50 protein-coding genes and 4 pseudogenes are annotated in these 53,943 nt (G+C 68.4%); 27 read left to right on the forward strand and 27 right to left on the reverse strand.

All coding sequences use genetic code 11. The features are described from left to right. Nucleotides 1–301: 301 nt before the first annotated feature. The 3 genes from ACWD3H_RS38780 to ACWD3H_RS38790 form a co-directional block, all read right to left on the reverse strand. Nucleotides 302–1,630: an aminotransferase class V-fold PLP-dependent enzyme gene (locus ACWD3H_RS38780; RefSeq protein ID WP_451958550.1), complete on the reverse strand. Its 1,329-nt coding sequence runs from the start codon at nucleotides 1,628–1,630 to the stop codon at nucleotides 302–304. Nucleotides 1,631–1,934: 304 nt separating this feature from the next. Continuing rightward, complete coding sequence (locus ACWD3H_RS38785; RefSeq protein WP_451958551.1) at nucleotides 1,935–2,948, reverse strand: cation diffusion facilitator family transporter; 1,014 nt, start codon at nucleotides 2,946–2,948, stop codon at nucleotides 1,935–1,937. Nucleotides 2,949–2,997: 49 nt separating this feature from the next. Beyond that, the gene (locus ACWD3H_RS38790; protein ID WP_451958552.1) at nucleotides 2,998–3,192 is read right to left on the reverse strand and encodes a hypothetical protein; all 195 of its coding nucleotides are present in this window, start codon (nucleotides 3,190–3,192) and stop codon (nucleotides 2,998–3,000) included. 420 nt (nucleotides 3,193–3,612) lie between these two features. Between ACWD3H_RS38790 and ACWD3H_RS38795 the strand changes: the two genes are divergently transcribed. The 4 genes from ACWD3H_RS38795 (at nucleotide 3,613) to ACWD3H_RS38810 (ending at nucleotide 7,447) form a co-directional block, all read left to right on the forward strand. Further along, a complete protein-coding gene (locus ACWD3H_RS38795) occupies nucleotides 3,613–4,440 on the forward strand; it encodes an SH3 domain-containing protein (protein ID WP_451958553.1) in 828 nt (275 codons plus the stop codon). A 115-nt stretch (nucleotides 4,441–4,555) separates the two neighbouring features. Further along, complete coding sequence (locus ACWD3H_RS38800) at nucleotides 4,556–5,323, forward strand: glycerophosphodiester phosphodiesterase (protein ID WP_451958554.1); 768 nt, start codon at nucleotides 4,556–4,558, stop codon at nucleotides 5,321–5,323. Nucleotides 5,324–5,505: 182 nt separating this feature from the next. Beyond that, complete coding sequence (locus ACWD3H_RS38805) at nucleotides 5,506–6,204, forward strand: DivIVA domain-containing protein (RefSeq protein WP_451958555.1); 699 nt, start codon at nucleotides 5,506–5,508, stop codon at nucleotides 6,202–6,204. Between the two features lie 64 nt (nucleotides 6,205–6,268). Beyond that, nucleotides 6,269–7,447, forward strand: a complete 1,179-nt coding sequence (locus tag ACWD3H_RS38810) for a hypothetical protein (RefSeq protein WP_451958556.1) — start codon at nucleotides 6,269–6,271, stop codon at nucleotides 7,445–7,447. 209 nt (nucleotides 7,448–7,656) lie between these two features. On the opposite strand, the gene ACWD3H_RS38815 is transcribed toward ACWD3H_RS38810, so the two are convergent. From ACWD3H_RS38815 to ACWD3H_RS38830, 4 genes and pseudogenes are all read right to left on the reverse strand, one after another. Next, nucleotides 7,657–8,064: a DUF2716 domain-containing protein gene (locus tag ACWD3H_RS38815; RefSeq protein WP_451958557.1), complete on the reverse strand. Its 408-nt coding sequence runs from the start codon at nucleotides 8,062–8,064 to the stop codon at nucleotides 7,657–7,659. A 110-nt stretch (nucleotides 8,065–8,174) separates the two neighbouring features. Next, nucleotides 8,175–8,528, reverse strand: a complete 354-nt coding sequence (locus tag ACWD3H_RS38820) for a DUF4158 domain-containing protein (protein ID WP_451958586.1) — start codon at nucleotides 8,526–8,528, stop codon at nucleotides 8,175–8,177. Nucleotides 8,529–8,549: 21 nt separating this feature from the next. Beyond that, nucleotides 8,550–8,702, reverse strand: a pseudogene (locus ACWD3H_RS38825) (IS701 family transposase); the annotation flags it as partial. Nucleotides 8,703–8,767: 65 nt separating this feature from the next. Continuing rightward, on the reverse strand, nucleotides 8,768–9,637 hold the full coding sequence (locus ACWD3H_RS38830; protein ID WP_355567235.1) for a LysR family transcriptional regulator: 870 nt from the start codon (nucleotides 9,635–9,637) through the stop codon (nucleotides 8,768–8,770). A 69-nt stretch (nucleotides 9,638–9,706) separates the two neighbouring features. Here ACWD3H_RS38830 and ACWD3H_RS38835 point away from each other — a divergent pair, with 69 nt between their 5' ends. After that, the gene (locus tag ACWD3H_RS38835) at nucleotides 9,707–10,381 is read left to right on the forward strand and encodes a type 1 glutamine amidotransferase domain-containing protein (RefSeq protein ID WP_451958558.1); all 675 of its coding nucleotides are present in this window, start codon (nucleotides 9,707–9,709) and stop codon (nucleotides 10,379–10,381) included. A gap of 43 nt (nucleotides 10,382–10,424) precedes the next feature. Then, nucleotides 10,425–10,574: a dienelactone hydrolase family protein gene (locus ACWD3H_RS38840; protein ID WP_451958587.1), complete on the forward strand. Its 150-nt coding sequence runs from the start codon at nucleotides 10,425–10,427 to the stop codon at nucleotides 10,572–10,574. Nucleotides 10,575–11,112: 538 nt separating this feature from the next. On the opposite strand, the gene ACWD3H_RS38845 is transcribed toward ACWD3H_RS38840, so the two are convergent. Then, entirely contained in the window at nucleotides 11,113–11,457 is a 345-nt protein-coding gene (locus ACWD3H_RS38845) for a hypothetical protein (protein ID WP_451958559.1), read from the reverse strand. Between the two features lie 2 nt (nucleotides 11,458–11,459). On the opposite strand from ACWD3H_RS38845, the gene ACWD3H_RS38850 reads away from it, so the two are divergent. Together ACWD3H_RS38850 and ACWD3H_RS38855 are read left to right on the forward strand one after the other, a co-directional pair. Further along, entirely contained in the window at nucleotides 11,460–12,026 is a 567-nt protein-coding gene (locus ACWD3H_RS38850; protein ID WP_451958560.1) for an MmyB family transcriptional regulator, read from the forward strand. A gap of 253 nt (nucleotides 12,027–12,279) precedes the next feature. Further along, entirely contained in the window at nucleotides 12,280–12,990 is a 711-nt protein-coding gene (locus ACWD3H_RS38855; protein WP_451958561.1) for a VOC family protein, read from the forward strand. On the opposite strand, the gene ACWD3H_RS38860 is transcribed toward ACWD3H_RS38855, so the two are convergent. Together ACWD3H_RS38860 and ACWD3H_RS38865 are read right to left on the reverse strand one after the other, a co-directional pair. Beyond that, nucleotides 12,977–13,225 carry a glycine cleavage T C-terminal barrel domain-containing protein gene (locus ACWD3H_RS38860; RefSeq protein ID WP_451958562.1) on the reverse strand — a complete coding sequence of 83 codons (249 nt, stop codon included), beginning with the start codon at nucleotides 13,223–13,225 and terminating at the stop codon, nucleotides 12,977–12,979. The two genes, ACWD3H_RS38855 and ACWD3H_RS38860, sit on opposite strands and share 14 nt — an antisense overlap. Before the next feature lie 40 nt (nucleotides 13,226–13,265). Beyond that, nucleotides 13,266–13,892 carry a TetR/AcrR family transcriptional regulator gene (locus ACWD3H_RS38865; protein ID WP_355567227.1) on the reverse strand — a complete coding sequence of 209 codons (627 nt, stop codon included), beginning with the start codon at nucleotides 13,890–13,892 and terminating at the stop codon, nucleotides 13,266–13,268. 109 nt (nucleotides 13,893–14,001) lie between these two features. On the opposite strand from ACWD3H_RS38865, the gene ACWD3H_RS38870 reads away from it, so the two are divergent. The 5 genes from ACWD3H_RS38870 (at nucleotide 14,002) to ACWD3H_RS38890 (ending at nucleotide 22,923) form a co-directional block, all read left to right on the forward strand. Then, complete coding sequence (locus tag ACWD3H_RS38870; protein ID WP_451958563.1) at nucleotides 14,002–14,742, forward strand: CPBP family glutamic-type intramembrane protease; 741 nt, start codon at nucleotides 14,002–14,004, stop codon at nucleotides 14,740–14,742. 350 nt (nucleotides 14,743–15,092) lie between these two features. Continuing rightward, nucleotides 15,093–15,710: an MFS transporter gene (locus tag ACWD3H_RS38875; RefSeq protein WP_451958564.1), complete on the forward strand. Its 618-nt coding sequence runs from the start codon at nucleotides 15,093–15,095 to the stop codon at nucleotides 15,708–15,710. Continuing rightward, nucleotides 15,707–17,179, forward strand: coding sequence for an amidohydrolase family protein (locus ACWD3H_RS38880; protein ID WP_451958565.1), 1,473 nt, complete (start codon nucleotides 15,707–15,709; stop codon nucleotides 17,177–17,179). The genes ACWD3H_RS38875 and ACWD3H_RS38880 overlap by 4 nt, the downstream gene beginning before the upstream one ends. 366 nt (nucleotides 17,180–17,545) lie before the next feature. Next, nucleotides 17,546–21,685, forward strand: coding sequence for a hypothetical protein (locus tag ACWD3H_RS38885; RefSeq protein ID WP_451958566.1), 4,140 nt, complete (start codon nucleotides 17,546–17,548; stop codon nucleotides 21,683–21,685). Between the two features lie 347 nt (nucleotides 21,686–22,032). Next, on the forward strand, nucleotides 22,033–22,923 hold the full coding sequence (locus ACWD3H_RS38890; protein ID WP_355565044.1) for a TIGR03564 family F420-dependent LLM class oxidoreductase: 891 nt from the start codon (nucleotides 22,033–22,035) through the stop codon (nucleotides 22,921–22,923). 124 nt (nucleotides 22,924–23,047) lie between these two features. On the opposite strand, the gene ACWD3H_RS38895 is transcribed toward ACWD3H_RS38890, so the two are convergent. From ACWD3H_RS38895 to ACWD3H_RS38935, 9 genes are all read right to left on the reverse strand, one after another. Next, nucleotides 23,048–23,170 carry a hypothetical protein gene (locus ACWD3H_RS38895; protein WP_451958567.1) on the reverse strand — a complete coding sequence of 41 codons (123 nt, stop codon included), beginning with the start codon at nucleotides 23,168–23,170 and terminating at the stop codon, nucleotides 23,048–23,050. An 804-nt stretch (nucleotides 23,171–23,974) separates the two neighbouring features. Next, the gene (locus ACWD3H_RS38900; protein WP_355565038.1) at nucleotides 23,975–24,868 is read right to left on the reverse strand and encodes an SDR family NAD(P)-dependent oxidoreductase; all 894 of its coding nucleotides are present in this window, start codon (nucleotides 24,866–24,868) and stop codon (nucleotides 23,975–23,977) included. Between the two features lie 151 nt (nucleotides 24,869–25,019). Beyond that, nucleotides 25,020–25,781, reverse strand: a complete 762-nt coding sequence (locus tag ACWD3H_RS38905; protein WP_355565035.1) for an enoyl-CoA hydratase/isomerase family protein — start codon at nucleotides 25,779–25,781, stop codon at nucleotides 25,020–25,022. Between the two features lie 31 nt (nucleotides 25,782–25,812). Beyond that, nucleotides 25,813–26,685, reverse strand: coding sequence for a PaaI family thioesterase (locus ACWD3H_RS38910; RefSeq protein ID WP_451958568.1), 873 nt, complete (start codon nucleotides 26,683–26,685; stop codon nucleotides 25,813–25,815). 33 nt (nucleotides 26,686–26,718) lie between these two features. Next, nucleotides 26,719–27,480, reverse strand: coding sequence for an enoyl-CoA hydratase/isomerase family protein (locus ACWD3H_RS38915; RefSeq protein ID WP_451958569.1), 762 nt, complete (start codon nucleotides 27,478–27,480; stop codon nucleotides 26,719–26,721). A gap of 33 nt (nucleotides 27,481–27,513) precedes the next feature. Beyond that, the gene (locus ACWD3H_RS38920; RefSeq protein WP_451958570.1) at nucleotides 27,514–29,127 is read right to left on the reverse strand and encodes a class I adenylate-forming enzyme family protein; all 1,614 of its coding nucleotides are present in this window, start codon (nucleotides 29,125–29,127) and stop codon (nucleotides 27,514–27,516) included. A 155-nt stretch (nucleotides 29,128–29,282) separates the two neighbouring features. Next, nucleotides 29,283–30,080 carry an enoyl-CoA hydratase/isomerase family protein gene (locus ACWD3H_RS38925; RefSeq protein ID WP_451958571.1) on the reverse strand — a complete coding sequence of 266 codons (798 nt, stop codon included), beginning with the start codon at nucleotides 30,078–30,080 and terminating at the stop codon, nucleotides 29,283–29,285. A gap of 59 nt (nucleotides 30,081–30,139) precedes the next feature. Next, nucleotides 30,140–31,189, reverse strand: coding sequence for an LLM class F420-dependent oxidoreductase (locus tag ACWD3H_RS38930; RefSeq protein WP_355565021.1), 1,050 nt, complete (start codon nucleotides 31,187–31,189; stop codon nucleotides 30,140–30,142). A 17-nt stretch (nucleotides 31,190–31,206) separates the two neighbouring features. Continuing rightward, complete coding sequence (locus ACWD3H_RS38935) at nucleotides 31,207–32,415, reverse strand: TetR/AcrR family transcriptional regulator (protein ID WP_451958572.1); 1,209 nt, start codon at nucleotides 32,413–32,415, stop codon at nucleotides 31,207–31,209. A 136-nt stretch (nucleotides 32,416–32,551) separates the two neighbouring features. Here ACWD3H_RS38935 and ACWD3H_RS38940 point away from each other — a divergent pair, with 136 nt between their 5' ends. From ACWD3H_RS38940 to ACWD3H_RS38965, 6 genes are read left to right on the forward strand one after another with little or no spacing between them, the layout of a single operon-like run. Next, complete coding sequence (locus tag ACWD3H_RS38940; protein WP_451958573.1) at nucleotides 32,552–33,781, forward strand: acetyl-CoA C-acetyltransferase; 1,230 nt, start codon at nucleotides 32,552–32,554, stop codon at nucleotides 33,779–33,781. A 31-nt stretch (nucleotides 33,782–33,812) separates the two neighbouring features. Then, nucleotides 33,813–35,984 carry a 3-hydroxyacyl-CoA dehydrogenase NAD-binding domain-containing protein gene (locus ACWD3H_RS38945; protein ID WP_451958574.1) on the forward strand — a complete coding sequence of 724 codons (2,172 nt, stop codon included), beginning with the start codon at nucleotides 33,813–33,815 and terminating at the stop codon, nucleotides 35,982–35,984. After that, complete coding sequence (locus ACWD3H_RS38950; protein WP_355565009.1) at nucleotides 35,981–36,844, forward strand: SDR family oxidoreductase; 864 nt, start codon at nucleotides 35,981–35,983, stop codon at nucleotides 36,842–36,844. Before ACWD3H_RS38945 ends, ACWD3H_RS38950 begins: the two co-directional genes overlap by 4 nt. Beyond that, on the forward strand, nucleotides 36,837–37,991 hold the full coding sequence (locus ACWD3H_RS38955; RefSeq protein ID WP_451958575.1) for an acyl-CoA dehydrogenase family protein: 1,155 nt from the start codon (nucleotides 36,837–36,839) through the stop codon (nucleotides 37,989–37,991). The genes ACWD3H_RS38950 and ACWD3H_RS38955 overlap by 8 nt, the downstream gene beginning before the upstream one ends. Further along, complete coding sequence (locus ACWD3H_RS38960; protein WP_451958576.1) at nucleotides 37,988–38,794, forward strand: enoyl-CoA hydratase/isomerase family protein; 807 nt, start codon at nucleotides 37,988–37,990, stop codon at nucleotides 38,792–38,794. The genes ACWD3H_RS38955 and ACWD3H_RS38960 overlap by 4 nt, the downstream gene beginning before the upstream one ends. Nucleotides 38,795–38,800: 6 nt before the next feature. After that, nucleotides 38,801–39,313, forward strand: a complete 513-nt coding sequence (locus ACWD3H_RS38965; RefSeq protein WP_451958577.1) for a nuclear transport factor 2 family protein — start codon at nucleotides 38,801–38,803, stop codon at nucleotides 39,311–39,313. Between the two features lie 252 nt (nucleotides 39,314–39,565). Here ACWD3H_RS38965 and ACWD3H_RS38970 read toward each other — a convergent pair whose 3' ends face one another. After that, nucleotides 39,566–40,777 (reverse strand): TetR/AcrR family transcriptional regulator, encoded by a 1,212-nt coding sequence (locus ACWD3H_RS38970; RefSeq protein ID WP_355567044.1) that lies wholly within the window; start codon nucleotides 40,775–40,777, stop codon nucleotides 39,566–39,568. Nucleotides 40,778–41,222: 445 nt separating this feature from the next. Here ACWD3H_RS38970 and ACWD3H_RS38975 point away from each other — a divergent pair, with 445 nt between their 5' ends. Beyond that, nucleotides 41,223–41,462, forward strand: a complete 240-nt coding sequence (locus ACWD3H_RS38975; protein WP_355567047.1) for a ferredoxin — start codon at nucleotides 41,223–41,225, stop codon at nucleotides 41,460–41,462. A gap of 95 nt (nucleotides 41,463–41,557) precedes the next feature. Continuing rightward, entirely contained in the window at nucleotides 41,558–41,824 is a 267-nt protein-coding gene (locus ACWD3H_RS38980; RefSeq protein WP_451958578.1) for a hypothetical protein, read from the forward strand. Between the two features lie 564 nt (nucleotides 41,825–42,388). On the opposite strand, the gene ACWD3H_RS38985 is transcribed toward ACWD3H_RS38980, so the two are convergent. Next, nucleotides 42,389–43,531, reverse strand: coding sequence for an alpha/beta hydrolase family protein (locus tag ACWD3H_RS38985; RefSeq protein ID WP_451958579.1), 1,143 nt, complete (start codon nucleotides 43,529–43,531; stop codon nucleotides 42,389–42,391). Nucleotides 43,532–43,867: 336 nt separating this feature from the next. Between ACWD3H_RS38985 and ACWD3H_RS38990 the strand changes: the two genes are divergently transcribed. Further along, the gene (locus ACWD3H_RS38990; protein ID WP_451958580.1) at nucleotides 43,868–44,029 is read left to right on the forward strand and encodes a hypothetical protein; all 162 of its coding nucleotides are present in this window, start codon (nucleotides 43,868–43,870) and stop codon (nucleotides 44,027–44,029) included. 355 nt (nucleotides 44,030–44,384) lie between these two features. On the opposite strand, the gene ACWD3H_RS38995 is transcribed toward ACWD3H_RS38990, so the two are convergent. Continuing rightward, nucleotides 44,385–45,065: a polymer-forming cytoskeletal protein gene (locus ACWD3H_RS38995; RefSeq protein WP_355567055.1), complete on the reverse strand. Its 681-nt coding sequence runs from the start codon at nucleotides 45,063–45,065 to the stop codon at nucleotides 44,385–44,387. 197 nt (nucleotides 45,066–45,262) lie between these two features. Here ACWD3H_RS38995 and ACWD3H_RS39000 point away from each other — a divergent pair. After that, a pseudogene (locus tag ACWD3H_RS39000) lies at nucleotides 45,263–45,436 on the forward strand (Tn3 family transposase); the annotation flags it as partial. A 126-nt stretch (nucleotides 45,437–45,562) separates the two neighbouring features. Here ACWD3H_RS39000 and ACWD3H_RS39005 read toward each other — a convergent pair. Beyond that, a complete protein-coding gene (locus ACWD3H_RS39005; RefSeq protein WP_451958589.1) occupies nucleotides 45,563–46,054 on the reverse strand; it encodes a hypothetical protein in 492 nt (163 codons plus the stop codon). A 110-nt stretch (nucleotides 46,055–46,164) separates the two neighbouring features. Between ACWD3H_RS39005 and ACWD3H_RS39010 the strand changes: the two are divergent. Continuing rightward, nucleotides 46,165–46,365, forward strand: a pseudogene (locus ACWD3H_RS39010) (Tn3 family transposase); the annotation flags it as partial. 296 nt (nucleotides 46,366–46,661) lie between these two features. Here ACWD3H_RS39010 and ACWD3H_RS39015 read toward each other — a convergent pair. Beyond that, on the reverse strand, nucleotides 46,662–47,525 hold the full coding sequence (locus ACWD3H_RS39015) for a LysR family transcriptional regulator (RefSeq protein WP_451958581.1): 864 nt from the start codon (nucleotides 47,523–47,525) through the stop codon (nucleotides 46,662–46,664). Between the two features lie 91 nt (nucleotides 47,526–47,616). Here ACWD3H_RS39015 and ACWD3H_RS39020 point away from each other — a divergent pair, with 91 nt between their 5' ends. Next, nucleotides 47,617–48,354: an SDR family oxidoreductase gene (locus ACWD3H_RS39020; RefSeq protein ID WP_451958582.1), complete on the forward strand. Its 738-nt coding sequence runs from the start codon at nucleotides 47,617–47,619 to the stop codon at nucleotides 48,352–48,354. Between the two features lie 136 nt (nucleotides 48,355–48,490). On the opposite strand, the gene ACWD3H_RS39025 is transcribed toward ACWD3H_RS39020, so the two are convergent. Together ACWD3H_RS39025 and ACWD3H_RS39030 are read right to left on the reverse strand one after the other, a co-directional pair. Then, complete coding sequence (locus ACWD3H_RS39025) at nucleotides 48,491–48,952, reverse strand: hypothetical protein (RefSeq protein WP_451958583.1); 462 nt, start codon at nucleotides 48,950–48,952, stop codon at nucleotides 48,491–48,493. A 214-nt stretch (nucleotides 48,953–49,166) separates the two neighbouring features. Further along, a complete protein-coding gene (locus ACWD3H_RS39030) occupies nucleotides 49,167–50,087 on the reverse strand; it encodes an aminoglycoside phosphotransferase family protein (RefSeq protein ID WP_451958584.1) in 921 nt (306 codons plus the stop codon). Between the two features lie 622 nt (nucleotides 50,088–50,709). On the opposite strand from ACWD3H_RS39030, the gene ACWD3H_RS39035 reads away from it, so the two are divergent. Further along, a complete protein-coding gene (locus tag ACWD3H_RS39035) occupies nucleotides 50,710–50,997 on the forward strand; it encodes an integrase core domain-containing protein (protein ID WP_451958588.1) in 288 nt (95 codons plus the stop codon). A gap of 333 nt (nucleotides 50,998–51,330) precedes the next feature. Beyond that, nucleotides 51,331–52,140, forward strand: a complete 810-nt coding sequence (locus ACWD3H_RS39040) for an SAM-dependent methyltransferase (protein ID WP_451958585.1) — start codon at nucleotides 51,331–51,333, stop codon at nucleotides 52,138–52,140. A 114-nt stretch (nucleotides 52,141–52,254) separates the two neighbouring features. Here ACWD3H_RS39040 and ACWD3H_RS39045 read toward each other — a convergent pair. Next, a pseudogene (locus ACWD3H_RS39045) lies at nucleotides 52,255–53,137 on the reverse strand (IS110 family transposase); the annotation flags it as partial. Nucleotides 53,138–53,943 lie beyond the last annotated feature (806 nt).

Genomic DNA, 53,943 nt, shown 5'->3' on the forward strand with positions numbered 1-53,943 from the left:
CCCTGACGCTGATCGGCCTTGGCTGCGCCGCGGCCGTGGCCGCCCTGGATCGATCGGGACGCCTGGCGGCCTCACCACAGACCGCTCCGGCGACGGCATAAAACAGGCGCGGGGTTCCCGGTCACGGCTCAGCCGGGCCCCGTGTGAGGTGCTGAGCGCGCCGAAGGACGCCAAGCAGGCGTGTTCGAGCGCGTAGCGGGCCCGCCCGATGGCGGGCCCGCTACGCGAGGCATCCATGATCACGACAAGGTGCCGCTGGACCCGCTGCGGACCGCCGAGCACTACGCCGACCGGCATGTTTTCAGCGGCGCATCCGCGAGGCCAGTTCGCGCACCGCCACGGCGAGCAGATCGACCTGATCGCGGGAGGTGAACAGCGCCGGCGTCACCCGGACGCAGTCGCCCCGCACCGGCCCGCCGCGGCGCACCGTGAAGATCCGATGCCTGTCCATCAGATCCTTGGTGATCGCGACGTTGTCGGCTTCGGAGGTACGTCCGGTGATCCGGAACGCGGTCATGGTCCCGTACATGGCGGGCTCCTCGGGAGTGAGGATCTCCAGGTTGGGAATGTCGATCACCTGGTGCACCCAGCGGTCGCGCAGAAAGCGCAGCCGCGCCTGCTTGACCGCGGCACCCAGGGTGTCGTGGAAGTCCAGGGCGGTGCCCACGGTGAGGATCGGGGCGACGTCCATGGTGCCGGAGTGGACCCGCGAGCGGATGTCGCGGCCGGAGTAGGTCTCGTCGGCGAAAGCAGGGTCGATGTCGGCCAGGCGGTTCTTGCGAATGTAGAGGAACCCCGACCCCAACGGCGCCCCCATCCACTTGTGCAAGGAGAACACCGCGAAATCCGCTTTGAGGTCACCGATGGTGAAGTCGAGCTGCCCCCAGGAGTGGGCCGCGTCGACGATCACGTCGACGCCTTTGTCACGGGCCATCGTGACGATCTCTGCCACCGGCAGGACGAGTCCGGTGCGGTTGTTCATATGACTCAGCAGCAGCAACTTGACCCGTGGATGGTCGCGTAGCGCCTGGGCGTAGGTGTCCAGTGCGACCTGGCGGGTCGCCGGCTCGGGGATGGCCATCCGCTCGACGCTCACCCCGCGCCGACCGCGCAGCCAGTTCATGGCGTACCGCGCGCTGTGGTAGTCGAGGTCGGCGTACATCACCGCGTCGCCCGGCCGCAGCCGGTTGTAGCCGCCGATCAGGTTCTGCAGGGCTTCGGTGCCACCACGGGTCAGGGCGATCTCCTCATGGGAGGCACCCAGGACGGTCGCGATGCGTTTCCTGACCTGGGTGGCCCGATCGGTGTAGGAGGTGCGCAGCAGGTGGGAGTTCAGCTCGTTCAGCTGGTCCACGTTGCGGTGATATGCCTGACGCACCGGCTCAGGCATGATCCCGTAGTAGCCGTTCTCCAGGTTGATGAAGTCCGGGCTGACCCGGTACTGCCGTGCCACAGTGCCCCAGAAGCTCTCATCCCTGGCGAGCTGGTCAGGCCTACGACCGGCCGGAACGATCAGCGGCTCGGCCTCCGGCAACCGCGGCGCCGGTGATGGCGGAGTCCCCGGCGGTGAAACAGCGGAGACGGCCACCGCCCCCAGTCCAGCGACCATCTCACGCCTCGACAAACTCATCGAACCACCCCACATCGATCAGCCAAAGCTCACCGAATAGTGGCTCTGATCTGCTCTAACAGTGAAATTCCAGTGTGTGGCTAATGCGCTTTGCGGGGTGGTCATCCCAGCTTTTCGGGCGTGGCGCGGTGAAGATCGGGCATTGGACGCGACGGGAGATCCTCACCTGGGGCGCGTTCGCCGGGCAGATCCCACCTGCCCTTGACGCAGCGCGCGGGCCGATGAATCCGCCGAAGTCCGGTGGCTCGTCAGGAGAGCGCGAAAACTCGGCTTCGATGATCGCCGCGAAGGTGGACGCCGTGATCTACTCCGGGCTCTGTGACAGGTGGGCCGCATCGCTCTGATCGCCGGGATCGGTGTGGCCGGCCGGGGGTGTGGCGGGGATGGTGCTGTTTTCGTGAGGGGGGCTGTGGTGGGTGGGGCCGTGGGGTGCGGCGCAGTGGGTGTCGGTGCCGCCGATGGTCAGCAGTTGCGGTGGGGCGTGGTCGACCTGCAAGGTGGTGTGCTCGATGCCGTAGGTGTCGTGGAATATCCGCTCGGCGGCCAGGCGTACGGTGTGACAGTCGGCGCCGGAGGCGACCAGGATGTGCGCCGACAGCGCGGCGTAGCCGGAGGTGACCTCCCAGATGTGCAGGTCATGCACTTCGACGACGTGTTCCAAAGCGGCGGTTCTGGCGCCGATCTCGGCGGGATTCATGTTCGCGGGAGCGGCTTCCATGAAGACCCGGCTCGCGTCGCGGACCAGTCCCCAGCCCGCCGTGAGCATCAGGACGGCGACGACGAGGGCGGCGATCGCGTCGGCACGGGTCCAGCCGGTGAGCCAGATGACGGCTCCGGCGATCGTGGTGGCGATGAAGGCGAACAGGTCGTTGAGGATGTGCTGGTAGGCGCCTTCGACGTTGAGACTGGAGCGGTTGGCCCGAGACAGCAGCCAGGTGGCGGCCAGGTTGACGACGATTCCGGCCAGGCCGGTCACCACCACGTACAGGCCTTCAACCTCGGGAGGCACGATCAGGCGGCGGACGCCTTCGTAGGTGAAGTAGGCGGCCAGCAGTAGCAGGGTGATGCCGTTGATCTGCGCGGAGATGATCTCGGCGCGCTTGAGCCCGTAGGTGAAGCCGCCCTGCGGTGGCCGGGCGGCGATCCGCATGGCGATCAGCGCGAAGACGATGGCGACGGCGTCGGTGAGCATATGACCGGCATCGGAGATCAGGGCCAGAGACCGGGCGATGAAGCCGACGACGACCTCGACCGCCATGAATCCGACGATCAGCGCCAGTGCCCCGGTCAGGTAGCGGCGATCGGCCTCAGCGCTCACCGCATGCCCATGCCCGTGTCCGGAGCCATGCCCGCCTCGGTGTCCACGCTCAGCCATCGCTTCGCTCCCCTTGGTGGTGGGTTTCTGTGTCGTGCCCGATATGGGTGATCGCTAGGGCGAACAGCATCCGCATGTGGGAGTCGGCGAGCCGGTAGTTCGCCAGCCGTCCGGCTCGGCGGACCTGCACCACGCGGTGCGTGCGCAGCAGCCGCAGTGCGCACGAGGTCGCCGCCAGGTCGCACACACATCTCTCCCGCCTGCGGCAGCGCGGCCGTCAGCCTCAGCCCCGGGATCGGCCAGCAGTCCGAAGACCTGCGCAAGCTCCTGCACCGTGTGTTCGGTCGGCAGCGCCCGTCGGACGCCCTGCACCCGCTCGGCGTCCGCGAGCGAGGAGGAGTGGGCGTCGGGATGCGCAGTCACCCTCGCATGCGAATGGCTATTCAGGTGCACAGAGCGTGGTTCGGGGGGCACAGCGCCTACCTCTTTTCCTCGTCGGGGTACGGGCTGTTCATCGCAATGAATACCTGTTCAGTTGGTCATATGTTTAAGCGTTTGGTAATGAGGAAATTACCCTTCGTGAGCATCGCAGGTCAAGTACCCCTAGCTTGACCAGGCTGCCGACCCCGCGCCGGTGAACAGATGCCGATCAAAGGGAGACATCGCAATGATCGCGAAGCGAACCACCACCCTGGCCGCGTGCGCCACACTGAGCGGACTCATCCTGGCCGCCCTGCCCGCCCACGCGGCCGCCCGCCTCGCCGGCACGACCGGCAGTCCTGCCCTGGCCTGCACCTATCAGGTCACCGACGTGCGCTCCGGCGCCGTGCTGAACATCCGCTCCGGTGCCGGCAAGGCCTTCGGCCCGGTCGGCACGCTACGGACGGGCGAGGCGCCGGTCGCCGGTACCTGCACGAGCGTCAACGGCTGGGTGCAGGTCAAAACCGCCACCGGCGTGACCGGCTGGGCTCCGTCCGGCAACCTCCGCAAGCTCGCCTCCCCTCCCGCCGTGACCGGCCAGCCGGCGCTGGCCTGCACCTACCGGGTTAACCGCATCGACCGCGACCAGTACGTCAACCTCCGCTCCAGCACAGACAAGACCTCCCGCCCGGTCGGCAAGCTACGGGTGGCCGACGGCCGGTTCGCCGGCGCCTGCACGAGTGTCAACGGCTGGGTGCGGATCAAGAGCGCCGGCGGCGTGATCGGCTGGGCCTCGGCGAGTCACCTGCGCAAGGTGCGCAACGCCGGTCCGGTCGGCGTGACCGGCCGACCGACGCTGGCCTGCACCTATCAGGTCACCCATGTGCGGCGCGTCAGCTTCCTCAACGTCCGCTCCGGCGCCGGGCTGCGCTTTCGCCCGGTCGCCAGGCTGCGGGTGGCCGACGGCCGGTTCGCCGGCGCCTGCAAGCCGACCAGGGGCTGGGTCAAGGTCATGGCCGCCAACGGCAAGCGCGGCTGGGCCTCGGCCGGCTACCTGCGCAAGGTCACCAAGTAGCGGCCGCAGGTAGCCGCTCATGGCTCACACCCCCCGTCCCCGGCGACGTTCGTCGGCCGGGGACGGGAAACCTCAGACGCACGGTGCGCCCCGGATCCTGCGGGGAGAGGCGTTGATGATCTTGTTGCTGACGGTCCTCACCCTTGCCGAGATCACCCGCACGTCCAGCGCCGTGGCGGCAGCGAGGTGTTCGGTACCGAGCGTGGTCTCCCACCGGGGGGATCGGAGTGCCGGGTTGGAGAACACCCTCACCGCGTTCGGTCGCACGCTGGATGCGGGCTCGGCCGGTGTTGAATTCGACGTCCGTTTCACCAAGGACCACCATCCAGTGCTGATGCACGACGCCACGGTGGATCGAACCACCACCGGCAGCGGCCGCGTCGCGGCCATGACGCTGACCCGGTTTCGCACGCTGCGTACTGGCGACGGGCAGCACCCGCCGACGCTAGGCCAGGCATTGGCGCTGCTGCGCGGCCGAGTCAGTGAGGCGCTGGTCGAGCTCAAGCAGATTCCCGACGCCGCGGACCTGCGTGCCCTGCACGACGCCTACCGACGCCAGGACGCCTTTCGGTGGGCGAACCTGGCCTCGTTTTCTCCCACGGCGCTGCGGGCGGTGGATTCCATCCCGGCCCGCAAGGGCCTGGTGACCAGGTCCGCACCATCGGTCGCGCTGGCCGGCACGTACGCCTTCGTCGCGGTGCGCTACGACCGGCTGACCCGCGCCCGGGTCCGCGCCTACCGCAATGCGGGCGCGGCCGTCTACGCCTGGACCCCCAACAACCGTGACGCCTGGCGACGCCTGGCCGGCTACGGCGTCACCCGCATCCTCACCGACCAGAGCACCGACTACCTGGCCTGGGCCCGAGGAACATGCCGGTCGTGAGACACCCACCCTCACCCAACACCACGCGGCCAGGCCAGGCGCGATGAGCTGACCTTGGCGCGTGCCGCATGGCCAGGCATCTCCCACAGCCCGGGACCGCAACGGTCAGACGACACCAGTTCCCGATCTCGTCAGTCCCGGTCACGCTTCGAAAACCATGGTGAAAGGTTACGTGAAAGGCCATGCACGACGAGCCCGGGCACGCACCCGCCCCCATCGATGAGATCGACCACACCCCTACCTCCCCGCTCGGCACCGGCCTTCCCGCCAGCGTGAGCCGGCTGAGCCCCGCCGCCGTGCGCAACCAGGTGTTCACCGTGGTCCGGCTGCGCGAAGGCTACGACCTGGCCGAGGTGGACACCTTCCTCGGCCATATCGAAACCACCTTCACCACGCTCGTGCAAGAAAACGCGGAGCTATACGCCCGAGCGACCGCCGCTGAGCGCGCCGCCAGGCATGCTGGACCGGCGGAGGAGCGCGTGACGCGGATCATGGCGATGGCCCAGGACAGTGCCGACCGGATGCTGGCTGCCGCCGAACAGCAAGCCGAGGTGATCCTGGCGCAAGCCCGCGACCGTGCCGCCGTCCTGCGGCAAGAGGTGCATGCCTCCTGCGGACAGGAGCTGGAACGCCGGACCGAGGAGTTCAACGCTTTCGCCGCCGACTACAGCGACCGGCTCAAGCACAGCCTGCAAGCGCAGGTCGACCAACTGCAGAGCCTGCTCGGTGAACTCGCCGATTTCGGCGAGCTGGGACTGACACCGCCGCCGTCACCGATGGTCACCGGCCGGCAGCCGGCGTCGAGGCACCCGGCATCGCACCCGGCCGGCGACACGCCGACGGGCACGCCTGCAGGTGGCCCCGCCGCCGAAGAGCGCTGAACGACCCGCCGGCCGGTTCGAGAAAACTCTTCTGCGATCCAATCCCGATAAGAGGTGGTGAGACATGTTGATGGCCGAAGGGACACCGGCGCTGGGACCGGCGCTGCAGGGAGCATCTCCCGGTGCCGGCGCGTGGGCTGCGGTGCTGCTGATGTCGCTGTCCACGCTCGCCGGGGCGTGGCTGGCCCGGCGTAACTCCGCGAAGGTGACGGTGTGGCTGGCGATCGCCTCAGCGATGATGCTGATCACCGCCCTGGTCGACCTGCTGCCCGACGCCTGGCGAGATGCGGCTGAGACGGGAGTACCCCTGTGGGCCGTCGGGCTGGCCATCGTGTTCGGCTTCCTGGTGATCACCCACTTCACCCGCAAAGGCTGCGGGCACGGGCACGGGGGATCCAGGCCGGTCGGTGGCAGGCACGCGCCCGGCCTGCACCGCCGCGTCAAGGAAGCCGTCGACGCCGCCTTGTTCGGCGGCATGGGCACCGCGGCCGCCCTCACCCTGCACCGGGCGATCGAAGGCGCGACGTTGGCACTGACCGCCTCCGCCGTGGTCGTCATCGCCCTCATGGTCCACTCGGCCGGTGAAGGACTGGCCCTGGCCGCCCTGCTGGACATGGCCAGGCAGCGCCTGGCTCCGTGGCTGGTGGTCTCCTGCCTCAGCCCGGCCGCCGGCATTCTGATCGCCACCATCGCCCCGCTGCCCGGCCAGATCGTGCCGCTCCTACTCGGCATGGTCACCGGTGTGCTGCTGCGCACCGCAATCGTCGGCCTCAGACTTGCCGCCGCCGGCCAAGAGGGCGGTCGACTGTCCAAACGCCACCTGACCGTCGCCGCAGGCGTCGCCGTCACCGGGGGCGCCCTCCTGATCGCCACGCACGGCGTACTGGGTGAAGACCACCCGCAAACCGGGCACCGACCCCACGTCGCCGGCCATACGGCACCCGCCTCACCCGCCCCCACACCTTCTGCCCGGCCGCCGACCCCGCAGGCGTCGACTCCGTTGACCCAGGCTCAGTTGCGCGAAGCGGTGGTCACCGGGCGGATGACCCTGACCGAGGTGTTGGCCCGCACCGACGACGCCGTCAAAAACGCCTGGGTCGGATGGCTCCTGTCCATCCTGCCCGGCCACAGCCCTGTCGAGATCGCCAGGCTCCTGACGGTAGGCGGAATCGACGCCAATCGCCGTATCGGTGACCTGACCGAGCAGCAACGCCGCTACCTGCTCAACGCCATCACCAAGTAACCGCCGACCCCGGCCTCCCCAAAGACCATGCCGCCGAAGCCTCCGCCCAGGGTGCGTTTCCTGATCCGCCCGGCGATTGAGCCGCCACCACCGAGCCGGGAGCACAGGGCGCTTCCAGCTGAACACGCAGACCTGATGGGACGCGGCTGTCGGCGTACAGGCCGGAGCACAGAAGCAGGTACGGCTGAACGTACAGAGGTGGCATGTCATCAGGGAAAGCTCCAGACATTGCCGACCGGGCGCCCGCCGCGCCGCAGCACGATGCCGAGGAGGTCGGTGAGCTCCTCGTCCACATGGGCGAGGAGTTCGTCGCCGAAGACACAAAGGGAGGCTTCCCGCCAGTTGCCGAACGTGCCCATCCGGAGGTTTTTGGTGACTTGGACGACGTGCTCGTCGACGAGGTACGCGTAGCTCGTCCAGCGGGGCTGTCCCGGCCCGCCGACGAGGGTCGGGTCGACGGTCCCATGGGCGCCATGGCGGGTTCGCGCCAGCGGTCCATCCCGCTCGACTACGGCTCCCCATGGCATGTCCTGCGGCACCAGGCCCCGCAGTTGGTTCTCGTACGCGGGCTGCGTCCACGGAGGTGGGGACGGGTCTCGGACACCGACCCGGATCACGTACTCGACATCGTCGAGCCTCCTTTCACGTAATCACTCAAAGCGTGCGACCTCATGTCGCACCCGAAGCCACGGCGAGCCGCAAGGTAGCGGTGAGGTAGATCTCGGCTTCAAGGCGTACTCACTGGCCGGCCGCGTCCCGTACGTCTTGCGGATCTGCGCCCGGTGGTACTCGATCGTGCTGCCGACCACTGGTAGTCGGCGAACAGCACGGCGTCGACCTTCACCTGGCCGGCCATGAACTCCACCGCGGCCCTGGGCATGTCCTCGCGCCGGGGGAAGCGTACCTCCAGCTCGAAGAACTTCAGCAGCAGCGCGAACCCGAGCCGAGTCGCCCCGGTCTTGTTGCCCAGCGGCTCCAGCTCGACCTCATCCAGCGTCCAGCACTCGATGAGGTCCTCTAACTCCCACTCACGCCGCACAAGCTCACCGGCGGCGTCGATCGGCGTGTGCGCCTCATCCACCGGAGCCCAGGAGCCCTGGTGCGTCTTGTTCCGATCGCGCGCCAGCAACAGCCCGGCCAGATATTCACGGAACCCCCGGCGCTGCGCGAGCGAGCACCACAGATCATCGAACCGGGTCGCGTACTCCTCCAACGGACCCGGCACTGGTGGACACGGACGTCGCGCGGTCGCCATCACGACCACCCCCGAACAGCGGCGACCACCCCTATCCACCGGCGTACTGCGATATCAGCCATCCTCTAGGACCAGGTGCGGCCCTGCAGCAGCAGGTGCCCGTGTACGGCTTGCGCCGCCGGATGGCGGGTCCCGGCGCGAGAGGCGAGGAAGAGTGTGTTGATGGGCGGCAGTTCCGGCTCCAGGAGGGCCAGGAGCCGCCCATCGGCCAATTCGGCCGCGCACAGGTAGCGCGGCAGCACCGTGACCCCCGCTCCTGCCGCGACGGCGGCCAGCACCCCGCGCAGGTCGGGAACGACCAGCGCGGGGTTTCGCGTGAGCCGGGTGTCGAAGACGGTGCGCCAGTAGCGGCGCAGGATCGGCAGGTTCTCCGCGTAGGCGACGAGCGGGGCGCCGTCCAGCTGCCCGAAACTCCAGCCGGGAGCGGCGACGAGCACGAACTCCTCGTCGCACAGCGGCTCGACCCGCAGGCCGGCCTTGCGCGGCCGCACGCTGGAGATGACCAGATCGAGGCTGCCGTCGGCGAGGGCGGCGAGCAGCTGCTCAGGCAGGCCGAGCGTGACGCGCAGCCGCAGGCCCTCGCGCACCATCGCGGCCAGCGACGGCAGCACCCTGGCGCAGACCAGCTCGGCAGGGCCGCCCAGGTGGACGGTGCGGCCGAACACCTCAGCAGGCTCGCCGAGATCGCCCGTCACCAGCTCGTCGAGAGCGTCGAGCGGCCCTGCGAGCCGTGCGGCCAGCTCGTCAGCAGCGGGCGTGGGTGCCATGCCGCGCGCCACCCGTTCGAACAGCGGCCTGCGCACAGCCCGCTCCAGCGACCTGATCTGGGCGGTGACAGCGGGCTGGGAGAGCTGGAGCAGCTCGGCGGCGCGGGTCACCGACCTGGCCCGGTAGACGGCCAGGAACGTGCGGAGCAGGTCGTACGACAAACTCATCAGAAAGCTGATGATACCCAGAGCTTGTGCTATTGGTGGGTGATGGGTCGCCGGAGGCATGCTCGGGGCATGAGAATTCTGATCGTTCTGACCAGCCACGACACCCTGGGCGACACCGGACGCAAGACCGGCTTCTATGTGTCGGAGGCCGCGCATCCGTGGGAGGTCTTCACCGCCGCAGGCCACGAGGTGGACGTGGCGAGCGTCAGAGGCGGAGTGCCGCCGCGTGACGGCGACGACCCTGCCGACCCCGCGCAGCGCCGGTTCCTGTCCGGCCTGGGCGAGACTCCTGCCGTGGACACCCTTGACCCTTTGGCGTACGACGCGGTCTTCTTCGCAGGAGGCCACGGCACCATGTGGGACTTTCCCGACAACCTCGCTCTGTCGCGGCTGACTCGGGAGATCTTCGAGAGTGGCGGAGTGGTGGCGGCCGTCTGCCATGGGCCGTCGGCGCTGGCCGGGGTCACCCTCTCCGACGGCTCGCCCCTGGTGTCCGGAAGGCGGGTGGCCGCCTTCACCAACGAGGAGGAGGAAGCCGTCGGGCTGACGTCCGTGGTGCCGTTCCTACTGGCCGACCGGCTCACCGCAGAAGGCGCCACCCACGTGCCAGGCCCCGGCTTCGCCGCCCAGGTGGTGGTGGACGGCCGCCTGGTCACCGGCCAGAACCCAGCCTCGGCCCGCGACGCCGCCGAGGCGGTCGTCGGGCTGCTGTCCGAGGTCAGGCTGGGCGATATGCGCGCCTAAGTGGCCAGGCCGCGCACGCCTGGCTCGTATCCTGGCGCACCAGCTGTTCGGGGTCACCGCCGACATCCGCGAGGTGGCCGATCGCATCGCGGCGCTCGGCTACGTGGCGGTCGCGCCGGACTTCTATCACCGCGCGGCGCCGGGGGGGGGCTTCCCGCCGACGACGCGGGGCGCGAGCGGGGGGTCGCGCTGATGAACACGCTGACCGGCATCCTCCTCCCGAAGCTGACCCAGGCTCCAAAGTAACGCTGGGTAGTTGAGGGGGGATTGGCGGAGGCTACGGTTCCTGTTCCTGTTGGGCGTCGGTCAGGGTCTTGCGCACGACGCCGACCGAGACCTTGACTCCGGCGGCGATGGTGCGGATGGACTCCCCGCGCTGGCGGCGCGCTTGTCGTCGTCGACCACGGGGCGGCTGCCGTGTGGATGTTGTACGCCCGGGGACCTCACCGCGAGTGCGTAGGACACCATCCTCTTCGGGGCTCACGACACGGACCCGAGTGCAGTGGCTTTGTTCGCGACTGCGGGCGCCAGATGCGGCTGAGTTGAAGCGTCAGCGGAATCCGACGGGCCTCGATGTCAGTGAGTTTCAGTGCCACCCACGGAACCCGGCCTCCCCATGGGCCTCGCCCCAGCCGATCTACTCACTTACGGTGACGAGCTCGCGGCATGAAAGCATGGGCGTTATGCATCGGTCCCGGTCCTGGGCATCCGTCTGGTCGCACGGCCCGCACCTACATGTCGCGTTTCTCAGCGTCCAGGTCGGCCGGGCCGCCTATGGTCACGTCCTCCAGCGGGGCGTCCGTCGCCTCCGCCGACTCGCGCTGGGGGCGGACATCGGCCAGTCGGGCGTTCAGTGCGTTTTCGATGGCCTGGTAGGCGTCGCTCCCCAGGACCAGGCGGCGGGGTGCCGGGTCCTGGTCGACGCTGGCGATCATCGCGGCGGCCATCAGAGCCGGGTCGCCTATGCCTTGGGTCGTGCGTTCGGTGAGGATGCGGCGGATTCCCGCGGCGGGCGTGCCGTTGTAGGCCTCGATGCGCTCGGCCAGCACCGAACCGCCCAGCTCGGGTCCGACCAAGCGTGCGACCTCTGCTTGATGCCTGGCACAACACTCCCGCCTACGTCCAAGGGCCGTTCCAGGACGTCCTGGCGGCCAACCGTCTCGCCGTGGCGTTGTCGCCGGTCTTCGCCCCGGGCAGCAACATTCTTCGCTCGGTGCTGCTCGACCCCACCGCGCAGGAGTCTCTGCCCGGCTGGCAGAACCGGGTCGGCAGCCTGGTCGCCGCCCTGCGGGTGATGGTCGGTCCGGACGTCAACGACCCGCGCTTGACCGACCTGGTCGGCGAACTGTCGGTGAAGAGCGACCTGTTCCGTCGGCTCTGGTCGCGCCACGACGCCGAGCCGCATCCGGGCGGTGGTGTGCACCGCCTGCGCAACCCGATCGTCGGCGATATCGAACTGCACTACGAGAAGCTCGCTGTCACCGGCGCCGACGGGCAACTGCTCGTCGTCTACCGCGCCGAGCCGGGCTCGCCGAGCGCCGACGCCCTCACCCTGCTGGGGTCGCTGCCGGAGGAATCTACTCCTCGCCGTTCCCGCACGGCGGATCGAAGCGCGCCTCGGAGCCACGCGCGTCCCGCTCGCTGACCGTCAGAGCGTTGGCGCGCCTTTCCCGGTTGCGTAGCTTGTACGGAGAGCAACCCAGCGCGGCTCCCAGGGGAACTTTCACGACAAAGCCCGTGATCGACAAGTGGCGCTGGTTCTCGCGAACATTCTCCTCGAAACGCAGGGCCTGGACCTGCCCGGTACCGCCGGTTGAGCCGAAGGGGTGCGGTTCCTCGCGGTTCATCCACGTGGGCATAGGATCGGCGGCATGGCGACGCGGCTTGTTCAAATTGCGATGAATGCTCGGGATGACTCCACACTCGGCCGATTCTGGGCCGAGGCGCTCGGCTGGACCATTTCCAGCGAGGAACCGGGCGTGACCAACCTCGAACCCGAGGGCTTCACCTATCCCGACCCCGTCGCCGTCTGCCTGGACATCATCGCCGTCCCGGAACCCAAGACGGTGAAGAACCGCGTGCACATCGACCTCGCCACCACCTCTGCGGCCCATCAGGCGGACCTGGTCGCGCGCCTCCGGGATCTTGGTGCGACGCCCGCCGACGTGGGCCAGGGCGACGTTCCGTGGACGGTCCTGGTCGACCCGGAGGGCAACGAGTTCTGCGTGCTGGAGCCTCGGGAGATCTACCGGGACACCGGGCCGATGGCCGTGGTGGTGGTCGACTGCGCGGATCCGCGGGCCATGGCCCGGTTCTGGGGCGAGGCGATGGACTGGACCCTGCACGAGGTGACCGACGATCATGCGGTGCTGCGCTCCGCCAAGGGCGTCGGACCGTATCTCGAGTTCCTCCGCACGCCCGACGCCAAGACCGCGAAGAACCGAGTCCATCTCGACCTCCGGCCGTACCCCGGTGACGATCAGGCGGCGGAGGTGGCCCGGCTGCGGGTTCTCGGCGCCACCGACATCGACCTCGGCCAGGGCGACGTCCCGTGGACGTGCCTCGTCGACCCGGAGGGCAACGAGTTCTGCGTCCTCACCCCGCGCTGACGCGGAGCCTCTTCATCCGCGGGTCGTACAACGGCTCCTTGGCGACGACGGCGGCAAGCCGTTCGCCAAAGTACTCGATCTCCAGGCGCTGAGAGGCTACGGCCGGCGCTGGCGGCAACCAGGCGTAGGCGATGGCCGTGCCGATCGTGAAGCCGTAGTCGGCGCTGGTGACGTAGCCGACCGGGGCGCCGTGGGCGAACACCGGTTCCTTCCCCGCCATCACCGGGCGGTCCATCGTCAGGCAGGGGGCCCACCGGAATACGACGGTCGGCTACTCAGTGTCTTTCGGGTTGGCAGGGCTCAGCCAGGGCTTGCTGCCAGAGGCGGATCACTGCGTGCACGTGGCCGGTGGCGTCGCGGTCGGCCGGGGGGTCGAGTAGGGCGCCGTGCAGTTGCGCCTCGATGCCCTGGACGGCCAGCAGGGCGTTCAGTTCGGGATTGGGGCCGCCGGTTCCCAGGCGGCGCAGTTCGCCTGCCAGCGCATGGGCGATCTGCTGTTCGGCTTGCCGGAAGCGGGTGACCAGGCCGGGGGTGCGGGGGGCTTGGTCGAACAGCAGCCGGTGTAGGTCAGGCCGGTCGGTATGCAAAGCGGCCACGCACCCCACCAGGTCGGCGAGGAGGTCAGGCAGGGGCGGGCGATGCTCGGCGGCACGGGCGAACACCTGGATGACCTGTTCGGCGCTCTGCGTCAGGTAGTGCTCGGCCAGCGCGACCAGCAGCGCGTCCTTGTTCGGGAAGTACTGATACAGCGATCCGATGGACACCCCGGCGCGTTCGGCGATCTTGTTGGTGGTGGTGTCGGCGTAGCCGTGCCGCTGGAAAAGCTGAGCCGCTGCCTCCAGGATCGCCGCGACCGTCTCGCGGGAGCGCTGCTGGCGAGGGTGTTTACGGGGCGTGAGCACGTGCCTCCAATGCGAGTACCGAAAACTGAGAATAGCTCGCATTATTGAACGGCGGGCTGGTCGCCCCACCTGCTCCCTGCTTTCCCCCTCTCTGAACGGAGACGTCTTCGTGCTGCCCGACCTCCTGGCCTACGGTGCCCGGATCCTGCCCGGCCTGTTGCTGATCGGCGCCTGCTTCGCGCTGGCGCGCGGCGAGCGCGACCCGCTGCTGCGCATCATGGTGCTCATCTTCGGCTTCGTCCTGATCAGGGACGCGATGACACCGCTGGGGTTCTGGCGGCTGGGCGCCGCGGGGGCGATTCCGTGGCTGCGCTTCACCGACCAGGCGGGGATCCTGCTGCTGTTCGGCCTCGGCACGCTGGCACTGACCGCGGGGGTGCTGCGCCTGGACGGCGGGCTTCGCTCCTTGGTGCGCTGGGGCCGGTTCACTCCGGTCACGGTCAGCTGGGGCGTCGGCGGCGGCGTGCTGGCCGCCGGCCCGGTCCTGCTGCTGTCGCTACCGACGCCGATGGCGGAGCGGGGCGGAGCGGTCGCCGTCATGTTGCTGCCGGTGCTGCTGGCCTTCAGCCTGATGGGCAACCTCGCCGAGGAGGTGCTGTTTCGCGGGTTCCTTCAGGGACGGCTGGAACAGCACACCGGCGCCATCCGCGCGGCGCTGCTGTCGGCTCTGTTGTTCGCCACCTGCCACGTCTTCCTGGCCTCGACGGTCACTGACGTCGGCGGGCCGCTGCTGGCCTTCACCCTGTACGAGGGGCTGATCTGCGCTTTCCTGCGACTGCGCAGCGGCGTGATCGCCGCCGCCCTCGCGCACGGAATCGCGATCTTCCTGCTGGCCGGCGCGCTGGTCTGAGCCGCCGAAGACGCCGAGCCGGGCCCAGGCGGTGAGCGTTCTCAGAAATGAGCGATTGTGTGAGGCCAGGGACCCCCTCGTTCGACGAGGCGTTCAGGGGTCCCGGTAGTATCGGCGAAATTTTCAACGGATACGCAGGTCAGAGCTCCCTTAAGGACCTTCGGGCACAGCTTGGAAGGTGGGCCGCTGACCTGCTTATCCGTTGTTTCCTGCGTCGTTACTACTGGGACCCCATCTTGGTGCAATCGCACCGCCGGCGGCCCCGACTTCATGTTCCTGCACGAAGCACTCCCGGGTGACGTGATGGAGGGTTGCTGGGACATTGATTTGAAAGCTCCGGAGGCCTGTGAATGGGACTCGCCGAAGGCACCTCCACCCTGGCGCCCGCGCAAATACGTAAAACGGCGACCGTCACCGTCGGCCTGCTCATGGGCGTCTGGGTGATCGACTGGGTGCCCAGCTATCTGCTGGAGGAGCACGGCATCTCCCTCATCAACACCGGCGTCATGTCCGCCATCCCCGGCCTGGTCGCGTGCGCGACCGTCTTCCTCGGCGGCTGGCTGTTCGACCGCTTCTTCCACGACAGAGCTCGGCTCTACGTCATCCCCCTGCTCCTGGTCACCGCCGTACTTCTGGTGCTCATGCTGATGGCCGACTCCGCCGTCGAGTTCACCGTCTACCAGACCCTCGCCATGGGCGTGGCGGGCCTTTCCATGATGGGCATCCTCGGCATGCCCGTGCGCGCCCTGCCGCCCGCCGTCATCGGATCCGGCATGAGCGTCGTCAACGTCGGCGGTCAGCTCGCCGGCGTCCTCGCCCCCGTCCTCATGGGCTTCCTGGTCGACAAGTTCTCCTACACCGCTGCTTTCGGCCTGCTCATCGTCACCACCGTCCTCGGCGCGCTGATCGCGTTGATCGTGCCCCAGCGCCCTGAGCAGTTCAGCCTCGCAACGAAGGAGCTCGCATGACGACATACGATCTGGTCCTCGCCCGCGGCCGGGTCATCGACCCCGAGACCGGTCTGGACGCCGTACGCGACGTCGGCGTCAACGGCGGGGTCATCCAGGCCGTCTCCGAACAGCCGCTCGACGGCGTCACCACCGTCGACGCGACCGGCCTGGTCGTCAGTCCGGGCTTCATCGACCTGCACAGCCACAGCATGGACGTCGCCGGCCACCGTCTGCAGGCGCTCGACGGCGTCACTACCGTCCTGGAACTCGAGGCCGGCGCCTACCCGGTCGCCGCCGCCTACCGCAGGGCCGAGATCGAGGGCAGGCCCCTCAACTACGGCTTCGCCACCTCCTGGGCTGTGGCCCGTATGGCCGTCCTCCTCGGCCTCGACACCAGCGGCGACCTGAGAAATGACTTCCTCGCCAACATCGGCCGCGAGGAATGGCAGCGCGCCGCTCCGCGAAATGTCGTCGACCGCATCGTCGGCATGCTGGAGCGCGACCTCGGCGACGGCGCGCTCGGCATCGGCATCCTCGTCGGCTACGCGCCCCGCGTCGATCCCTCCGAGTACCTCGCCGTGGCCGCCCTCGCCGCCCGCGTCGGGCTGCCCACCTATACCCACGCCCGCGAACTTGTCGAGATGGACCCCTCCACTCCCGTCGACGGTGCCGAGGAGATCGTCCGCGCCGCCGCCGAGACCGGCGCGCACATGCACTACTGCCACGTCAACAGCACCTCCATCCGCCATGTCGACCGCGTGCTCGGCCTGGTGGAGAAGGTTCGCGCCGAAGGCTCGCGCGTCACCACCGAGGCCTACCCCTACGGCGCGGGCATGACCGGTGTCGGCGCGGCCTTCCTCGCCCCGGAATTTCTCCACCGGCGCGGGCTGACCCCGCACTCCATCGGCCTGCTCGGTGCCGAGGGGCGTATCCCCGACGCCGATACCCTGCGTCGGGTCCGCGAGAGCGAACCCGGCTCGGCGGCTTTCGTCCACCTGCTCGACGAGGATGACCCCGCCCAGTTCGACTACATCCAGCGGGCCCTCACCTTCACCGACGCCGCTGTCGCCACCGACGCCGTACCCCTCCTGTGGCGCTCGGGGGCGCCCGACCCGTTCTCTTGGCCGCTCGGGCCCGACGCCGTCACCCACCCCCGTACGGCCGGCACCTACGGCCGGACGCTGCGCAGGCTCGTCCGGCAGAACGGCGTCCTGTCGCTGCCCGAGGCTGTGCGCCGGTGCACGCTCATCCCCGCCGACGTGGTGGGCTCGGGTGTCCCGGCGATGCGGCGCAAGGGCCGTGTTCAGGCGGGCTGCGACGCCGACCTGACCGTCTTCGACCCCGAGACCGTCAGCGACCGTGCCACCTACACCGAGACGGTCAGGCATTCCTCCGGTTTCGTCCACGTCCTTGTCGGCGGCCAGTTGGTGGTCCGCGACGAGTATCTGTTGCCGACCGCTTTGCCCGGGCGCGCTGTCAGAGCCTGATGCCTGGTCCGGGTCGTCTGGTTGACGGCCCCGACCGCTGTTTCGGGGCCGGGGCCGCAGGCCATCGCGGCGACATCGCCACCGGGCTTGTGCCGGTCGCTGGGCTGGGTGGGGTAGCTGACCTTGTAGTCGAGGTCGGCGGCCTCGGGCACCTGAGCGTCAAGAAGGCGCTGCAGGTACTCCCAGGTGAGGGCCTCTTCAGTGATCTCGGTGCCGAGAAGGGTCTCCAGCCGACGCGATCGCAGGGTTGTCATGGCGCAGGAGACCACGGGGCCGGGAAGCTAACGTCGCGGAGTTATCACCTGGCGGTTTCTGGACGAAGCGGAGTCGGACGGCGCGTCGGTGTAGTAGGGCATGATTGTGCGCGTGGCTCGCAGGAACGATCACGATGATCCTGATCCCGGCTCGGGGACGCGGGGGCATGCGAGTCCGTACGCCACCGGGGGTGGCGGGGTGGTGTTGGAGCACGCGTACGGCGCGGTCCTTCTCGCCTGCTTGTTGCAGCAGAGCCCGGTGCGAGGGCTGGGTGACGACGTCACACCGGGCGAGGTGCGGTTTCAACAGGGCGCGTGGCACCCGGTGGACGACGTGGTGGCCGTCGGGCGCTGCCCTACCGGGGAGCGCCGGATGTTCGTCGGTGTCCGTCGCAATCCCACGATCGGTGCCGGCAGTGCGCCGTTCGTCGCCTTGTTGACCGATTACCTGCGCATGCTGGTCGATCACCGAGCCGAGTTCGACTCCGACCGCTGGCGGATGGGCCTCGCTGTCGCGGCGCCGCACACCGCGTCCGCGGAGGTACAGACCCTCGCGTGGATCGCCAGGCGACAGCGCGACGACGGGGAGTTCCGCGCGGCAGTGGACGCGCCGCGAGCCACAAGGGGGAAGATCCGAGAGCGATTACGGACGCTCAGGGCCGCTGTCGCGGTGGCCGCCGCCCAAGCGGAGCTTGACGCCGTCATCGGCGTCGACGAACTGACCTGGCGTCTGCTGCGAGCACTGCGCATCATCCACCTCGCCCTGGAGGGCGAGGATCCGGCCGACCGTTCCCGCGTCATCGGCGAACTCGCGAAGCTGGTCGGCGGGCTGCCGCAAGCCGCCGACCTGTGGCGGCATCTCCTGGAGCTGTCATCCGGGTACGCGCAGGCGGCCGCGACCGTCGATCGCGCACTGCTGCTCCGCGATCTCGGCACGCGCCTCGACCTCGGACCGCTCGGCATGGCGGGCCGGAGTACGTCGCACATGAGTACGGCCGACGCCGGAGGGTCGCCCAGCGCGAAGCCCGTACCAGGGCCGGCGGTGGTTCGGGTGTCCGAGGCGGATCCGCGCAGGCTGGGCGTGCACGCGTCCATCCGCGTCGACGGTGTGGACGAGGACCTGCCGTCCTACGTCGAGCGCGATGTGGACGGCGGCGAGCACGGGGTTCGGGCATTGCTGGCCAAAGCGGCTCGCCGAGGCGGCTTCATGCTGCTCGTCGGCGGCTCCTCGGTCGGCAAGACCCGTTGCGCCTACGAAGCCGTGCGGGCTGTGTTGCCCGACTGGCGGCTGTTCCACCCGGCGGCCGCGGCCGAGATCTCCGCGCTGGCCGGCGACCCTTCGCAGCGGACTGTGCTGTGGCTGGATGAGATCCAGCGTTACTTCGGCGGCGAACGTGGGCTCACCAGCGGCACCGTGCGTGAGCTTCTGAACGCGGAGTCCTCCGTGGTGATCGTCGGGACGGTGTGGCCGGATCGCTATCTCAGGTTCACCGACACGCCTGCCTACGGTGGCGCCGACCCTCATGCCAACGAGCGGGAGCTCATCGAGCTGGCCGACGTGGTGATCGTCCCGGAGACGTTCTCCGCGGCTGAGCGGAGACGCGCCGAAGCCGCCGCCGCGACCGACCGGCTGCTCGCGACGGCCCTCGCCACTACCGGGTACGGACTGACGCAGACTCTCGCAGCCGCGCCACAGCTTGTGCGGCGTTGGGAAATCGCCAAGACCGTGCACCCGTACGCCTGGGCGGTGCTGCTCGCCGCTCTCGACGTCAGACTGCTGGGTGCCGAGCATGCGCTGCCGGAGGAGCTGTTACGTGAGGCGGCACCGGCCTACTGCACCGACCGGCAGCGAGCCGAGGCGCCCGCCGACTGGTTCGAGCAGGGGATGGCCTACACGACCCGCAAGCTGCATGGGGCCGCCGCGGCGCTCACCTGCGTCGGCGGTGCGGAGATGGGCCAGACTGTCGGGTACGTCATCGCCGACTACCTGCTGCAGCATCTCGGCGAGGCCCGAGCCGCCGAACCGGTGCCGGCCCGCGTGTGGGAGGCGATCATCGCCCACCTCACCGACGTCGACGACGTGGTGCTGGTTGCCGAGAGCGCCGGCGCACGGCTGCTTCACAAGTACGCGGTACCGCTGTATCGCCGTGCCGCGGATGCCGGGAGCCGGATCGCGGCCGACCAGTGGACCGTCCACGTCGGCGACGCCGCCGGTCTCGCGGACCTGAGAGCCCGCGCCGAGGACATCGGCGACGGAACGCTACTCCGCCGCCAACCCGCCGAAGCGGCGGCCGAAAGCCTCGCCGAGGCACTCGTCTGGCGGGGGGAGCTGGACCAGCTCCGCATGTTGTTCCGGCCGACCGCCTTCCCGAGCCGGGGAACAGGCCAACGACTGGCCCGGGTGCTCGCCGATCGCGGCGCCAACGACGAACTAAGTGCCCTGGCCGATCGCGGCGACCTGGCCGCCGCCGAGCAGCTGGCCGAGGTGCTGGCTCGGCGGGGCGACGGCGAGGAGTTACGCGCGCGCGCCCGGTTCGAGTCCAGCGTCGATCTTCCCGCCGAAGACGATCTCCTGCTGGGGTCTCGCAAAGAGAAACGCGAGCAGACGGCGGCCCGCGAGCGACTGGCGACCTACCTGGCACACCGTGACGAGCTGGCGGAGCTGGCCGCCCGGGCCGATGCGCCTGCCACCAAACGGCTCTTCACCCTCCTCCGCCACCGCGGCGACATGCCCGGACTGCGGCGCCTCGCCGAGGCTCGGCGAGGCATCGTCGACACCCAGCTGGTGGAGGTGCTCGCACACAGGGGTGACCGCCGCGAACTGATGTCGCTGGCGGCGCGCGGCGATGAGATGCTGCTCGACCGGATCGCCAGAGTGTTCGTTCACCTCGGCGACCTCGACGAGCTCGAGGTCCTCATCAGGTACGGGTGGACGGCCTCCGATCGGCTGGCCGGCGTGCTCGCCGACCGTGGAGACATCGCCAGGCTCCGCCGGTTCGCGGCTCGTGACGCGTGGGCCGGCCACACCCTGATCAAGGTTCTCGTCTGCCGGGGAGACCTCGCGGCGCTTCGCGTCTTCGTGTCCGTTGACACCGACGGGGAAGCGAAACAGGTGTTGAACACCGTCCTGGCCGATCGCGGTGCTCTGGACGAGTTGGCGACCCGGGCGCGGCACGGCGATTCGGACGCCGCTCGCAAGCTCGCGCACGTACTCGCCGACAGAGGAGACGGCGAGGGTGCGTGGCGTGTCCTGCGTGAAGCAGGCATGGATCGGCACCGGCGAATCACCTCGATCCACGACGAGTTGACCGTGGATCTCGACGAGCTGGGCGAACGAGCCGCGGCTGGAGATGGAACGGCCGCAAGCCGGCTGGCGAGCGCCCTGGTGCGGCGGGGAGACCTCGGCCGGTTGCGAAGCCGAGCCGGCGACGGCGACTCGCAGGCCGCCTTCCGGCTCGTCGATGCCCTGCTCCATCGCGGAGATGTCGATGAGCTGCGTTCCCTCGCCGACGGCGATCACTGGTACGCGGCACAGGAACTCGCCGACGTTCTCGTGTATCGGGGCCGCGTGGACGAACTCATCGTTCGTGCCGACAGCGGTGACGACAACGCGTCCCGGCGGCTACTGGACCTGCTCGTACACCGTGGCGACCTCGACGCGCTGCGGCGCCGCGCGGACTCCGGCGATGAGGACGCCGGCAGGCGGTGGCTCGAAAGCGTCGCGGACCGTGGGGACGCCGACAGACTACGCGCACGCGCCGGCCATGACTTCGGGGCCTCCAGGCGGCTGGCCGACGTTCTCACCGACCGTGGCGAGATCGACGAACTGCGGGCGCGCGCCGACAACCACGACTACAACTCGGCCCAGCGGTTGGCCGAGCTGCTGGCCGACCGGGGTGATCTCGACGGGCTACGTGCGCGCGCCGATGCCGGTGACATGCTTGCACGCTTGGCCCTCGCCGACATTCTCGCCGACCGAGGAGAAATCGACGAACTACGTGCCCGACTTCACGGGTGTCCTGCCGATTTCCACGCCGCCAGAAACCTGGTGGAGCTTCTGGTCCAGCGTGGAGACCTCGCCGAGGCCCAGCGGGTTCTCCTGTCCACGGTTGTGATCGGCGACCACCGTGCCGCCGAGCGGCTGCCCGAGCTGCTGGTTCGGCTGGGCCGCCACGAACAGGCTCGGCACCTGGCCCGCTACGGCCTCAACACCGACGGCACCCCTGCCACGCCGGAGGATGTGCCTTCATGAGCTGGGCCTCTTAAGGTCAAGTAAGCGGGGTCGCCCTGAAGTTGCTCGTTGATCGAGTGGTGGTCGCTCGTGCGTAGACGGAGCACGACGGGCACTGGCGGCCGAGCGGTAGCCGTGCAAATGGTAATGGAGTGGAAGGCTGCCCCCCCGAGAGCTTTCCCTGACGCTCTCAGGATGTCGGTCTATCCCGATGTCGGCCGGAACCGGGGGAGTCGGCCATATGGGGCACGTGACCTCGCTACGAAGCCGACGGCCGTCCGCGCGGGAATTCATGGTTATCCGACTTGGTTGGTCGGATTATGACCATAGGTGTTGCTCTATCGGTGCCGGCGGAAGCGGAGAATGCCGTGGACGCCGTCGTGGATCAGGCGCGGGTGGCGGAGTCGGCGGGAATCGACTCGGTCTGGCTCGGGCAGCGGTTCGACTACGACTCCGTCGCGCTGGCCGGGATCGTCGGCCGGGAGGTCCCGGGACTGGACGTGGGAACCTCCGCGGTGCCCATCTTCGGACGCCACCCGCTGCTGGTCGGCGCCCAGGCGCAGACGACGCAGGCGGCCACGCGCGGCCGGTACACGCTCGGACTGGGGCTCGGCGCCAAGGCGTTCGTCGAGCCGGTGTTCGGCATCCCGCACGACCGGCCGATCGCCCGGCTGCGGGACTTCCTCACCGCGCTGCGGACCTTGCTGGCCGAGGGGTCGGTCGACTTCCACGGCGAGACGCTCACGGCGGTGAGCCCGATGCCCGCCGGGCTCGCGGGCGCGGCCCCGGCCGTACCGGTCCTGGTGGCGGCCATGGGACCGCAGGCGCTGCGCGTCACGGGCGAACTGGCCGACGGGACGCTGCCGTTCCTGGCCGGGCCGAAGGCGCTCGCGGAGCACGTGGTGCCGCGGCTGCTGTCGGCGGCCGAAGCGGCGGGACGGCCCGCTCCGCGCGTCGTCGCGCTCGTCGCCGGGGTCGTCACCGACGACGTGGAGGCCGCGCGGGAACAGGCGGCCCGGCAGACCGCCTTCTACGACCGGGTTCCCTCCTACCAGAAGGTGATCGAACTGTCGGGGGCGTCGCGCGCCGCCGACCTCGTCGAGATCGGCGACGAGGAGGCGATCGCCGCGGCGGTGCGCCGCTATTTCGACGCGGGCGCGACCGAGGTGGTGTTCACCCAGACCGACCTGGCCGGGCCGCAGGGCCGCGAGCGCACCTGGCGGCTGCTCGGCGAGCTGGCCGGGAAGGAGAAGGCGTGAAGACGGTGGTGATCACCGGCGGCACCAACGGGATCGGGCGAGCCGGAGCTGGGCGTGGGCAACGATGATCAGCCAGGTCCAGTGGTCGGCCGCCTCAGGGTCGCCAACCCCGGAACTCCCACGCTCACATCCCGACGATGACCCCGATGATCATCACGATGAGCGAGGGAAGTCCCAACACGCCCGTCCAGATGATCGCTTTCCTGGAGTGTTCCACGAGGGCGGTGAGGAACGCGATGAGGGCCACTCCGAACGGGAGCGTGTCGAGCAGCGCGATCTGCCTCCATACGCCCCGCGCCCCTGTGGGCAGTACCCGGTCTTCTTACCGTTGCTCGCCTGCCCGCTCCTGTCGCGTCGGGAGCGGAAGCCGAGGCCGAGGCCGAGACTAGCGCCGCCAACACCGCCCGATCGTCCCAATCCGGTCTCGGACGGGCGGCCTGACACCGCAACATCGCCACCTCATGACGGATTACCTCCTTTGACGCCTGGCTGCGGCTCAGTAACACCAGCCAGGCGAACACCCGAACCGTGATCAGGTAGAAGAGGCAGAGAGACACAAACTGCGACGACTTTCGAACCGGCCGGGCAGGTGAGGGTACGAGCCTGCCGGTCGATATGGAAGTCGGCCTTGGTGAAGCCCGGCCGTGCCCGTGGATCCGACCGGACCGGTCCGAGCGGGGAGATGCCCCACCGCGCCGCGGCGAGGAAGGGGAGTGGTACGCCATTGGATTCAGGGCGGCTTACCGGTCGAGAGGACTCTCAGCAGGTCGTAGTCCGGGTGTCCTCGCGGAACACGTCGGCAAGGAACGGCTGCCGGATATCCAGGAGGACATGAGGATGTCTGATCGTCGTCGTTGTGAGCGCGATCATATCTAATAAATCTACATTGTAAAGGCGGTGGCTGAGATTCAAGATCATTTACAACGGACTAAAGACTCATCACCCACAAACAAGCCTGGCTGCGGTGGCCACGCCGCGCGGCCATGGAACCCGGCCACCCCGTCGGTGACCCCTCAGACGACGAAACAGCCCGGCAAGATGTGAGATCCGTTCATACGCTGTCGTCGGTTGGGTGGCCCAATGCCGTGGCGAGGGAGTCGGAGGTGCTGGCCGGATAGTCAGCACCTGTCGTGAAATCCGCGATCGCGGGCCAGCGTTCGAGTACCGCGGCGGGCGTCAGCTCGGCGGCCGCGAACCGCACGCCTGCCGACCGCTGCCAGCGCATCTCTGCAGCCCAGCCGCCGCCGGTTTCGATCACAGAACCGGTCGTGGTGCTGACCGGATGCGCTAGTGCGAGCACGAACGGTGACACTGATGCGGCTGGCAGGCCGGCGCGCAATTCGTCGTCGAACACGCGGTCCGTCATGTCGGTGTGTGCCATGGGGGCGATCGCGTTGACCAGCACGCCGTGTCGCTGCCCCTCGATCGCCAGCGCTTTGGCCAGACCGATGATGGCTGCCTTGGCTGCGGCGTAGTTCGCCTGGCCGAGATTGCCGTGCAGGCCCGCACTCGAGGTTGTCAGCACGATTCGGCCGTGTCCTTGCCGAACCATGTGCGGCCATGCCGCGGCGGTGGCCGTGTAGGCACCGCCTAGGTGCACATCCACGATCTCGGTCCATTCCTCCTCGGACATCCGGCCGAAGGTGCGATCTCGTACGTGGCCGGCGTTCACCACGAGCGCGTCGATCCGGCCGTAGGTGTCGATGGCTGTATCGACGATCGCTGCACCGTTTCGCGCATCGGTCACCGCGGTGGTGGCTGTGCCACCGGCCGTCTCGATGCGGTCCACCAGCTCTTTCGCCACCTCGGCGCGGCGTGCGTTCACCACCACCCGCGCGCCTGCGGCTGCGAAGTCGAGCGCGTACTGTCGGCCGAGCCCGGCGCCGGCCCCGGTGACGACGACCACGAGATCGTGAAAGTCGAGTGCGATCGGACCTTCTGGCATGCTCTCCCCTAGTAGACGTCGCTGTGGCCGAGGCTTTGATGTGTAGGCGGTCTGCGTCGCCTGCCGGCCGGTCGATGATGGCAACGAAATCAGTGCCCTACGCAGGCGTCGGCCACATGGATCTGCCGCTCACGGACCAGTTGCTCAGCCGTCAATGCGGAAGAGACGCCTGTCGGATGCACGCGGCCTGGCCCAGCGCCGCTAGTTGGAGGCTCCGGTCTGGGTCGGGCTCGTCCAGCGCGGCCTTGACATAGGCTATTCCCGACCGCGGCATACGAGCGATCTTCGCGGCATACTCGCTTGCGGCGGCAGGCACTTCGGCGTCCGGGTGAGCGCTCAGGGCAAGGCCCATCGCCACCGCTTCCGCTCCCGTGAGCTCCCTGCCGGTGAGGATCAGGTCCAAAGCACGTTCCCGGCCCACCAGCCGCGGCAATGAGGCGGTCGCTCCCATGTCCGGTATCAGCCCGTAGCGCGCCTCGCGCAGGGCGAATCGTGCGCCAGCCGCGACGATCCGGACATCACACGCCAGAGCGAGCTGGCATCCGGCGCCGAAGGCTACCCCGGTCACGGCGGCGATGACGAGAAACGGCGCACGGGGTATCCATCGGAACGCCTGCTGCGCTACCTCTATGTCAGCCAGCATCGGGTCGGGGTCAGCGTCAGGGTGGGCGGCGAGTCGCCTGATGAAACCGTCCGGGGTTCGCATCTCATCGAGATCGATACCTGAACTAAAAGACTCACCCGAGCCGCGGATGACGACACAGCGCACGTCCGGGTCAGCAGCCAGTTCCCGCCCTGCGGCCGCGAGCTCGGCCCACATTATGGGCGTCTGCGCATTGTGTCGCGCCGGCCGATTCAGGGTGAGGCGACGGATCGGGCCGTCGCCCTCAATGCTGATCTCCGTGGTGATCACGATTTCTGATCCTCCAGTCAATGTTCGCTCATTACGCTGTGCGGCGCCGTCCTGTCACGGTCGCGCTCACGCAGGAACGTCCGGAGTCGTCGGATCCCGTCACCTGGATCACGCCGAACGAGCGGCCGATATGCATTGGCTGAACGATCATGGATATGGCCGCGCCGGGTGCGGGGGGCCGCAGGTACGAAACATGAACATGAGCCGTCCGCAGGTCCCCGCCTCGCTCGAACGCCTCCGCAGCCGCGACCTCGGCCAGGCTCGCCCAGACGCCGCCGTGAAGTATGCCGTACCCGTTGTTCCAGCGCTCAGGATCCGGGAGTTCGACGCGTGTACGCTGCTCGTCCGCGCTGATCCGCACACCCAGGTGCTCGGTGAAGTTCACGGTTTCGGGTGGAGGGTCGTCGGGCGGCACGGCACGCTCCGCGGCGACACGGGAATCACCGGCCGGCACGTACTGGGTCCAGGCGGCGCTCACCGCGATGAGGGTGCCGAAGTCGTCGACCACTTCACATTGAGCGAATCCTCCTGTCGCCTCCGCCCTCGGGACCCAGGAGGTGGCGTGCAATGTTGCCGTGTTCCACGGTGGTGGAACGATAATGTCGAACGCCAACTCGGTGGTCAGCGACCAGTGGCCGATCGGTCTCGCGGTGTAAATGGTTTCGCCCAAGACGTGGTCGAGGAGCACGGCCAGTGCGCCCGCCTGCTGGCGCCCATGGGAGTCGTCCATCCAGGGACCGGTTCTCATCACCGATCGCAGAAACCTGCCATCGGCCCGGCAACCGACGATGCCGAAGCGTCTTTCCACCGCACCCAGGTCACAGTCAGGCGGCGCGTCTTGCGACAGCTCGCCGCCGATGCCAGGCATGGTCGCGCCATCCTTACCTGTTTTCGGCAGATGCATCGTGCTCCTCGACGAATATCACTGGCGGGATCGCTACTTCTTCTTGATCTTGCGGTAGGCGTCGTTGATGCGGGCCACGACGTCGGGGTGCCAGATCACCTCTCGATAGGCAAGGGTTTCGTAGGTGAGCGCGCTGTTGGGGTCGAGAGCTGGGGACGTCCGTGCCATCTCCTTGTTGTTCACCGCCGATTTGACGGTGGTCTGCGCGATGGAGGCGGCGAGGGCGCTCGCGTGAGCGACTACCTCGCCCTTGGGTGCCAGTCGGTCGATGAGGCCGATCCTCAGGGCCTCCTTCGCGTCTATCCGTTCGCCGGAGAACGTCAGCAACTTCGCCTGGCTCAGACCGACGATCCGCCAGAGAGGGGAGAAATAGGGTGTTAGCCCGAACTTGACCTGCGGGTATCCGAAGATCGCGTTTTCGCTGCCGATCCGGATGTCGGAGAAGACCGCGATATCGCATCCGCCGCCGAGCGCGGGACCGCCGACGGCGGCGATGGTCGGTTTCCGGTAGTCCAACAGTGTGCCGTACGCCCGAAGGCACGCTTCGGAGTAGATCGCGCGGGTTTCCTCGGTGAATCCCGACTGCAGGTCCAGGTCCAGGCCTGCGCAGAAGATGTTTTCACCGCCGGTCAGCACCACCGCGGCGACCTCGTCGTCGTAAGCCCACGCGTCCAGCTGGTCGCTCAGGTCTGTCATCAGCTCCACGCTCAGGGCGTTGCGGCGGTCGAGCCGGTCGAAGGTGATCGTCCCGACGCCGCCCTTGACGGTGGATTTGATGTTCTGAAACTCAGTCATGCTGAAATTCGCTCTTCTCGTTGAAATTCGTCTCTACGACACGATGTCGTCGAGGTTGGCCAGCCGGTGCTTCTGGATCTTTCCGGCCGCGCTCCGCGGAATCTCGGCGACCACATGCCAGCGCGTGGGAATCTTCTGCTTGGCCAGCTTCTCCGCCTCGAGGTGCGCGATCAGTGGTTCCGTTCCGCGCCACTCGGCCCCGGGTTTGAGGACGAGCCAGGCCCCGACTCCTTCCCCCAGCCGCTCGTCCGGGATGGCGGTGACCGCCACCGCCTCGACATCGGGATGCGACGCGATGGCGAGCTCGATGTCCATGGTCGAGAACTTCTCGCCGCCGCGGTTGATGATGTCCTTGCTACGGCCGGTCATCTGCACCCAGCCCTGGGCGTCCACCCGGCCCACGTCGCCCGGATAGAACCAGCCGTCCTCGTCGATCTGCGCCTTGGTCAGCTGGGGATCGGTGTACCTGGACAGCAGCTGTGGCCCTCTGATCCGCAGCTCGCCCACGGTTCCCGGCGGGAGCAGTCGTCGTTGTTCGTCCACAGCCTGGATTTCCATACCTCGCAGCAGCCGACCGTCCCATTCCCGGCGCCGGGCCAGCGGGTCACCGGACGAGGCGATGGCGCAGACTCCGGCCGTTTCCGTCATGCCATAAGCGCGCACCACGGTGACGCCCACCTCAGCGGCACGGTCGACGAGGGGGGCAGGGATGGCGGCACCAGCGCAGGCGTAGGTCGGCAGGCGATGGCTGGGCGATAGACCACGCTCGTAGCGGTCCACCAAATCGGAGACGAACACGGTGGCGCCCATCATCAGGGACACATGCTCCCGCTCGATGAGCGAGAGCGCCTCGTCGGGTTGCCAGCCGCGCGTGATCACCGACCTTCCGCCGAGGAAGGCCGGAAACACCACTCCGGCCACGAAGCCGCCGAGATGGGACAGCGGGGTCGCGGCCAGGGTCACCGTCTGCTCGCCGGCGCCGAGGGCCTCCTGGAAGTTACGCATGTGTGCGAGCAGCGCCTGGCTGGACAGGAGTGCACCCTTGGGTGCGGAGGTCGTTCCCGAGGTGTAGAGCAGCAGCGCCGGCTCCTCCGCCGACAGCGGCTCAGGCAGTTCGACATCGTCCTCGGCCTCTTCGGCCGGAACCTGTTCCCAACCGTCCCGGTGCCCACCCACGACGTAGCGCACCGCGGGAGCCAACCCCAGTTCGGCGAGCAGGTTGTCGAACTCTTCGACTGGCCGTCGGCTGCCGAGCTCGGCAGCCGCGGCGATCGCCGCCGGTCGGCAGTCGGCCAGGATACGGCGCATCTCGTGCTCGCGGTAGATCGGCACGACGGGCACGTCGACCGCGCCGATGCGGAACGCCGCGACCTGGAGGACCAGCGCCTCGAGGCAGTTGGGCAGCTGCACGAGGACGCGGTCGTGTCGGCGGACACCTCGACGGACCAGGTCGGCGGCCACCGTCTTGGTCCAGCCGTCGAACTCCCGGTATGTGATGCGCCGCTCCTCGAAGCAGAACAGCTCCTTGTCCGGGTACCGCTTGGCCTGGGAGGGCAGCAGATCACCGATCCGGTCATCGCTCCACAGACCGATCGCCCGGTACCCCGCATGCCGATATTCCGTAGCCAGGTTCGACGCCGTCGTCATCGATGTGCTCCCTTCGGGATGTGCCTGGTTCCAGCGCGGCCACCGTGTGGCCGGGAGAACCTGCGTCGAAGTTTATCTAGTTAATATTCACTAAACAATGGATGGTGGGATCGAGGATGGCTGTTGTTCGAGACCGATGAGGACGATGGGTCAGGTCACGATCGGGGCCGCAGGCGCTCGGTCGCCTTGCTCCGTCCGGATCGCAGCGCGTCGAGGCCTTCGCCGAGCCGCCTGGTGAACAGCCCGCGCTGGACCAGGTCGGCGGTAACGCGCAGTTCGTAGGCCGTGGCGCCGATGTGGTCCATGTTTCCGGCCCGCAACGCGACCTCCTTGAGCACGGTCGTCAGTTCGGTGCCGGCCTCGGCGATGTGCCGGGCGAGGCGAAGGCCGTTTTCCCGTACGGTGCCGACCGGTACGACCTCATCGACGAGGCCGACCCGGTGGGCTTCCCGCGCGTCGATCGGGTCGCCGGTGAACAGCATCCGGCGTGCCCGTTGCGCGCCTGCCTTGCGCAGCATGCCGTGGTAGAAGCCGTTCATGGCGTATTTGACCTGTGTGGACCCGAATGCGGCGTCTTCGGAGGCGACCGTGATATCGCACATGTTCGCCAGGTCCATGCCGTAGCCGGGTGCCACGCCGGCGACGGCCGCGACCGTGGGCTTGCGATAGTCGTAGATCGTCACCATGAGTTTGCACGCCAGGTCGACGAAGCGGGTGAGGTCCTCGCCGGTGATCTGATCGAGCACGTCGAGTGCCCAGCCCGCGCAGAAGTAGTCCTCGTTGCCCACGAACAGGACGGCGGCCACACGGTCGTCCTCGGCCCAGTCCTCCAGGGCGGTGATGATCTCGTGGTGCAGGTCCCAACCGAGGGCGTTGCGCTTCTCCGGGTGGTTGAGCTGAATGACGCCGACGCCGTCTTCGACGGAGGTGATCAGGTATTTGTACTCGGCCATCGAGTGATGATCCTTTCTGGCTCTTGGGAGGGTGGGAATTCAGCGGGTGAAGTCCGGTCTCAGCCGGTGATCTCCGACAGTTGCTCCACAGCCGCAAGCTGATCGGCATGGTCCGGAGAAAGCAGGTCGGCCTTTATGGTGGTGATGCCCGCCGCGCGCAGGGCTGCCAGGCGTTCCTCGATGTCGGCGCGCGAGCCGATCAGTGAAACCGCGCGGACCAGGTCGTCGGGAACGGCCGCCGCCGCGTCGTTCCTTCGTCCGTCCAGGTAGTGCCCCTGGATCAGGTCGGCGGCTTCCTCGTACCCGTACCGGCAGGCGAGATCGTGGTAGAAGTTCTTGCCCCGTGCTCCCATCCCGCCGATATACAGCGCGAGCTGCGGCCGGACGGCATCGAGGAACACCTCCGCGGCTGTCCTGTTCTCACAGAAGGCCACTGGGATTCCGACAGTGATGTCCAGCTCACCCAGTTCGGGAGAGCGCTTCGCGCGGCCCGATGCGAGGCTGGGTCCCCACACCTCGCCGGCCTTCTCGGGATGGAAGAAGATCGGTTCCCAGCCTTCGGCTATCTCGGCCGCCAAGGCGACGTTCCTGGGGCCGATCGCGGCGATGCTGATCGGGATCCGCTCCCGTACGGGATGGTTGATGATCTTGAGTGGTTTGCCGAGACCCGTGCTCGCGTCGCCGCGCAACGGTATCTGGTAGTAGCGGCCGGAATGATCGACTTTTTCCCGGCGCCAGACCTGGCGGCAGATCTCAACGATCTCGCGGGTCCGGCCGAGCGGGGCGTCGTAGCGAACACCATGGAAGCCCTCGACGACCTGCGGGCCCGAAGCACCGATACCCAGCGTGAACCGCCCGTCGGACACGTGGTCCAAGCCGGCGGCGGTCATGGCGGTGAGCGTGGGCGTGCGCGAGTAGAGCTGCAGGATCCCGGACGTGATCTCCAGCCGGTCGGTGCGGGCCGCGAGGTAGCCGAGTTGGGAGACCGCGTCGAACGAATACGCCTCGGCGATGCTCACCAGGTCCAAGCCGGCCTTCTCCAACTCGGCCACCCGTGCCGCCGCCTGCCGGAAGTCACGGCCGTATCCGAGCTGCAGTCCGATGCGCATTGCCTGTCCTTTCGTTGTCATTGGCTCGTGGCTGTTGTGTCATGGGTGACGTCCGCATTGAGGACGGCGTGCAGGAGGGTCTCGAGCTCGGCCTCGACGTGCGGTCGGGCGTGCAGGTGGCCGACACGGACGACGTCGTTGACGATGCCGCGGGCCGCGTACACGAGCACGTGGCTCTCGGTCGCGCTCAACTCGGGCCGCCGCAGCCGCAGCGCGGCCGCCCATTCCTCGACGTTCACGGCCAGCTCGGCGCTGATCCGGCGACCGGCCTCCTGCGGCAGGTTGATCGCTTCGGTCACGTAGACGCCGAAGAGATGTCGCTGCTGGACACCGACGTGGATGTAGCCGCGCACCAGGTCGTCGAGGGAGGTGTCTTCGCGACCGTCTTTCCGCTGAGTCGCGAGCCGGTGTGCCGCCTGGGTGAAGGCCGTCACGAGAATCTCGGACTTCGTCGCGAAGTGGTGGTAGATGCTCGGGCCGGACAGCCCGATCGTCGCCCCGATATCGTCCAGGCTGACCCCCGCGTAGCCACGCTCATGGAACAGTGTGATCGCGGTTTCCAGCAGCTCCTCGGCGCGGGACAGCGGGACATGGGGCCGGCGGGTCCCGGCCGACGGCGCTGTGCGCGGGTCCGGCGTCGGCAGCTCGGTGCGGGCCGCCGCGGCTGCGGCGGCGGCGAGGACGCGTTGGTACTCAGCGCGGGGGAGGCGCATACCGCTGACCGAAGCACTTGCCATGGTCGCCAGCACCGCGGCGATGAGCAGCCTCAGCCGGCCACGATCGGCATCAGAGCGGGCATGCCGCAGGCGTGCGGAGAAGCGGGAGACGAACTCGCCGAACCGGGCCTCGATCCTCGCGCGTTCCTCACCGCCGAGGTGCCGCATCTCACGCTGTAGCAGGACCCACAGGTCGCGCCTGTCGAGGGCGGCGCCCGCCAGCTCGAACAGGAGGTCGTCCAGCGAGTCCGTGTCCGTGGTGAACGCGGCGTCCACCACGTCGAGCGCGCTGTCGATGGCGCCGGCGAGCAGAGCGTTCTTGTTCCGGAAGTGCCGGTAGACGGCCGGTGCGGTGACGCCGACCTCGGCCGCCACGTCGGCCAGCGCGACCGCTTGGTAGCCGTACCGATAGAAGCGCCGTGCCGCCGTCTGTGCCAGCTGCCTTCTGCGCTGCTCGGCCCCGAGGCGTGCAGCGCCGGCGCGACCGTTCCGTGTCGTCGTTCGTGCCACAACTCAGCCCCTCATTGCCGTGCCGTGTGCTGTCGCGTATCAGCGCGATCGAGCATCGTGCTTGCCTAGTGAATATTAACTAAGCTACCGTCTGAGTCAATAGCCGATCCCATCAGTCCGGGAAGGAAGCACCGCGATGTCCCACTCACCGTCGGTACCGGAAGCGTTCATCTACGACGCCATCCGCACTCCGCGTGGCCGGGGGAAGAGCTCCGGGTCCTTGCACACCATCAAGCCCGTCACCCTTGTGGTCGATCTGATCGATGAGCTACGCGCCCGACACCCCGATCTCGACCCCGCCGCGATCGACGACCTCGTATTGGGCATCGTCTCGCCGGTCGGCGACCAGGGTTCGGTCCTGCCCCGTACGGCCGCTCTCGCCGCGGGTCTGCCCGACACCGTGTCGGGGCTGCAGCTCAACCGATTCTGCGGGTCCGGTTTGGAAGCGGTGAACACGGCCGCGCAGAAGGTTCGGTCGGGATGGGACCGGCTCGTGATAGCGGGCGGGGTGGAATCGATGTCGCGGATACCGCTTGGCTCCGACGGCGGCGCCTGGATGAACGACCCGGAGACGAACTTCGCGACGTCCTTCATTCCGCAGGGAGTGAGCGCTGACCTGATCGCCACGATCGAGGGCTTCACCCGGGAGACTGTCGACTCCTACGCGGAGCGCTCACAGCGGCTCGCCGCTGCCGCGTGGTCCGGCGGGTATTTCGCGAAATCCATCGTGCCGGTGCGCGACCGCAACGATGTCGCCGTACTGGACCACGACGAACACATGCGGTCGGACACGACGGCCGAGTCGCTGGCCACGCTCAAACCGTCGTTCGCCAAGCTTGGTGAGCAGGCCGGTTTCGACGCGGTGGCGCTCCAGCGCTACCACTGGATTGAGCGGATCGAGCACGTGCACCACGCCGGCAACTCGTCGGGCATCGTCGACGGCGCGGCACTCGTGCTGATCGGCGACGAGCGCATCGGCGAACAGCACGGCCTGACGCCCCGCGGCCGAGTCGTCGCCACCGCCACCTCCGGAGCCGACTCGACGATCATGCTGACCGGCCCCATCCCGGCCACCCGCAAGCTGCTCGACCACACCGGCCTCACGGTGGACGACATCGATCTGTTCGAGATCAACGAGGCATTCGCGGCGGTCCCCCTGAAGTACGCCAAGGATCTCGGCATTCCGCTGGAGAAGATCAACGTCAACGGCGGCGCCATCGCGATGGGCCACCCGTTGGGCGCGACCGGGGCCATGCTCGTCGGCACCATGCTCGACGAACTCGAGCGCCGGCAGGCCCGCCGCGCGCTCGTCACCTTGTGCATCGGCGCCGGCATGGGTGTCGCCACTCTCATCGAACGTCTGTGACGCCGTATACACCGATTTCTTGGAGCCACCGATGACGAACTACGACCACCCGATGTTCCGCTGGGAACGGGACACCGACGGCATTGTCACCGTGACGATGGACGACCCGGACGCCTCGGCCAACACCATGAACGACCGGTTCCGCAGGGAGCTCCCGATCCTCGTCGATCACCTGCACGCGGAGCGTGACTCCATCACCGGCGTGATCGTCGCCTCGGCGAAGAAGACGTTCTTCGCCGGTGGCGACCTCGGAATGATGATGCGCGCCACGGCGGATCAACGCGCGGACGTCACCACCATGCTCGACGGAGTCAAGGCCGCCCTACGGCGCCTGGAGACCCTCGGCAGGCCGGTCGTCGCGACGATCAACGGCGCCGCGCTGGGCGGCGGCTACGAGATCGCCCTGGCTTGCCACCACCGGATCGCGCTCGATCAGCCCCATGTGGCCGTCGGTCTTCCCGAGGTGACGCTGGGCCTGCTGCCCGGTGGCGGCGGGACCACCCGCACGGTCCGTATGTTCGGTCTGCAGGCCGCCCTGCAGGAGATCCTGCTGACCGGGACGAAGTTCCGTCCGCGGGCCGCTCTGGACAAAGGGCTGGTCGACGAACTGGTCGCCGATCCCGGACAGCTCGCGACGGCCGCCCGGGAGTGGATCGTGGCCAATCCAGAGCCGGTACAGCCTTGGGACCGACCTGGACACCTGATTCCCGGCGGCACTCCGGCCGGCCCGGCGCTGGCCGCCGTCCTGCCGTCCCTGCCTGCGGTGCTGCGTAAACAGACCCACGGATCGCCGGCTCCCGCCGCGCACAACCTGCTTGCAGCCGCGGTCGAGGGCGCCCAGGTGGATTTCGACAACGCCCTGACCATCGAATCGCGGTATTGCGCGGACCTGATCTGCGGCCAGATCTCGGCGAACATCATCAAGTCGATGTTCTTCGACATGCAGGCGATCAACCGGGGCGCCAGCCGCCCAGAGGGCTACCCGCCGCATCAGGCCCGGAAGCTGGTCGTTCTCGGTGGCGGCATGATGGGCGCCGGGATCGCCTACGTCAGCGCCAAGGCCGGCCTCGAAGTCGTCCTCAAGGACGTGTCTCTGAAGGCGGCCGAGCGTGGCAAGGGCTACAGTGCGAAGATCCTGGACAAGGCGGTCCAGCGAGGAACCACCACGCCCGCGCAGCGTGAGGAGGTCCTGGCCCGGATTCACCCGACCGCCGACCCGGCCGACGCCGCAGACGCCGATCTGCTCATCGAGGCGGTCTTCGAAGACCCCGAGCTGAAGAAGAAGGTCATCGCCGAAACGGCCGTCCACCTCACCCCGGATGCCGTGCTCGCCTCCAACACCTCTACCTTGCCCATCACCGGCCTCGCGGAAGGGGTGTCCAGGCCCGAGGACTTCATCGGGCTGCACTTTTTCTCCCCTGTGGACAAGATGACGCTGCTGGAGATCGTGGTCGGCGAGAAGACCAGCGACGCCACCTTGGCGAAGGCGATCGACATCGCGCGGCAGATCGGCAAGACCCCCATCGTGGTCAACGACAGCCGGGGCTTCTTCACCAGCCGCGTCATCCTGGAGTTCGTCAACGAGGCAGTCGCGCTGCTCGGCGAGGGAGTGCCCGCAGCATCGATCGAGCAAGCGGCGATCCAGGCGGGATATCCGGTCGGAGCTCTGGCCCTCGTGGACGAGTTGACGCTGACCCTGCTCCGCAAGATCCGCGAGGAGACCGTCGCCGGCTACCGCACGGCCGGGATCGACAGACCGGCGCACCCTGCCGCGGCGGTGATCGACCAAATGATCGACAAGTCCGGACGCCGGGGACGTGCGGCCGGGGCCGGATTCTACGACTACGTCGATGGACGCAAGGCGGGTCTGTGGCCCGGCCTGAAGGACGCCTTCGGCGGCACGAACACGACGATGCCGCTGATCGAGATGCAGGAGCGCATGCTGTTCGCCGAAGCGCTCGACGCGATCCGCTGCCTGGACGAGGAAGTCCTCAGGTCGGTCGCGGACGCCAACATCGGGTCGATCCTCGGCATCGGCTTTCCCACCTGGACCGGCGGAGTCCTGCAGTACATCAACCAGTACGACGGTGGCCTGCCCGGGTTCGTTGCCAGGGCACGGGAACTGGCGCAACGCTACGGCGACCGGTTCACTCCACCGGAATCACTCGTCCGCAAGGCCGAAAACGGGGAGGACTACCGATGAGCACCCATGACCAGACGAGGTCGCTGGCAGGCCGCACGATCCTGATGTCCGGCGGCAGCCGCGGTATCGGTCTCGCCATCGCGACCCGGGCCGCCCGTGACGGGGCGAACGTCGTACTGCTGGCCAAAACCGATAAGCCCGACCCACGACTGCCGGGCACGGTACACACCGCCGTCGCCGCCATCGAAGCCGTCGGCGGCAACGGTCTCGCTGTGGTCGGTGACGTCCGCCGCGAGGAGGACGTCACCGAAGCAGTCGATCGGGCTGTGGCGACCTTCGGCGGCATCGACATCGTGGTGAACAACGCCTCGGCGATCGCCTTGGCCCCAATCGGCAAGCTGCCGCCCAAGCGCTACGACCTGATGCTCGACATCAACGCCCGCGGCACCTTCACCCTGATCAGTGCCGCGCTGCCGCACCTCTACAAATCCGACAACCCGCACGTGCTCACCCTGTCGCCGCCGCTGAACCCGGACCCGGTGTGGCTGCACCGGCACGCGCCCTACACGATCAGCAAGTACGCCATGACCATGCTGACGCTCGGACTGGCCGGGCAAAACCACCCGCGGCCGCTGGCCGCGAACTGCCTGTGGCCGCGCACAACGATCGCCACCGCGGCGGTGCAGAACATCGTCGGCGGCGACACGGCGATGGCCGTGTCCCGCCGCCCCGAGATCATGGCCGATGCCGCACACGCGATCCTCTCCCGCAAGGCCACCGACCACACCGGCCAGTGCTTCATCGACGACGACCTGCTGCGCAGCGAGGGAATCACCGACTTCAGCGTCTATCGCTACGGCGACGCCGACGAAGCCGATCTCAAGATCGATCTGTTCCTGCCCGGAGGCGAGCATGCCTGACGCCACCCGCAGCGTGTACGAGGAGGACCACGAGCTGTTCCGGGAGGCCGTGCAGTCCTTCATCAAGACCGAGGTCGCCCTGTACGACGAGGAGTGGGAGCAGCGCGGGATCGTCGACCGATCACTGTTCCTTAAAGCAGGGGAGGCCGGCCTGCTGCTGTTCGCGACACCGGAGGCCCACGGCGGACCCGGGATCGACGACTGGCGGTTCAACGCGATTGTGGACGAGGAGTTCGGCCGGTCCGGCTACGCCTCGGCGGGCCTCGGGCTCGCCCTGCAGAACGACGTGGTCGGGCCGTACATCCTCGAGTTGACCAACGACGAGCAGAAGGCGCGCTGGTTGCCCGGCATGACCTCGGGCGAGCTGATCGGCGCGATCGCGATGACCGAACCGGGCACCGGCAGCGACCTGTCCGGCATCGCGACCCGCGCGGTCCGCGACGGCGATCACTACGTCCTGAATGGCTCGAAGACCTTCATCTCCAACGGGCAGAACGCCGACCTCGTCGTGGTGGCCGCCCGCACCTCCGAGGAGAAGCATCGCGGCCTGACCTTGTTCGTCGTCGAGCGGGGCATGAGGGGTTTCGAGCGAGGACGGAACTTGAAGAAGCTGGGCCTGCACGGCCAGGACACCAGCGAGCTGCACTTCACCGACGTGCGCGTACCCGTCGCCAATCGGCTCGGCGAGGAAGGGCGGGGCTTCTTCCAGCTTATGCGCAACCTGCCGCAGGAACGCCTCTCCCTGGCGGTAACCGGGGTCTCCGCCGCGGAAGGTTTGCTAGCCCGCACGATGGAATACGTCACCGAACGCCGCGTCTTCGGCCAGCCGATCGGGACCTTCCAGCACAACAGGTTCCTGCTGGCCGAACTGCACACCGAAGTCGATATCGCCCGGGTCTTCGTGGACCACTGCGTGGCCCTGCACGCAGACGGGCAGCTGACTCCCGTCCAGGCCGCCAAGGCGAAATGGTGGTGCACCGAACTGCAGGTCCGGGTGGCCGACCGCTGCCTGCAACTGCACGGCGGTTACGGCTACATGCACGAATACCCGGTCAGCCGCGCCTTCGCCGACGCCCGCGTCCAGACCATCTACGGCGGCACGACCGAGATCATGAAAGAGATCATCGGCCGGGACCTCGGTCTTTGAGCGGTGTCGGGATGAGCACACCAGTTACGCTCGAGGTGCGCGAAGACGTTGCGCTGATCGGCCTTTCCCGGCCCGCCAACGGCAACGCCATCGATTTGCCGATGGCGCGGGGACTCCGGAACGCGGTGACCGAGGTCGGCTCGATGTCCACAGTGGGCGCGGTGGTCCTGTTCGGACACGGCGAGCAGTTCTGCGTCGGCGGCGATCTTCAGGTTTTCGCCACCGCCGCGGCACCCGGCGAGTTCCTCGCGGAACTCGCCGACACTGCGCACGAGGCCGTGCTCGGGCTTCGCGCGCTTCCCGTGCCAGTGATCAGCGCCGTCCACGGCGCCTGTGCCGGCGGCGGGATCGGCTTCGCCCTCGCCGCCGACCTCGTGCTGGCTGAGCGCACCGCCCGCTTCGTGGTCGCGTACACCGCAGCCGGGCTCTCTCCCGACTGCGGGGTGTCCTGGATCCTGACGAGGGTGCTCGGCCCGGCCCGCGCCAACGACCTGATCCTGACCAACCGGCGGCTGGACGGTATCGAGGCGGAAAGGCTGGGATTGGTCAGCCGCGTCGTCGAGCCCGGCACTGTGTACGAGGAAGCGTTGCGGCTGGCACGTTCGCTCGCAGAGGGACCCCGCGACGCGCTGGCACAGTCCGCTCAGCTCGTACGCGACGCCGGCGCCACCTCGTTGAAGGAGCATCTCCAGCACGAAGCCGAGTCCATCGCCTCCCTGATCGAGACACCGAACGGTTCGGAGGGCATCGCCGCCTTCCTCCAGAAGCGGCACCCAGATTTCACCACCACATCGAGGAGTTGAGACGCCATGGACAACAACGCCGCCGTCGGCACCGCGTTCCTGCGCCGGTTCGCCACCGACTGGCTCGCTGCCTGGAACTCACACGACACCGAGCGGGTCCTGGCCTTGCTGCACTCGGAGATCGTCTGGGAGGACACCGTCTTCTGGACCGACGTCATTCATGGCCGGGAAGCGCTCCGGGAGTACGTCGAACGAATCTGGAAGGTGATGCCGGACGTCCACTTCGAAGAGGTGCAGCTGTTCACCGCACCGGAGGACGGCCGGGCGCTCGTACTGTTCCGCCAGGAGGGTAGCGGGCCGCCTCAACTTGACCCCACCCGCCGATTCGACACCTACGGTTGCGACATCTTTCTCGAGTTCACCGATGGGCTGCTGTCTCGCTACCTGGCACAGTACGAGATCACGGAGATGATGCGTCAACTTGGGGCCCTGCCACCTCGCGACGGGAAGATCGGCGGCGCGTACCTTCTCTCGCTGCTCGACAGGAACCAAACGTCACACTCCACAGGCTCAGGCTGAGATCAGAATCACGCGGTTCACCCGGACAGCGCCAGAGGCCGGCGCTGTCCGGGTGAACCTGTTTACTCGCCGAGCCCAACACCGGAGCGCGCGTCCCCTGCTGGGCTGGGCGTTGACCGTCAGCATCGGACGATGACGAAGATGCGCGAGCGGTTCGCCGGCTGACAACGTGGAAGCGAGCCGGGCGTGATCGGCCACAGGGTGTGGCGCCGGCCCCTTCGGAGGTCCCTCCTGCTCCGCTCGCGGCCCGGCTTACCCATGTCCGTCGGCTGTCAGGGCGGCGTGGACGAGAACCCGCAGCTCCTGGGTCAGGCCTGGGCGGGCATGAAGCCGGCCGATCCGCACGACATCGTGAACGATGCCGCGCGCGGCCTGCACGAGGACCATTTGCTCCGCCTCGCTCAGCTCCGGGCGTTCGCGGCCGAGCGCCTGGCACCACGCCTGGACGTCGGCCTGCAGACCTGCCCTGATCCGCCGACCCGCTTCGGCAGGCAGGTTGACCGCGTCCAGCACGTAGACACCGAGGAGCAGCCGTTCGCGCACTCCGAGATCGACGTACACGCCTACGAGATCGTCAAGGCTCGGCGGCTCGACGCCGCTACCCCAGTGCACGGCCAACCACTCCGTCGCCCTGGTGACCGCCGCGACGAGAAGGTCGGCCTTCGTGGCGAAGTGATAGTAGATGCTCGGCCCGGCGATCCCGACTTCGGCGCCGATGTCATCGAGGCTGACCGCCGCGTAACCCCGCTCGTGGAACAACCGTACGGACGTCCTGAGCAGTTCCTCGCTTCGGGACGGCGCGGTGGGTTCCACCGCGACCGCTCGTTCGGGCGGAGTATCCTGGCGCGCGTGACGGTCGCCACCGGGCGAGGGCAACCGCACACGGCACACCGCCTCCGCGGCGGCGGCGAGCCAGCGCTGCTGTTCGTCCGCGGGGAGCCTGCGCGCATAGACCGCAGGGCTCGAAAGGACGGCGAAGGCCGCGGTGACGAGCAGTTGGACATCTCGAGCGTCGGCGTCCGGGCGTAGCCGCTGCACCGCGGAGCTGAAGCGGTCGATGAACGCCGAGAAGCGCTCCTCGATCGGCGCCCGCTGCGCCGGTTCGAGGTGGCGCAACTCGCGCTGGAGCAGGGTCCACAGCTCACGCCGCTTGACGGCAACGGCGGCCAACGGCGGTAGCAGTTCGTGCAGCGGCGCTGAATCGGCGTCGGCGGAAGCGGCGTCGACGACGTCGAGGGCGCTGCCTATCGCCGCCGCGAGCAGCTCCTGCTTGCTCCGGTAGTGCCGGTAGATGGCCGGTGCGGTGAGTCCGATCGACGTCGCAACCTCCGCCATCGAGACCTGATGGAACCCGAGGCGGTGAAACTGCTGCCCAGCGGACTCTGCCAACTGGCGCCGACGCTCATCAGTGCTCAGGCGCGTGCGTGCCTGCCTGATGCCGGTTCCGGTTCCGGTTCGGGCCATGAGCTTCCCTTCGAGGTCGGTCGTGGTCGGTCGTGCTGTCCACTGCCTCGATCCTACCGAAGGCTTTTTAGTGAATGTAAACTAACCGCGTCAACTCGGTGAGGGGTGTAGGCCCGGCCTGGGGATGGGGTCCTTTCCGGCCCGGTGGTGAGCATCTCCCATGCGACGCGAAGGCCGCACGCGCCGTATGGGGTGTTGTTCCGGGCGGACCGGATGATCTCGCGGAAGCGCTCGTGTCCTACGGTGTGACCCTCCATCCCGCAGGGCACGCCGGCGGCGGACGACATGATGGCGTCCTGATCTCCGAGGGCGACGCACGGACCGGTGTCCTCGGCCCTGGCCGGTCGGCGAGCCGGCCCCACATCTTACCTATTGAATATTCACTAGGTAGCGTTTGGAGTGCTCGTACGGCATAGGGCGGCCCGGCTGCCGGAGAGGTGGCCCAATGAAGGTCGTCGTTGACTTGACCAAGTGCGTCGGGCTCGGCGTCTGCGAGTCCCTCGTGCCCGAGATGTTCGAGGTCAACGCGCGGGGCGAGCTCGTCCTCCTGCGCGAGGACGTCTCCGACGATGAGTGCCGGGCCGTCGAGGAGGCCGTGTCGGGCTGCCCGACGATGGCGCAGCCTGGAATCCGGGGGTTGAGGAACATCGGAACCAGATCGTGCGCTAAGCGTTTGTCCTGGTGATTCCCGGTTTGAACGCCAGTGATCATTGCCAGAACCTTCGGGGGTCTTGTCACTGACCTGGTGGAGGTTCACAGTGCCGGTCGAGTTCTTGTCGGATGAAGCAGGCGGCTGGGTTTGCCTTGTTTCAGGGGGCACCCACACGCACGGAGCTGGAGGCGATCACCGAATTGACTCCGCTGGCCAATTCGGATGTCGATGAGGCGTGGCGGGCGATGCTGGTGAATCGCTTCGCCACCGTACGGCCCTTCTTGGTGCGGCCGTGTGAAGTGATCCAGTTCAGGGCCACCGCCGAAGGCAAGCCGGTGTTGGCCGCGTTGCGCGCTACCCGCTCTGATGGGCCGCAAGCGCGTCACCCCAGATGAGATCGACACCTCGTTGCTGGTGGGGTCGTGGCGGCGTCTGGTGCTACACGCACCGCACTTGGAAGCCGGGCTGGCGGCATCGGTGAGCGCGTGCACGCTCGCCGGCGCCGGCGGCTGGAGCACGGCGGAGGATCTGGCCCGCTACCTCGCGGCCACCATCGCGGGCACAACGCCGGGCGCAATCGTGTGGCCCGCCTTGTGGCCGGTGGCCGCGGCGCTGTTGTGCACTGGGGTGACCGTAGGCGTCCTGAGAGCACCGCACCCGCCCCTGGCCAGGGCACCACGGCCGCGACTGCGCTGGACGACCACGGTGGGCATCGCTGCTGCTGTGGACGTGCGTTGCCGCGGGGATCGTCGTCGCCTGGGCCGGCGCGTAGAGGTCTGGTGAAAACGGGGATGGATCCGGTCACCCGGGCGCTGCCCGGGTAGTGCGGGTTCCCGGGTACTGAGCCCCGGGACCGCTGCCGAGACCACGAGGGGTCCCGCCCGATCAAGACGATCGGACGGGGACCCCGTCACCGTCCCTTCGGGCCGTCTCACGAACGCCCCGGGGCGTATGGGGCCCTACTTCCAGAACTTGACCTCGGGGTAGGTTCCGGAGGGGCCGTCCAGGAGTCGCTGGTCGCGCTCGCGCAGGTGCCGATCCATGAAGGCGGCCACGTAGGCCCGGGTGGTCTCCAGTTCCCTCGCCGACCGCTTGGTCAGCAGCGGGTAGTCCGTGAAGGAGGCGTGGTCGCCGCCCTCCATCGTGAGCCAGCGCTTCCAGCCCGTCATGCGCGCCCAGTCGCGGCCCCAGGTGAAGTCCTTGCCGCCCGGTTCGTGCACCTCGCCCGCACCCATCAGCATGAACGGCCGTGCCAGGCCCTTGTCGGGGATGGGTACGAAGAAGGCGCCGTCCATGTTGATCCCGGCGCGCACGCGCGGGTCCTGCAGCATCGTCCACGACGTGCTCGCGCCGCCCAGCGAGTGCCCGGCCATGCCGATGCGTGAGCGGTCGATGAGCTTGGCACCCTTCCAGACCGGGCGCCGCCCGAGCAGCCGATCGAGCACGAACGCCACGTCCGCCTGCCGTGCCCTGACCGCCTTGTCGCCGAACTTCCAGGGGTCGGCTTTTTGCTCCTTGCAGGCCACGCAACCGGCCAGCCGGCCGCTGGGCAGGCTCGTACCGTACGATTCGTGAACGTGGTCGATGCCGGCCACCACGTAGCCGCGGCTGGCCAGTTCCTCGGCGAGGCCGGTCAGTGACGAGCGCGGCATCGTGAACCCGGGCGAGAGCGCCACGAGTGGCAGCGTGCCCTTGCGGCCGGCCGGACGTGCCCCGGTGACGGCGTGGGTCTTGGCGCCGCTGACCACTTCACTCGGGACGCCGGTGAGCTTCTGACCTTCCAGCAGGGCCGCGGCCTCCTCATCGGTCATATATCGCGCGGGCCGGCCGGCGCCCTTCTCGGCGGGGTACCACAGCGAGACCATGAGCTCTCTGGCCTTCTGCGTGGGCACCCAGGGGTCGGGACGGCCGCGGTCGACCAGGTGCAGGCTGACCGTCCCCACCGGCTGGGATCCGGTCGGCGCCGGCAGCGCCAGGCGCTCGTCCGCGACGGGCTCGGTCCGCGCCACGTTGGCGGCCTGGGCCGGCGTGGATGCGAGGAGAGCGAGGAGCCCCAAGGCGGCAGCGCCCGCAACGCGGACGCGCATGATCTTGATTTCCATGCCGCCCATGCTCTCGATCCCGCCACGGCCTCCACTTCGGTCAAACGTTCAGCCTTGCGTGCGACTACGGAGGTAGTCCGGTCCACTTGGGGGCGCACCGCCGCGATCACAAAGTGTCGCGCTGCGCGTGCCGGCTCGGCGCGTGTCATACGGGATACATGCCGCCGCGCAGGAGGTGCGACTGGTGCAGGACGCACAGTCGAAGGGCGATCTTGCCCCGTCGTGGTCCTCGTTCGGTGAGTCGTGGGCCTCGGCCGCCTGTGCGAGGGGGAGCACCGCTCGCAACGGGACGCGGAAGCGTCGCTCTTCGCTCAATGCGGCCGCGGTCGCCAGGCCGTGGCGTCCGTCCGGCTGACCGCCGAGTTCGCCGAGCGACAGGCGGACGCCGAGCCGCGGGCCGCCGAAGTCGGCGATCGTGATGGGTTCGGGCAGCGAGCCCGCGCCGACGGCGTCCAGGGCGCGGTCGACGGGGCCGAGCGCGCGGACGCGGCCGGGTAGTCCCGGGCCGTAGCCGACGGGAGTGGCGCCGAGGCCGGCGATGAAGCGGTGGCTGCCCGGGCGGCCCGCGCCGATCACGCGCGCCGCGGGCGAGGGCCAGTTGCACCGCGATGCTGCCGGCGCCCCCCGAGGCGCCGTCGATCAGCAGGACCGCGCCGGCCTTCAGGTCCAGCGCGTCGAAGGCTCGGGTCGCCGTCTCGACGCTCGTGCCCGCCGCCCCGGGCTTCCTCCCATGGCAGCGACGGTGGCTTGACCGCCCAGAACACCAGGACGGCGAAGGGGCAATTCAGTGCAGGGAGTGCCACTCTGGCTAAGCCTGCCTGTTCCTCCTTCACCCTGGACAAGGGGTTGTGGATCAGGGGGTTCTGGTGAGGGGGAGGCCAGAGAGGAGGTGCTCACGGAGGGTGGATCCACGGATGCCGATCTCAGGGAAGTCGTCGGGGCTGACGGCGCCCTTGATCAGTAGTTCGGGGACCAAGAGGCTGGTCAGCGGGGCATCGGGCGTCGGGTCGACCAAGCCGCCGATGGGAGCCGTGGGCAGGTCGAGGTAGGCGGGGGCGAGGGTTCTGCCGTGGAGCGTGCCGGCGACCAGGTCGGGGCAGAACTCCCTCCAGAAAATCGCCACCGTGGTGCGCAGATCGCCGTGGATCATCACCAGTTTGTCGGTCATGTCGCCGACGAAGGTCTCCGCCGTCACGTGGCCGAGCACGATCAGCTTCGTGTCACCCGCCAGGTAGATGTTCCTCGCCCGCAGGTCCCCCAGGACGACCAGCGCGGCGGCGCCGTCGTCCACGTTGACGATGTTGCCCTCTACGGTCAGATCGCCGTCCACGACGTATCCGGTGGCCGCGTTGGGCGTGTCCGTCCGCCACGGAGTCCGCTCGTGCTCGTTGAGGGGGAGTTCTCCGGTCACCGAGGCCGGACCGGGCACCAGGATGTACTCCTCCTCGTACAGGTTCTCGTACGTCCCCTCCGGCAGCCTCCGCCGCTCGAACAGGTCCACCGCGTCGTCCCACGCAAGGTAACTGCTTCGCATGCGCGCGACCGTAACACTCACCCCCGACAAACCTCCGGGAGGCTTCGATGCCCAGCAGGGGGAGCGTCCGGGCTCGCTGTGCCTCACAGGTGTTGGCTGCGTGCCAGAACTTCGTCGATGGCTTTCTAGGTTCTGTCCGGTCAGCGCCCGGCGCGGTGTCTTTCTGCCGCATTCCGGCCGCACCCGAGCAGGAGAAGATGATCAAATTCAACTCTCTGCTGGCCAACTGCGTGATCTTCCACACCGCGCTGGACATGACCGACGTGCTGCGCCAGCTGCTGGCCGAGGGCTGGCAACCCGAGAAGGGCAAGGACATCACCGCCGCCGACATCGCGCAACTGTCGCCCTACCTGACCGCGCACATCGGCTGGTTCGGCCTGTATGCCACCGACGTACTGCGTCTACGCCCCGACGACTTCGACCCCGACCTATCCCAGATCGACTTCGGGGGAGGCGCAGTGCGCGGCGTCACCGGCCAGGGCCACGCGGCCTTTGGATCAGGTGTCGGTGCGCACCTGGAGGATCTCCTGGGAGTAGAAGAACGGGCTCGTCTTCATGCCCTCGACGAAGCGCTCGGTCTGCCATCCGGCGTCGCGGAACCTGTCGGCCCAGAACTCCTGCTGGCGCTCGACGGGCTCCCGGTGGATCGCCGAGGCTTCCTCGGAGCCCTCCCGCATCACGAAGTACACCTGCGTCTCGGTCAGGTTGTGGCTGCGATGCATGATCTGGCGACCGCCCGGGACCATGTAGGTGTCGCGGATGTTGCTGTCGGACGCGATGCGCGGGACGAACCAGTAGGCCATGTGGATGCCGACCCGCCAGTACGGGTCGAAGCCTTCCGGGAGGATCGCCCGCCGGATGTGCGACCCCTGTCCGTCCGCGCCGACCAGGAGGTCGAATTCGCCGGACGACCCGTCGGAGAAGTGCGCGACGACCTTGCGCACGTCCTGCTCGAAGCCGTCCACGCTCAGGCCGAAGACGTATTCCAAAATCTATACGCGGCGTTCAACGGGCGCCGTCTCGTGCGGAGCTGGAGCGGTACTTCTTCCTGGATGACTCGGATCTGGAGAAGGTGCAGGCCAAACGGCGTGCGCACAACCTGCTCAACACGCGGTATATGGACGCCGCGGTGAACCAGCTGCGCGCTGACGGCTTCGATGTCCGCGACGAGGACGTCGCCCGCCTCTCACCGTTCGTACGGCACCACATCAACATGCTCGGCCGCTATTCGTTCCAGCTCCCTGGGCTGCCGGGCGGCCTGCGCCCGCTGCGCGGCAAGGACGCCACCGACGACGAGTGATGCGGCAATGCCGTACGGCATCATCGGCTCGTCGTGGTCGTGACCATCTTGATCAAGGAGTACCTGCTGGTCAGCGACCCAGAAGGGGTTCCGGGAGCTGTCTCGCCCGCCGGGGCCGTGACGGCTTCGCGGACCCGCCCGTCCCGTGGGCGGCCCGGCACGCCCTCTGCCGGCGCGGAGGTCGGCAGTACACGGAGTCGCGGCGGTGCCCGTGGGCGGGCGGCGGTGGGGTGTGGGGGGCGGCGGTCAGGCGGTGTGTCATCAGGGTGACGGCGGCGATGGAAGGCGCGAGAGGGTCATAGCCGTGTGGCCGTGCGGATCAGCCCGGCGAGGGCGAGGGAGCGGCTGTGCGCGGGCCAGGCGATGTGGGTGACGACGGGGGGTGCGTCGGTCAGGGGGACGGCGGTGTGCTCGGCCCATAGCCAGGCGCGGGCGGAGTCGGGGAAGACGGCCACGGTGCGTCCGAGGGCGATCAGCTGGGCCAGCTGCGTCTGGTCGTGGATCTCGGGGCCCGGGCCGGGTGGGTAGGTGCCGTGGCGGGACCAGCGGGCGAGCGGAAGATCGGGGATGTCGCTGACGTCGGCCAGGGACAACGTCTTGTGCGCGGCGAGGGGGTGCCCGGCGGGCAGGATAGCGATCTGCCCCTCGGTCATCAGTTCCTCGCTGTCGAACCCGGCGAGGGAGTTGAACGGCGCGTGCATGAGCGCCACATCAGCGCGGCCATCGCGCAGCATCTCTTCCTGCTCACACGTGCCGCTCGGCAGCACCTCGATCTCGGCGGCGTCGGGCTCGGCCGCGTAGGCGTCGAGGAGCTTCTGCAGCAACTCGTGGGACGCGGCGGCCTTCACCGCCAGCACCAGGCGGTTGCGGGGGCCGCCCGGACTGTCGGCGCCACCGGCGCGACGGGTACGGCGAGCGGCGGCGGTGGTCGCGTCGAGAGCTGCGCGGCCCTCGTGCAGCAGTACCTCTCCGGCGCCGGTCAGGGAGACGCCGCGGCGGTTACGTTCCAGCAGGGAGACGCCGAGGCGCCGCTCGAGCTGCTGGATCGCCCGGGAGAGCGGTGGCTGGGCCATGCCGAGGCGCTCGGCGGCGCGGCCGAAGTGCAGTTCCTCGGCGACGGCCATGAAGTACCTCAGCTCGCGGGTCTCCAGGGTGTCCATGGCCACAGCGTACCTGTGATACCTACCGGGTATGACAGGACACTGTATCGGTGTTGGATGCGCCGCTCGTTCGCGAGCGAGCATCGACGGCATGAGCGAAACGAAGATCGCGCTGGTGACCGGCGCGAACAAGGGAATCGGGTACGAAATTGCGACCGGGCTGGGCGCCCTCGGGTACCGCGTGGGCGTGGGAGCCCGCGACGAGGTCCGCCTTGAGGTCGCCGTTGAGAAGCTGCGCGCCGCCGGGGTGGACGCGTTCGGGGTGCCGCTGGATGTGACCGGCGACCAGAGCGTCACCGACGCCGCGGAATTGGTCGAACGGCAGGCCGGGCGCCTGGACGTCTTGGTCAACAACGCCGGTATCTCAGGAGAGACGGGGCCGGGGTGGATGCAGGACCCGACCACGCTCGACCTCGACGTGGTCCGTACGGTCGTGGAGACCAACGTCATCGGTGTCATCCGGGTGACCAACGCGATGCTACCCCTGCTGCGGCGCTCGACGTCGCCACGCATCGTCAACGTCTCCAGTGCCGTCGCCTCCCTGACCCGGCAGGCGGACCCGGACATCGAGATCGGCCCCATCATGGCGGCCTACTCGCCGTCGAAGTCGTTCCTCAACGCCGTCACCGTGCAGTACGCCCGGCAGTTCGCCGGTACGAACATCCTGATCAACGCCGCCTGCCCGGGCCTGGTCGCGACCGACTTCACCGGCTTCCATGGACCCCGCACTCCCGAGCAGGGCGCAGCCACACCGATCCGGCTCGCCACGCTGCCCGACGGCGGCCCGACCGGTTCGTTCTTCGAGGACGACGGCGTCATCCCCTGGTGACCCCGAACCTGTCGTGATCATGCCGTAAGCCCTGGCGTGCTCGACGCGACCGTGGATACCGAGGCCGGTGGCGTGGGGTACTACCACTCCCAGTCCGACAGACCGTCCGCCGCACGCTGACCACCAGGTCGTGTGGTCAGCGTCGGCTGTCGCCGGGCGCGAGCAGGCTCGTGACCTCGGCGATCGCCTCCGCTGAGGGATGGAAGTACTTCCGTACGTTCTCGGGCTCCTTGTGCCGGGACTTCGCCATCAGCATCAGCAGGCTCGCCCCCGCCTCGCCGAGGTGCGTGAGCCCGGAATGCCGCCACTCGTGCAGATCCCAGCCCGTGCCGCTCTCGCCGCCGAGGGCGGTGTGCTCGTCCAGCAGCATGCGGGCCTGCCCGTACGACAGCCGGACCAGCCCGGTGTCCGGGCACACGTCGCGCGGGCTGACGACCTTGCCTGGGCCCGGCCTGCGGTGGGTGACGAACACCGGCCCCCGCGTACGGCCCTTGAGCAGGCGGGACAGCAGCCGGGCGGTGCCCGCGCCCCAGTACACCGTCTCCAGCACGAAGTCCTCGCGCACCGCGCCGCGGCGTCGGATGCGCGGCGCGGGCACCCTTCACCTTCACCGGGGCCCGGCGCCCTGCCAGGTCCAGGTCCAGGTCCTCGATGTTCACGCCCAAGACCTCGATCGTTATCTGGGGTTGTCAAGCGAACCTGCCGGTCAGTCGCATGAAGGTCGTTAAGGCACGTCAGGCAAGTAGATCCCGGCATGCCGAGCATGGTGGGGTCCGGCGCGAAGGTATTCGAGCGCGTGGAGAGGTGATCGATCAGTGATGGGCCGTTGCGATGAGGCGTCGCAGTGCGGCGTGGGCGGGTGGGCCCCATGTGGGCTTGCCGCCTGGCCGGCCGTGGACGCCGGCGTCGCCGACGTGAAGGCCGACGAGGGCGCGGATCACGGCCCATCCGCGGGCGCGGCGCAGGGTCGCGGCCTCCGGGGCCGGCTGGTAGGCGGCATGGAAGCGGTCGGCGGTGCCGTCCGGCAGCAGAATCCAAGCGGCGGCGAGGTCGACGGCCGGATCGCCGGCGAACAGGTCACCGAAGTCGATCACGCCGCAGATGGTGCCGTCCGCGGTGAGGACGTTGGCCGGATGCAGGTCGCCGTGGAGCCAGAGCGCCGGGCCGGCCCAGTCGGGCGCGGCGGCGGCGTCTTCCCAGACCGCGCGGACGGCGTCCGGGTCGGGGATCAGTCCCAGCTCGGTGGCCGAGGTGAGCTGCTTGGCGACCCACTCGGAGGAGCAGGCCAGCGGCCCTCCGCGGCCCCGGCCGGCGGTGTCCACCTCTTCGGGGGCGGGTTGGTGAAGAGCGGTCAGGAAGGCGGCCAGGGTGGTGGCCGCCTCCGCGCCGCGCGTGACGGGGGCGCGGTCGGCGGGCTCGCCCGGCACCCAGGTGGTGACGATCCAGGGGCGCGGAAACCGCGCGGAGGGCTCGCCGAGGCGTTGCGGGACGGGAACCGGCAGAGGAAGGCTCGGGGCCAGGGCAGGCAGCCAGGTGTGCTCCTTGCGCAGCAGCGCGTCCGCGGACTCCGTCGCCCAGGGCAACCGGACGGCGAGGTCGTCGCCGAGCCGCCAAATCTGGTTGTCCCAGCCACGCGCGCCGAGACTCACCGGGTAATCGGCCAAGTCGGGATGCTGGTCACGCAGCAGATCCCGCACCAACTCCGCGGTGACCTCGATCTCGGTATGCGTCATGCGGAGCAACACTAGCCGGATGGGCGGCCCGCGTTGAGGAGTTGATCCCGCATTGGGCGGGGATCGTGGTCGAGGCCGTGGAACACCTGGCGGGGACGGTGACGTTGCGGGCCCGATGCCGGGCAGATACGGGAGTGCGTCCGCACTGCGGCGTTGTCTCGGGCAGGGTGCATGACCGCTACGTTCGGCGACTGGCTGACGCTGCGGTCGGCGGTGTGGAGACGGTGCCGGCGGTGACGGCACGGCGTTTCAAGTGCGTGAACGCCGCGCGTGCGGCGGCGACGTTCGTCGAGCAGGTGGACGGGTTGCCCCGTCCGCACGCCCGCTACACGCCGCTGCTGCGGAGGATGCCGACCTCGGTCGCGGTAGGGATGGCGGCCCGGGCAGGCGCTCGTCTGGCGGCTCGGCTCGGGATGCCGGTCGCCAAGGACACCCTGTTGCGGCTGGTGCGGTCGGTCCCTGAACCGCCGGTCGGCGCGGTGCGGGTAGTGGCGGTGGACGACTTCGCCCTGCGCCGCCGGAAACACCGACGGCGGACAGGAAATCGCGTCTGCTGTACTCCACACGTACCTCCAAGATTTTACTGGAGGCGAATCTGGAGGCGTAAGGCCGGGGGCTGCGGATCACCACCCCGCCGCAGACGCCAAGGATGAAGGCCATCTGCGAACGCGTGATCGGAACCCTCCGCCGCGAACTGCTGGACCGGATCTTGATCCTTGGCGAACGCCACCTGCCCCTGCTGCTTCGCGAGTACCTGATCCACTACAACGGGCACAGACCCTGCCAATCTCGCCACCAGCGACCCCCGGACTCCGAAACGCAGCCCGTCCGGGATGGGGCCGAACTGCGATCCGTCCCCCGAAAACCCGTCGTCACGGGCATGATCAGCGAATACCGCCACGCCGCGTAACCCCGGTTCAGACTACGAAACTCAATATTCGAGCGGTACACGGTCTGGGCCGGTAGTAGAACGGGGCCGAACACGCTGAGGTTGATCGTTTTGAGTGTGCCGTCGGGATAACGGAGGCGCAGTTCGTACAGCATGCTGTTGCCCGGCACACTGGCCAGGAAATTCGAGCGCGTTGACGAGGCCGTGGACCTTGTAGATTGCCTCCGTTACTCATCGTAAAGAGATCTCTCGTGGCCTTCATGCCTTGTCATGGCGGTGCGCGCAGCCGCCGAGGCTTATGATCGCTCTTGCACGGCTCTCGTCACCTCACCCCTTCCTCCGGAGTTCGAGCACATGGCTGATCCTCTGATCCCCTGGCGCGGCGACCTAGCCGCGAAGATCCAGCCGCAGATTCCGCACGCGGCGCGGATCTGGAATTACTGGATGGGCGGCAAGGACAACTTCGAGGCGGACAGGACGGCTGGCGACGCAGTCGCCGCGGTCTACCCCGAGATCGTGACGATGGCGGCGCAGTCGCGGAAGTTCCTCATCCGGGTGGTGCATCACCTGGCCGCGGAGGCCGGAATCGACCAGTTCCTCGACATCGGCACCGGCCTGCCGACGATGCAGAACACCCACGAGGTGGCTCAGCAGGTCATGCCGCATGCGCGGATCGTCTACGTCGACAACGACCCCATGGTGCTGGTGCACGCCAGAGCGCTGCTGCGCAACACCACTCCGCAGGGTGTGACCGCCTATGTCGACGGTGACTATCACGAGCCCGAGTTGATCGTGGAGGACGCCCGCAACGTCCTGGACTTCACCCGGCCGATCGCCGTGATGTTCATGGGCGTCCTCGGTTATGTGGAGGACTTCGCGGTGATGCGCTCCATCGTCTCGCGCGTCATGGATGCCGTGCCCTCCGGCAGCTACCTCGTGCTCTGGGACGGGACCGACACGGGCGAGACGGTCAACGAGGGCAGTGAGAAGCTCGCGGAGAGCGGAGCCGTGCCGTACTACCTGCGTCGGCTCGACCAGCTGGCCGAGTGCTTCGCGGATATGGAGCTGGTCGAGCCGGGGCTGGTGCCCATCACACGCTGGCGGCCCGACACCGACGACACGCCCTGGATCGACGCGCACGGGGCTGTGGCGCGCAAGCCGTAGCCCGCTGTTCTGGGCCCCTCGCTCAGGTCGGCGCCACCAGCCGTAAAGACATCCCAGGAGCTTAAGTGTCAAGCTTTGGTGTGGTGTGACCAGGCGGTTGCCTCGTCGTAGACGAGTATTGGTCTTCAGGCATCCGTGCAGGATGCCGACGAGGCGGTTGGCCACCTGGCGCAAGGCGGCGTGATGGCAGACGTCACGGGCGCGGAGCCGGTCGTTGTGCACGTAGCGGGCGAGCGCGACCTTCTTCTTGCCCGACGCCCGGGTGATCGGGCTGGTGCCGGCGTAGTTCTTGCGTGCTTTGGCGCTGACGTAGCGGCCTTCGGCGTCGCCGAACTCTGCGAGCACCCGGGCGCACGGCCGCGGGCTGGCTCAGGTGCGCGGTGCGCAGCGCGGCCTGGATCGCGGCGGCCTTGCCGCCAACACCCCGGCGGCGAGCGTGTTTGAGCGCCGCGCTGATCTGGCTGCTGGTCAGCTTGGCCGCCGACGCGGGATCAGGGACCTTGCCCGGCAACTCCAAAGTGTCGGCCGCGGCCAGGTCCTCGAACGCCTGAAGGGCGGCGGGGAAGTAGTCGCGCAGCGCGTGCCGCAACCGCTGAGCATGGCGGGTCCGTTCCCAGATCAATGTCTTATGCGCCCGGGTCACCACCTTGATCGCCTCGGCTTCGGCGCTGTCGCCGGCGACCGGGCGCAGCTGGTGGGAGTCGGTGCGGACCATGTCGGCCGGCATGTGAGCGTCGGCCGCGTCGCTCCTGGCGCCCGAGACGCTCAGCCGTTCCCGATACCGTGCCGCCTGCAGCGGATTGACCGCCGGCACCGTGTACCCGGCGGCGACCAGCGCCTGCACCCACAGGCCGCGATCGGTCTCGATGCCGATCACCACCTCCGCCTCTTCGGCCGGTTCATCGAGCTGCTCGGCGATCATCGCGTGCAGCCTGGTCATCCCCGCCACTCCCTCGGGCAGGCAGGCCTTGGCCAGCCTGCGCCCCGAGGCGTCCATCAGCTCGACGTCGTGATGCTGCTCGGCCCAGTCATCTCCCACGAACAGGCGCAACACTTCCTCCCCCGTTTTCGACACCGGTCGATACTCAACAGCCTGTGGGAGAACCATCAGCGAACTAATCAAGCAGTGCTCACACCTCTGCGGGTGGGCACGACATCCCAGCGGCGATCAACTCTCCCGGCCGACCAGCGAGGGCACGATCTTTGCGCAGGACTCACGGTCCAGTAGCTATGAGTGCTCATCCGCTGGCGGCTGTCAGGCCCGAGTCTGCCGGAGTGACGGACTCGTTAAGAGTGATTAGTAACTCCCTGTGATGATGGTGACGGTATGTGATTCGCAGAAATGGCCAGATGTGAGAGTTCTGCGAAAGCCCCCGGAGCGATCACGTTTCCGCGGGTCGCCGTTCGCAAAAGCCCTCTCGAAACCCGCATATTGTGCGAGGCACTTCTGAGAGACTGCCACCATGGGTCTGACACCCAATCAGGCCGCATTGGCGGTAGAACGACACGACTGCCCGAACTGTGACGCGCCCACCAGCGGCGCTGCCGCACGAGGGGCGGGAAGACCGCTTCGAAGTACCACACCCCGCGCTTCGTCCTCGTGCCCGCGCTGCGCGAGGAACTCGAAGTGCCGGTACCCGCCGACCGCAGCCCCGGCCGCGCGCCGACGACACAGCTCCCTCGGCTACCAGGCACCAGCGGCCTACGCCGCGTCGTGCACACACCGATGAGTCGTCCGTTGTCGACCGCAGCCCACATGGCCACGCGCGGCAACCCCTGTGACGTAAGGTCCCGGGTGTGGAC

It is taken from the genome of Streptosporangium sp. NPDC002607, from assembly GCF_053592655.1.

Excerpts from the sequence above, each read along its gene's own strand:
- ACWD3H_RS38780 (WP_451958550.1), bottom strand. The coding sequence starts at position 1,630 with ATGAGTTTGTCGAGGCGTGAGATGGTCGCTGGACTGGGGGCGGTGGCC.
- ACWD3H_RS38795 (WP_451958553.1), top strand. The coding sequence starts at position 3,613 with ATGATCGCGAAGCGAACCACCACCCTGGCCGCGTGCGCCACACTGAGC.
- ACWD3H_RS38800 (WP_451958554.1), top strand. The coding sequence starts at position 4,556 with ATGATCTTGTTGCTGACGGTCCTCACCCTTGCCGAGATCACCCGCACG.
- ACWD3H_RS38805 (WP_451958555.1), top strand. The coding sequence starts at position 5,506 with ATGCACGACGAGCCCGGGCACGCACCCGCCCCCATCGATGAGATCGAC.
- ACWD3H_RS38810 (WP_451958556.1), top strand. The coding sequence starts at position 6,269 with ATGTTGATGGCCGAAGGGACACCGGCGCTGGGACCGGCGCTGCAGGGA.
- ACWD3H_RS38830 (WP_355567235.1), bottom strand. The coding sequence starts at position 9,637 with ATGAGTTTGTCGTACGACCTGCTCCGCACGTTCCTGGCCGTCTACCGG.
- ACWD3H_RS38835 (WP_451958558.1), top strand. The coding sequence starts at position 9,707 with ATGAGAATTCTGATCGTTCTGACCAGCCACGACACCCTGGGCGACACC.
- ACWD3H_RS38855 (WP_451958561.1), top strand. The coding sequence starts at position 12,280 with ATGAATGCTCGGGATGACTCCACACTCGGCCGATTCTGGGCCGAGGCG.
- ACWD3H_RS38860 (WP_451958562.1), bottom strand. The coding sequence starts at position 13,225 with ATGGACCGCCCGGTGATGGCGGGGAAGGAACCGGTGTTCGCCCACGGC.
- ACWD3H_RS38875 (WP_451958564.1), top strand. The coding sequence starts at position 15,093 with ATGGGACTCGCCGAAGGCACCTCCACCCTGGCGCCCGCGCAAATACGT.
- ACWD3H_RS38880 (WP_451958565.1), top strand. The coding sequence starts at position 15,707 with ATGACGACATACGATCTGGTCCTCGCCCGCGGCCGGGTCATCGACCCC.
- ACWD3H_RS38900 (WP_355565038.1), bottom strand. The coding sequence starts at position 24,868 with ATGCCAGAAGGTCCGATCGCACTCGACTTTCACGATCTCGTGGTCGTC.
- ACWD3H_RS38910 (WP_451958568.1), bottom strand. The coding sequence starts at position 26,685 with ATGCATCTGCCGAAAACAGGTAAGGATGGCGCGACCATGCCTGGCATC.
- ACWD3H_RS38915 (WP_451958569.1), bottom strand. The coding sequence starts at position 27,480 with ATGACTGAGTTTCAGAACATCAAATCCACCGTCAAGGGCGGCGTCGGG.
- ACWD3H_RS38920 (WP_451958570.1), bottom strand. The coding sequence starts at position 29,127 with ATGACGACGGCGTCGAACCTGGCTACGGAATATCGGCATGCGGGGTAC.
- ACWD3H_RS38925 (WP_451958571.1), bottom strand. The coding sequence starts at position 30,080 with ATGGCCGAGTACAAATACCTGATCACCTCCGTCGAAGACGGCGTCGGC.
- ACWD3H_RS38930 (WP_355565021.1), bottom strand. The coding sequence starts at position 31,189 with ATGCGCATCGGACTGCAGCTCGGATACGGCCGTGACTTCCGGCAGGCG.
- ACWD3H_RS38940 (WP_451958573.1), top strand. The coding sequence starts at position 32,552 with ATGTCCCACTCACCGTCGGTACCGGAAGCGTTCATCTACGACGCCATC.
- ACWD3H_RS38945 (WP_451958574.1), top strand. The coding sequence starts at position 33,813 with ATGACGAACTACGACCACCCGATGTTCCGCTGGGAACGGGACACCGAC.
- ACWD3H_RS38950 (WP_355565009.1), top strand. The coding sequence starts at position 35,981 with ATGAGCACCCATGACCAGACGAGGTCGCTGGCAGGCCGCACGATCCTG.
- ACWD3H_RS38955 (WP_451958575.1), top strand. The coding sequence starts at position 36,837 with ATGCCTGACGCCACCCGCAGCGTGTACGAGGAGGACCACGAGCTGTTC.
- ACWD3H_RS38965 (WP_451958577.1), top strand. The coding sequence starts at position 38,801 with ATGGACAACAACGCCGCCGTCGGCACCGCGTTCCTGCGCCGGTTCGCC.
- ACWD3H_RS38970 (WP_355567044.1), bottom strand. The coding sequence starts at position 40,777 with ATGGCCCGAACCGGAACCGGAACCGGCATCAGGCAGGCACGCACGCGC.
- ACWD3H_RS38975 (WP_355567047.1), top strand. The coding sequence starts at position 41,223 with ATGAAGGTCGTCGTTGACTTGACCAAGTGCGTCGGGCTCGGCGTCTGC.
- ACWD3H_RS38980 (WP_451958578.1), top strand. The coding sequence starts at position 41,558 with ATGAAGCAGGCGGCTGGGTTTGCCTTGTTTCAGGGGGCACCCACACGC.
- ACWD3H_RS38985 (WP_451958579.1), bottom strand. The coding sequence starts at position 43,531 with ATGGAAATCAAGATCATGCGCGTCCGCGTTGCGGGCGCTGCCGCCTTG.
- ACWD3H_RS38995 (WP_355567055.1), bottom strand. The coding sequence starts at position 45,065 with ATGCGAAGCAGTTACCTTGCGTGGGACGACGCGGTGGACCTGTTCGAG.
- ACWD3H_RS39015 (WP_451958581.1), bottom strand. The coding sequence starts at position 47,525 with ATGGACACCCTGGAGACCCGCGAGCTGAGGTACTTCATGGCCGTCGCC.
- ACWD3H_RS39020 (WP_451958582.1), top strand. The coding sequence starts at position 47,617 with ATGAGCGAAACGAAGATCGCGCTGGTGACCGGCGCGAACAAGGGAATC.
- ACWD3H_RS39030 (WP_451958584.1), bottom strand. The coding sequence starts at position 50,087 with ATGACGCATACCGAGATCGAGGTCACCGCGGAGTTGGTGCGGGATCTG.
- ACWD3H_RS39040 (WP_451958585.1), top strand. The coding sequence starts at position 51,331 with ATGGCTGATCCTCTGATCCCCTGGCGCGGCGACCTAGCCGCGAAGATC.